This is a genomic window from Neorhizobium sp. T25_13 (assembly GCF_002968675.1).
GTDB classification, from domain to species: domain Bacteria; phylum Pseudomonadota; class Alphaproteobacteria; order Rhizobiales; family Rhizobiaceae; genus Neorhizobium; species Neorhizobium tomejilense.
Genome location: NZ_PVBI01000009.1, coordinates 55,730 through 113,400, shown reverse-complemented (window position 1 = coordinate 113,400; position 57,671 = coordinate 55,730). Strand labels below are relative to the sequence as shown.

Below are 57,671 nucleotides of genomic sequence, written 5' to 3'. Positions count from 1 at the left end.
ACGGCTTCGGCAGATAGTCGTCGGCACCCATTTCGAGCCCGATGATCCGATCCATCTCGTCGCTGCGGGCAGTCAGCATCAGGATCGGCGTCGCCTTGTGCTTGCCGGCCCGGAGCTCGCGGCAAAGGACGAGCCCGTCATCGCCCGGCATCATCACGTCGAGCACGATCAGGTCGACCGTATTGGCCTCGAGAAAACTGCGCATCTGGCGGCCATCCGCGGCCACCGTCGCCCGGAGGCCGTTCTTCTTCAGGTAGCTCGACACCAGTTCGCGGATTTCGCGGTCGTCATCGACGATCAGGATATGGTCGATATGATCCATTTTCGGGCTTCAAATCCTTGTCCGATGAGAACGGTATCGCACCGCCCTTCCTTCTTTAAACCGCAGGATGGCTGCCGCGAAGCGAAGAAATATCTCCGCGGCAGCCATTGGGGCTCAAAACCGGTCGACGTCCAGAACAGCCTGCGCAAAGGCCTGCGGGGCCTCCTGCGGCAGGTTGTGACCGATGCCGCCGGTGATGGTCCGATGCTCGTATTTTCCGGAGAACTTGCCCGCATAGGCAGAAGGATCGGCATGCGGTGCGCCGTTGGCATCGCCTTCCATGGTGATCGTCGGCACCGAGATCATCGGCCCCATGGCGAGCTGCTGTTCGAAGGCATCGAACCGGGCCTCGCCCTCGACAAGACCCAGCCGCCAGCGGTAGTTATGGACAACGATCTCGACGTGGTCGGGATTGTCGAATGCGGCGGCCGATCTTTCAAAGGTCGCGTCGTCGAATTTCCAGGTGGGCGACGCCGTCTGCCAGATAAGCCTGTTGAAATCGCGCCGGTTCTGCTCGTAGCCCAACCGGCCGCGCTCGGTGGCGAAGTAGAACTGGTACCACCATGCAAGCTCGGCTTTTGGCGGTAAAGGCTTTTTGTTGATTTCCGGGCTGCCGATCAGGTAGCCGCTCACCGATACCATCGCCTTGCAGCGTTCCGGCCAGAGCGCCGCCATGATGTTGGCGGTCCTGGCGCCCCAATCGAAGGCGGCGACGATCGCCTTGTCTATCCCGAGCGCATCGAGGAGCGCGATCATATCGGCCGCCATGGCCGACTGCTGGCCGTTGCGTGGCGTATCCTTCGACAGAAAGCGTGTCGTGCCGTAGCCCCTGAGATAGGGCACGATGACCCGGTAACCGGCAGAAGCGAGCAGCGGCGCGACATCCACGAAGCTGTAGATGTCGTAGGGCCAGCCATGCAGCAGCAGGACGACGGGACCGTCTGCCGGACCGGCCTCGGCATAACCCACATCGAGCACGCCCGCCCTGACCTGCTTCAGCGCTGCGAAGGACGTGTTGGTGCCAGCCTTGACGGCGGTCAATTGCGTCGAGGCAGGCGACGAAGACTGCGCGCCGGCAGTGCCGGTCATTCCGAATTCGACCGCTGCAACGGTCATGGCGGCAACGCCGAAGAAGCGGCGACGCTGGTGGTTGATCGGGTCGGACATCGATCTCTCCAATTCGTGTTGATCACGATCGGAAGGAAGCCGTGCCCATGTATCCCCGATGTGTCCTGAGCCGCGGGTTTTGAATGCGGATGTAGCATCCGTCCGCCGGGATACGTTCTGATACAATTCAGGCACCGCCGATCCGGCCGCCTTCCGCCGCGCCTGGCGATTTGTGTCGCTCTGTAGCGCATCGGCGGTTTCCTACACTTCGGTACATTTTCCCTTAAACCCGGACACATCCGGGATACGTCGCGCCGACCAGATTGGCCCCGTTGCTGGTCGAGCCGCACCGCCGCCCAGAACCCGAACATCCGGTGTCAAAGGAAACGACGATGACGCTTCTTATCATTGCCTATCTCGGAGGCGCGCTGACGATCCTCAGCCCGTGTATTCTCCCCATCCTTCCCTTCGTCTTTGCGCGCGCCGGGCAACCGTTCGTCCGCAGCACCTTGCCGATGCTGATCGGCATGGCCGCCACCTTTGCGCTCGTCGCAACGCTTGCAGCTGTCGGCGGCAGCTGGGCGATCCACGCCAACGAATACGGCCGGCTCGCCGCCATCCTCCTGCTCGCAATCTTCGGCGTCAGCCTCCTTTCGCCGCGTGTCGCAAGCTTCGTCACCCGTCCGGTCGTTGATTTCGGCAACCGGCTCCTGAATGCCTCGGGCACACCTGGTACGGTGCCCACCGTGACGAGCTCGCTTGTCCTCGGCGTCGCGACCGGCCTGCTCTGGGCTCCGTGCGCAGGCCCCATTCTCGGCCTGGTCCTCACCGGTGCCGCATTGCAGGGCGCGAACCTCGAAACGACATTCCTGCTCGTCGCCTATGCCGCCGGCGCAGCGACTTCCCTCGCCGTTGCGCTCATCGTCGGCGGAAAGGTCTTTGCCGGAATGAAGCGTTCGCTCGGTGTCAGTGAACGGATCCGCCAGGTCCTGGGTGCCGCCGTGCTTGCCGGCGTCGCAGTCATCGCGCTTGGCCTCGATACCGGCCTGCTCGCTCGTCTGTCCTATGCCAGCACCGCCTCCTTCGAACAGGCGGTGCTCGACAGGCTGCATTCCAAGCCAGCAACCGGCTCGCCTTCGGAAATCGCCGGCAATGGCATGGCGAGTGTCGCAGCCGATACCGCCCGGCCGTTCCGCAGCACCCTGCCGGTCGAGGGTCGTGCGCCTTCGCTCGATGGCGCGGTCGAATGGCTGAACTCGCCGCCGCTGACCTCGGAGCAGCTCCGCGGCAAGGTCGTGCTCGTGGATTTCTGGACCTATTCCTGCATCAACTGCATCCGTGCCGTGCCTTACGTCCGCGCCTGGGCCGAGAAGTACAAGGATCAGGGCCTCGTGGTGATCGGCGTGCACGCTCCGGAATTCGCCTTCGAGAAGAAGATCGACAATGTCAAAAAGGCCGTCGGCGACTTCAAGATCGGCTATCCGGTCGCAATCGACAACGACTACAAGATCTGGCGCGCCTTCGAGAACAGCTATTGGCCCGCCCAGTACCTGATCGATGCCAAGGGCCAGATCCGCTATCACCACTTCGGCGAGGGTAACTACAAACAGTCCGAGCAGGCGATCCAGGATCTGCTGCGCGAAGCGGGAAGCGAGATGGCAGCCAGCGCACCGGTCGTGCCCGACGCCAAGGGCGCGGAGACAAGCCCGGATCTGCGCAACGTCCGCTCCGGCGAAACCTATCTCGGCTACAAGCGCGCCACCAATTTCGCCTCCCGGGAAACCCTGCGCGCCGACGCCGCCCGCGACTATTCAATCGAGGAACCCAGCCTCAACGAATGGGGCCTCTCCGGCACCTGGACCGTCGGCGCGGAACAGGCGACGCTCAGCCAGCCGGGCGGCGGCATCGCCTACAGGTTCAGTGCCCGCGATCTGCATCTCGTCCTCGGTCCCGGCGCGGCCGGCAAGCCGGTCCGCTTCCGGGTGACAATCGACGGCAAGGCTCCGGGAATGAACCACGGCGCCGATATCGATGCAGACGGCAACGGCACGGTGACTGCGACAAAGCTCTACCAGCTCGTTCGTCAGGCCGGTGATGTCGCGGCGCGGAGCTTCGAGATCCGCTTCCTCGATCCCGGCGTCGAAGCCTACGCCTTCACCTTCGGTTAGGCCCCACCCCAAACCCGATCCTACATCAACTAACAGGAGTTAAGCTCATGAAAAGACGTATTTCCACCTTCGCACTTGCCTTCGCCACCAGCGTCATCGCGTTTGCGGCGCAGGCCGCGCAGGTCAAGAACATCGTCATCGTCCACGGCGCATTGGCCGATGGCTCGAGCTGGCGCAAGGCAACCGAAATCCTCGAAAGGCGCGGCTTCAACGTGACGATCGTTCAGCAGCCGATCACCTCGCTTGCCGACGATATCGCCGCCACCAACCGGGTGCTGGACCTCCAGGACGGCCCGACCCTGCTCGTCGGGCACAGCTACGGCGGCATGGTGATTACCGAAGCCGGACACAACCCGCATGTCGCCGGCCTCGTCTACGTGGCGGCGTTCCAGCCCGACAAGGGCGAAAGCCTGCTCAGCCTCGCAAGCTCCAAACCGGCGGGCGGCATGAACATCCGCGAGACGAAGGACGGCAAATATCTCTATATCGACCCCGCCGCATTCCCGGGCGATTTCGCGGCGGACCTGCCGAAGGACGAGGCCCGGTTCCTCGCCCGGTCGCAGGTATTTGCCGCCAAGGAGGCTTTCTCGGCCAAGGTCGGCAATCCCGCCTGGCATACCAGGAAAAGCTGGTCGATCGTCGCCACCGAGGATCGCTCCATCAATCCGGAACTGGAACGGGACATGGCCCGGCGAGCCGGCAGCGACATCACCGAGATCAAGGCAAGCCACGCCGTCTTCGCCTCCCAGCCGGAGAAGGTCGCCGACGTCATCGAGCGCGCGGCCAGGCAGGCGGGCAGATAGCTCGCGTGAGCAATCACCCGGCGCCGGGAGAAATTCCGGCGCCGGCCTGGCAATCTGCGGCAAGGTGGGCCTGGAACCCGCGGGAGCCAGCCTTTAGACCCGGCCCAAAGGCTTCGCCCTATTCAGCGGGTCAGCGGATAGATGAGCTGGCCATCCTCCTCGCCTCTCGGGAAGGCGCCCTCGCGGCTGCGCTTTTCCGATTGCTGATAGCCCTGCGGGCTGATGCCGATATAGCGTTTGAACATGCGGGAGAAGTAGTAGGCGTCCGTATAGCCGGAAAGCTCGGCGGCGCGCTTTACCGTACAACCGCCGGCCATCAGGCCCATGGCCCGCTCCATCCGCTTGAATTCCTGGAATTTGTCCGGCGTCCAGCCAACGCGCTTGCGGAACTCCCGCTTGAAGTAATCCGGATTGTAGGGCACCGAATCGATCGTTCTTCCGACGATCTCCTCGCCCAGCGGATCGGCCGCGATCTGGCTCGCCGCCACCATGACGGAAAAGGACAGCGCATCCGGATTGTTGACGTTGCCGACCGACTGCTCCCTCCAGCCGATATGAGCCTGCTCGATGAATTCGATCAACAGGAACATGAAGAGGTGATGCTGAAGCAGCGTCGTCGAATAGGGCGGCGAATTGTCGTGGTAATAACGCGTCAGCGGCTCCATCATCTCCCAGCGGGCCAGCGTGACGGCGTGTTTCAGGTTCATCTGGGCGATCAGGTCGAGCCGTCCGAAGAGGTCGAGCGTGAAATGCTGGGCGATGCCGGTATAGGCTTCCCGCGAGGTCGAATGGCCGGAAAACCACGTATTCGCAGGCAGGAGCATCGCCCTGCCCGGCGCCATGTCGATCGTCTCGCCCCCGACTTCATAACGAGCCGAGCCCGTCAGGCAGATGATCAGGTCATGAACGCTGTTCGATTTGTCCACGCCCCAGGTATGCGAGTGCTGCATCCTTATGGTTGAACGCGTCAGCGTCAACGCCATCGCGTTCATCGGAATGGCAGACAGAACGCTACCTTCGATTTTCTCCATCCTTTTCCCCGAATTCGTCGATTTGATCTCGCTGGCAAAGTGAGAATATCAGCCCGGGAGCTAAGAACTCAACACGCCTGAGACATTAATGGGAGGAAATGGCGCTTCAATTGCGGGAGCCTGACGGATCAGGTGTGTGCGCAAATCGAAGGGCCAGAAGTCGCGATGCACAATAAAGCAAGTGTCTCTTCGTTCAACATCGCCTCTATCGGCGGTGGTTCGCTCAACTGCGCGACGAACCTCACGGGCGACCTTGCCTGTGATGGAGCCGTCACCGCACATGCCGGTCGGATGCACCGCCTGCCGGAAGCGCTGGCCGGACTGGGGCAGGCGGCATGAGCGGCGACAACAAGTTCCTTGGGCTCATCTATCTGTCGCCCTTCATCTTCGGGCTCCTGGTTTTCACCGCCCTTCCCTTCCTAGCGTCGCTCTATCTGAGTTTCACCAACTATAACCTGATGAACGAGCCGGTCTTCACGGGCCTGCAGAACTATATCCGGCTGTTCACCAACGACCGGACGTTCCGCAAATCGCTCTGGGTCACGCTGGTCTACGTGTTCACGACGGTGCCGTTGAAGCTCGCTTTCGCGCTCTTCATGGCGGTGATCCTCAATTACAAGCTGAGGTTCATCAACGTCTTCAGGACCGCCTATTACGTGCCCTCGATCCTCGGCGGTTCGATCGCCATCGCGGTTCTGTGGCGCTACATCTTCGCCGATGTCGGCCTCGTCAACATGGGCCTCGCCCTCATAGGCTTCGAGCCGGTCAACTGGTTCGGCGACCCGACCAATGCGCTGTTCACCATCACGCTGTTGCGCCTCTGGCAGTTCGGTTCGGCCATGGTGATCTTCCTCGCCGCCCTCCAGAGCATCGACAAGACGCTCTACGAGGCAGCCTCGATCGACGGCGCCGGCAAATGGACGAGCTTTGTCTACATCACCCTGCCGCTGATCACGCCTGTCATCTTTTTCAACCTGATCATGCAGATGGTCCAGGCCTTCCAGGAGTTCAACGGACCCTACATCATCACCCAAGGGGGGCCTTTGAAATCCACCTATCTCCTGCCGATCTACATCTATGACGAGGCCTTCAAGCGCTTCGACATGGGTTATGCCTCGGCCATCGCCTGGGTCCTGTTCCTCATCATCATGGCCCTCACCCTCATCGCCTTCTGGTCTTCGCGCCACTGGGTCTATTACGCCGGCGACAAGAGGAGCTGACCATGACCGATCACATCCTCTCCCAGAATTCCGCAGCCGCCCGCGACATCGACATCGTCCGCAGCCGCGAAACGCGCCGCCACCGCTTCAATGCCGTGCTGCGTTACGCTCTGCTGACGGTGGTCGGGCTCTTGATGCTCTATCCGCTGATCTGGCTGATCGGGGCGTCGTTCAAGACCAATTCGGAGATCTTCTCCAATCCCGGTTTCTGGCCGGAGAACCCGACGCTCGACGGCTATATCAGGGGCTGGAAGACCTCGACGCCCTATTCCTTCGGCACCTTCTTCATCAACACGCTGTGGATCGTCATCCCGAAAGTGATCGGCACGGCGATTTCCTGCACGGCGGTCGCCTATGGCTTCGCCCGCTTCGATTTCCCGTTCAAGAAGGTGCTGTTTTCCGCGCTGATCGCGACGCTGCTCCTGCCGAACGTCGTCACCCGCATTCCGCAATACCTGATCTTCCGTGATCTCGGCTGGCTCGACAGCTATTTGCCGCTCTGGGTGCCTTCGGCGCTGGCGGGCGATGCCTTCTTCGTCTTCATGCTGGTGCAGTTCCTGCGTGCCATACCGCGCGACATGGAGGAAGCAGCGCGCGTCGACGGAGCGACCACCTGGCAGACGCTGATCTTCATCGTCGTGCCGCTTCTGATGCCGGCGCTGATCTCGGTCTGCCTGTTCCAGTTCATGTGGACGATGAACGACTTCCTCGGGCCGCTGATCTACATCTCTTCGGTCGACAAATACCCGATCTCGCTGGCGCTGAAACTGTCGATCGACACGACCGAAGCCTTCGAATGGAACCGGGTCCTGGCGATGTCGGTCCTGTCCTTGGCCCCGGCACTCGCGGTCTTCTTCCTCGCCCAGAAATATTTCATCGACGGGATCTCCTCCGGCGGGATCAAAGGATAGTCACATGGCGCGTCTTCAACTGAGAAACCTCGAAAAGGACTACGGTTCGTTCCGCGCCGTGCATGGCATCAATCTGGATGTCGAAGACGGCGAGTTCATGGTGCTGGTCGGCCCGTCCGGCTGCGCCAAGTCCACGACGCTGCGGATGATCGCCGGGCTGGAACGGGTGACCGGCGGCGAGATCCGCATCGGCGGCGAGCTGGTCAACGACAAGACGCCGGGCGACCGCGGCATATCCATGGTCTTCCAGAACTATGCGCTCTATCCGCATATGAAGGTCCGCAAGAACCTCTCCTTCAGCATGCGGCTGAAGCGCCGTCCGGCCGCCGAGATCGAACAGGCCACCCAGCACGTCTCCAGTCTTCTCGAGATCGACCCCTTGCTCGACCGGCTTCCAAAACAGCTCTCAGGCGGCCAGGCGCAGCGTGTCGCGGTCGGTCGGGCGCTGATCAAGAAACCGCAGGTCTTCCTGTTCGACGAGCCGCTCTCCAACCTCGACGCCAAGCTGCGGGCCTCGATGCGCGTGCGCATCACCGACCTGCACAAGCGGCTGAAGGCGGACGGCCAGCAGGCGACCGTCATCTACGTTACCCACGACCAGACCGAAGCCATGACCATGGGCGACCGCATCTGCGTCATGAGGGACGGCCACATCATGCAGGTCGCCGATCCGGTGACGCTCTACAGCCGCCCGGCCAATACGTTCGTCGCAGGCTTCATCGGCAGCCCGGAAATGAATTTCCTCGACGGCACGTTCGAGGGAGAGAACAGCGTGCGGGCAGCGGAGCAGGTGATCGTGCTCGGCGACGAGTTCACCAAGCGGATTTCCGGACGCAGCGAGCACGTCACGCTCGGCATCCGGCCGCAGCACCTGCACATCGTCGCGGCCGAAACGCCCGGCACCATCAAGGGCAAGCTTACCCATATCGAGTTCATGGGCCACGAAGTCTACCTCTATGTCGACATCGGCCCGAAACGCCTCATCGCCGTGGTGCCGTCCGCGTCCTACGACCGCGGCGCGCTTCGCGACGACTGGGTCTGGCTGAGCCCGGACCCGAAGGGAGTGCATCTGTTCGACCGCCAGTCCGGGGAGAACATCAGCCTGGCGATTTGAAACTTCATCGTTCCAACTTGGGAGGAGCCAAAATGAGAACCATGTTCATGACGGCGGCTTTGTTTGCCGCCACCAGCCTTTCGACCGCATTCGCCGCGGACCTGCGCATGTCCTGGTGGGGCAGCGACGACCGCCATGTCGCGACCCAGCAGGCCCTGAAGGTCTGCGGCGCGAAATTCGGCCACACGATCGCACCTGAATTCACCGGCTTCCAGGGCCATCAGGAAAAGATCGCCACCCAGCTCGCCGGCCGCACCGAGGCCGACATCATGCAGGTGAACTGGCCATGGCTGCCGCTGTTCACCAAGAACGGCGACGGCTTTGCTGACCTGAACCAGTACAAGGACATCATCGACCTCAGCCAGTGGTCGAAGTCGGACCTCGACAGCGGCACCGTCAAGGGCAAGCTGAACGGCATTTCCGTCTCCACGACCGGTCGCGTCTTCATGTTCAACAAGACGACCTACGACAAGGCCGGTGTCCCGATCCCGAAAACCTGGGAAGAGCTGATCGCCGCAGCCCCGAAGATGAAGGAAAAGCTCGGCAAGGAGTATTATCCCTTCGAAGGCGCCGCTCTCGACGCCCGCCTGATGGTGATCCTGCGCACCACCCAGAAGACCGGCAAGGACCTGATCGATCCGGCCACCAACAAGGTCGCCTGGAGCGAAGCCGAACTCGCCGAAGGCCTGGAATTCTACAAGACACTGGTCGACAAGGGCGTCATCGAGAGCTGGAAACAGGTCGCCGCCGGCGGCAATACGCCGCTGCATGAAAACCAGAAATGGGCCAAGGGCCAGGTCGCCGGCACCTACCAGTGGGACAGCACCTACGGCAAGATCGCGACTCCGATGGAAAAGGGCCAGGAGCTCGTGCCCGTCAAGCTGTTGACGATCGAGGGCGCCAAGACCGACGGCGTCTACCGCAAGCCCTCCATGCTGTTTTCGATCTCCCGGAACAGCAAGGACCCGAAGGCCGCGGCGCAGGTGCTCAACTGCCTGCTCAACGATCCGGAAGCGGTCAAGATCATGGGGGCGACGCGCGGCATTCCCTCCAGCAAGGCGGCGCTCGATACGCTGACCAAGGAAGGCAAGATCAAGCCGGTGCAGCTGGAAGCCTACAAGCGGGTGATGGAGCCGACCAGCCCCGGCGTCTCGCCGCTCAACGAGCATCCGCGCGTCACCGAAGTCTTCGATACCAATTTCGAAGCCTTCGCTTATGGCCAGCAATCCTCCAAGGATGCCGCAACCGAGATCATCGCCGGCATCAACCAAGCGCTGACGGGGATCTGAGGACGTGACGGACGTCGCCATCGAACTCCTGATTGCCGGCCCCCGCAACGCGACCTTCCGCGTCGATGCCGAAAGGCATCTTCACACACGCGATGACGCGCTTGCCTGGCAGGTTCGGGAGATCGGCGGCGCGTTGGTCGCCGAGGGGACGACACGGACTGTCGTCTTCTCGGTCGCTTCCCTTGAGCCGGGCACAACCTACCTTTTCCATGCAGGTGATGCCCGGCTCGAATTTACCACACGGCGGGAAACCGCCGCGATCGACATCCGCGATTTCGGCGCCTCGACGGACGCACAGGACAATGCGCCGGCGATCCAGCGGGCCATCGCGGGGCTCGCTCCCGGAGGCACGCTGAGAATACCGGCCGGGCGCTGGCTGAGCGGTCCGATCTTCCTCAAGAGCGACATGACCCTGTTTCTCGAAGACGGCGCCGAGCTCGCGGCAATCGCCAGCAGGCACGACTTTCCCATCCTGCCGGCGCGCCATGCGGATGGCCGCGTTCTCGGCACCTGGGAAGGCGTGGCGGAGGCCTGCTACGCCAGCCTGATCAACGCGATCGACTGCCGCAATGTTCATCTTGCCGGCACCGGCATCATCGACGGCGGCGGTGACCGCGGCGACTGGTGGTCGTGGCCGAAGGAAACACGCCAAGGCGCCAGACGCCCCCGCACCACCTTCCTGTCGGCTTGCGAGGACGTCACGCTTTCCGGCCTGACCATCCGCAATTCGCCGTCCTGGACGGTCCACCCGGTTTTCTGCAGACGGCTTATCGCCGCGGATCTCACGATTGAGAACGATCCGGACTCCCCGAATACCGACGGTTTCAACCCCGAAAGCAGCTCCGATATCCATCTCGCCGGCCTGCACATTTCGGTCGGCGACGATTGCATTGCGCTCAAGGCCGGCAAACGCAGCCTTCTCGGTGGGCCGGACCGCCCGACCGAGCATGTGCGGATCGAGAACTGCCTGATGGAGCGCGGCCATGGCGCGGTGGTCATCGGCAGCGAGATGAGCGCCGGCATCAGCGACATCGCCATCCGAAACTGCCACTTCAAGGGAACCGATCGGGGGCTGCGCATCAAGACGCGCCGGGGACGCGGCGGCACTGTCGCCAACATCCGCCTTGCCGACAGCCTGATGGAGGACGTCGCAACCCCGGTCGCCGTCAATTCTTTCTATTTCTGCGATTCCGACGGCCGGTCCGATTACGTCCAGTCCCGGTCGCCGCTGCCGGTCTCCCTGGAGACGCCGAGCATAAGCTCGATCTCCGTCGAGAATGTTACCGTTACCGGCGCGCGAACGGCCGCCGCCGTCTTCTATGGTCTGCCGGAAGCCGCAATCCGTGACATTGCCTTCGAGAACTACACCGTTTCCTTCGCGCCGGATGCCGAGGCCGAAGTGCCGGAAATGGCCTCTCTACTCCTGCCGCTCCGGCATGCCGGGATCGTTGCGGAAAACGCCGTTTTCAGCCGTCTGGCGCGGCTTTCTCCGGTTTCCATTCATCCAGCTCAAGACTGAAATCCAATGCTTCAGGACTACTTCGAGAATTACGCGCGCGATTATGAATATTACAAAGGCGGCGCCTGGTGTTACGAGGACGGTTGCCTCTACCGCGGCCTGATCGCGCTTTACGAAGCGACCGGCGAGCGCCTGTGGCTGGATCATCTCATCCGTCTGGTGAGCGGCCAGATCGACGCGCAGGGCCGGCTTGTCGGCTACGCGATCGACGAATTCAACATCGACAACATCCTGCCCGGCCGGGCGCTCGTCTTTCTCCACCGGCTGACCGGCGAGAGCCGCTGGCTTGATGCCGCCGCACCGCTGGCGCGGCAGCTCGAAACACATCCCCGCACCGGCAGCGACGTCTATTGGCACAAGCTGCGTTATCCGCATCAGATCTGGCTGGACGGGCTTTACATGGCGCTGCCCTTCAAGGTGGAATACGCCCAAGCGGTCTCAAAGCCCCAGGCCGTCGAGGAAGCGCTCCGGCAGTTCACGACAGCGCTCGACCTTACCTATGACCGGCAGGCGGATCTTTATCGCCACGGTTACGACGAGGCCCGGCAACAGGCTTGGGCGGATGCGGAAAGCGGCCTTTCGCCGGCCCATTGGGCAAGATCGATCGGCTGGCTGGCGATGGCCTTCGTCGACATCATCGAACACCTGCCCGCCGGCGTGGCCCGGCGGGAGCTGACCGACCGCGCCGCGGCGCTGGCGTCCCGGATCATTGCCCTTCGCACCACGGATCACCGTTGGCTGCAGGTGATCGACCGGCCGGACGAAGCGCAGAACTATCCCGAAAGCTCGGCCACGGCGATGTTCTCCTATTTCCTCCAGAAGCTCGCGCGGCTTGGCGGCCCCCCCGGCGTTTCCGAGGCCGGTCGAGCGAGCCTGCAATCGCTGACGGGACAGGAGCTGCGGCGGGATGCGGATGGACGGCTGAGGCTTCACAACATCTGTTGCGTCGCAGGCCTCGGAGGCTTCAACGGCCGCTATCGCGACGGCACCGTCGGCTATTATCTCTCCGAGGAAATCCGCCCCGACGACATCAAGGGTGTCGGACCTTTGATGATGGCCTATGCGGAAACGCTGCTGGACACGCGATCGGTGATGTCCCAGTCTGGGCGGATGGGAGACCAGGTCGAGCTCAGCGCCGCCGTCAAACGATAGCAACGCCCGGTAGTATCTCAGATCGAACTTCTGCTATGGTTGGGAGATGGCCTTTCGCTCGTTGGGGGTCTTTGTCTTGACGGAGGAGCGCTAAGATGAGCACCGACAGGGACACTGTGCGGTCTTATGATACGGTTGCGACGGAGTACGCTGCTGAAGCCGCGGCGATGCCCGAATGGGTCGCGACAGAGATCGATGCGTTCGTGACCGGGCTGGGTGGCTCGGGCAGGGTGCTGGAGATCGGAAGCGGCGGCGGGCGGGATGCACTTGAGCTTGAGAAGCGGGGGATTAGCGTCCGGCGCACCGACATCTCGAAGGGTTTCGTCGAACTGCTTCGCGAGAATGGCTTCGAGGCCGACCTGCTGGACCCGCTGACCGAAGACCTGGCCGACCCGCAGCGTCCCGGCACACCGTATGACGGGATCTGGGCCTGTGCCTGCCTGATTCACGTCGCGCGCGAAGATTTGCCCGTGGTGCTTGGACGACTTGCCGAGGCGACCCGGACCGGTGGCCGGCTGCACGCCTCGGTTAGAGAGGGTGATGGCGAGGATATGTCCACACACGGCAGCGCTGCAGCGCCTCGGCGCTACGTCGAAACGTACTGGCGCGAGCCTGCCCTGCGATCCGCACTCACGGACGCCGGCTGGATTGTCAGCGAGATACGTCGGTGCGTCGGGAGCCCCAATGACTGGTGGCTGAGCGTTCGGGCGAGCCGGGCGTGACGCACAGAGTTTTAGGTCCGGATGGACACCAGGCCGGGCAGACCGAACTTCCGGTTCGGGCCGAAAGCCGAAATTCAAACTGAGACACAATACAGCGCGCTCGCGCCGAGAAACAGGAGAAAACAGACCATGACGATCGATGTCCGGACGCGCCATGCCGTTCACTACAGCCAGTCGGAGCGTATGACGAGCGCCGACTTGCGCGAGAATTTCGTGATCGAGAATCTGTTTGTCGCGGGGACGCTGCAGGCCGTCTATACCCACTATGACCGCATGCTGGTGGCCGGTGTCACGCCGACACCGGACCTCGTCAGCGTCGGCAGCGAGCTGGCGAAACTTGTCGGCGCGGATTACCTCCTGGAACGCCGCGAGCTTGGCCTCATCAATATCGGTGGGTCGGGCCGCGTCATCGCCGATGGCAGGGCTTACGCGCTCGGGCCGATGGACGGGCTCTATCTCGGCATGGGAACGAAGGAAATCTTCTTCGAGAGCGACAACCCTTTTGCGCCCGCGAAATTTTATATCAACAGTGCGCCGGCGCATGCCACCTTACCCTCGCGGTTCGTCGGCAGCGCAGATGCGATCGAGAACAATCTCGGCGAAAGTGCCACGTCGAACAAGCGCAAGCTTTACCAGTACCTGCATCCGAAAGTGCTGCCGACCTGCCAGCTGCTGATGGGGCTGACCCGGCTGGAGACCGGCAGCGTCTGGAACACCATGCCGGCGCATCTGCATGACAGGCGGATGGAAGCCTATCTCTATTTCGAGATCCCGGAAAACGCCTTCGTCGTTCACCTGATGGGCCGGCCGGCGGCGACGAACCATCTGATCATCCGCAATGAACAGGCCGTGCTCTCGCCGCCCTGGTCGATCCATTGCGGCGCCGGCACCAGCGCCTACGCCTTCATCTGGAGCATGGCCGGAGACAACCAGTCCTTCACCGACATGGACATGGTCGATATGAAGAGCCTCAAATAGGCCATCGAAATCCATTCGCCACCGGAGCAGCGATGCTCGGACTGGCGGCGGCGGGAACCGTCAGACGGTCACTGTACGCGGTTCCTGCCCAAGTACCATGCGATCATCGGGATGCACGCCGCCCTTGCATGGCCCGGTGGAGCGGCGCTCGATGATCCTCGACGCGACCTGGACCCTGCGGGCGGGGGTTCCGGACTGGCGCGGGTTCTCGATCCGCTCGAGCAGGAGCCGCAGGCCGACGGCTCCGCATTCCTGGCCTTCCATCCGCACCGTCGTCAAAGCCGGCGAAATCTGCTTTGCCGGTGAAAAATCGCCGAAACCGACCACCGAGACATCATCGGGAATGCGATAGCCCTGGCCCAGGAGTTCGGAAACGACGGTGAGCGCCAAGCCGTCATGCGCGCAGAAGAAGGCGGTCGGCCGAGCACCTTTTTCCTTCAGTGCGCGATAGGTTTCGGCAAAACCATTCTCCTCCTCGAACTGCAGGACATGCAACGTGACATCCGGGTGACGCTCGGCGATTTCGCGCGCGCCATAAAAGCGCTCGCGGCGGCCGCGATAACCGGGTGTGCCATGGACATAGGCGATGGAACGGTGACCGAGGTCTACCAAGTATTGGATCACGGCCTGCCCTGCCTCGTGGTCGGTGCCGGAAACCTGATCGGCATCCTCGAGCGGATCGACCCAGCCGAACCGGATGATCGGAGTGCCAGTCGCCATCGCGGCGCGGATCGCCTCGCGGTCGTGCGGTCCGACCAGCAGCAGCCCGGCGCAGGTGCGCGCCAGTTCTTCGAGCTGCCCTTGGCTGTGGGTCCATAACATCCTGAGAGCCATGCCGAGCCTGTGCGCCTCTGCCTGGACCCCGTTCTGGATCTGCATGTGTAGCTCGCTGTTGACCGGATCGAGGTCGTGAAACACCACCGCGATATCGCCCGGCGCGGTCTGGCTGGCGGGCTTGCTATAGCCGAGCCGTGCGGCGGTTTCGCGTATCCGCTCGCGGGTTTCCTCGCTGACGCCGCTCTTGCCCGACAACGATCTGGACACGGCATATTTCGAAAGGCCGACCTCGCGCGCGATGGTCTGCAAGGTGACCCGCCCCCTGTTTTTCATTCCAGCCCTCTCTGCATTGCCGCCTGGCGGCACTGCCGCACTGCAAAACGCAATTTTTCCAAACAAGCCTACATAACACTTTACCTAACAGTATTCGAATGCAAACTTTCTGTTATCCACGCCCAAGGGAAATAATAGGTAACGGCGGGGACTGCGTGTGGAGGAGACACTCATGATCAAGCTGAAACGTCGCGCGTTTCTGGCCGGGACTTCGGCCGTTTTGATTTTGCCGGCCCTGCCGGCTTTAGCCGTCGACTACAAGGAAGCAGGTCTCTTGAAGGATAAGGTCGCCGGTGGCGCCCTCCCTCCCCTCAAGGATCGGTTGCCCGCCAACCCCCTTGTCATCAAACCGCTTGAAAGCGTTGGGAAATACGGAGGCGATTGGAAGCTGGCGCTGGTCGGCGGCGGTTCACTCTCGATGCTGTTCCGCTATCAGGCCTATGAGCCTCTCCTGCGTTACACGCCCGACTGGTCTGGGGTGACGCTCAATGTCGCGGAAGCCTTTGAAGGCAACGCGGATTCCACCGTCTACACCATCCGCCTGCGCAAGGGCATGAAGTGGTCCGATGGACATCCCTACACCACCGCCGACGTCAAGTTCTGGTACGATACCGTGCTGACCGACAAACGCGTTGCCGTCACCAGCCAGGGCCACTGGAAGACCGCCGGCAAGCCCGCCAAGCTGGAAGTGGTCGACGAACAGACCTTCAAGGTCATCTTCGAAAAACCTAACGGTATGTTCCCGCTGCAGGTCGCCTGGTCCAACTGGGATCACACCACGCGCTGCCCCAAGCATTATCTCGAACAGTTCCATATCGACTACAATCCGAAAGCGGACGAGCTGGCCAAGCAGCGCGGCTTCCAGAGCTGGATCGCCGCATTCCAATCGGCCTCCGGCTTCCAGGACGACAACGCCTTCTTCCTCAATTCGTCGAAGAAGCCTTGCCTCAACGCCTGGTATTTCACGATCGCGCCTGGCGAAAATACCGAGCGCGTCGTGGCCGAACGCAACCCCTACTATTGGAAGGTCGATACCGCGGGCAATCAGTTGCCCTATATGGACCGCATCGTCTACCAGATGGTTGCCGATCCGCAGGTACTGCTCTTGAAATGCATGCAGGGCGAAATCGACCTGATGGACCAGTATATCGCCACGCCGAACAACAAGTCGGTTCTCTACGACGCGCGCAAGCAGGGCGACTATGATTTCTACACGCTGACCTCGACCGAGGCCAATGTCATGAACTTCATCTTCAACCTGAACCACAATGACGAGACGAAGCGAAAGCTCTTCCGCAACAAGAAATTCCGCGCGGCCCTGTCGACGGCGCTCGATCGGCAGACGCTGATCGACGCCGTGCTGGTCGGCCAGGGCGCAGCCGCCCAGCCGTCGGTCAAGGAAGGCGATCCGCTCTATAGCGAGCAGCTCGCCAAGCAGTTCACCGAGTACAGCGTCGACAAGGCGAATGCCATGCTCGACGAGCTGGTTCCGAAGCGCGACAGCCAGAATTTCCGTCTCGACGAGAAGGGCCGGCGGCTGACGATCATCTTCGAGATCGACCAGGCCCGCCCAATCTTCCTCGATCTCTTCCAACTGGCGATCCCGATGTTCCAGGCGGTCGGCATCGATGCGCAGATGCGCACCATGGACCGCTCGCTCTGGGAAACCCGCGTGCGCCAGGGTCGCGACTTCGACGCGACCGCGCATCAGTTCGGCGCCAATGGCGGCGTCGCGGCGATGCTCGATCCGCGCTACTACGTGCCGACCGACAGCAATGCGATGTATGCCCCGGCGTGGCAGCTTTGGTATCTCGATCCCAAGAACGCCAATGCCGAGGAACCGCCGGAAGAGACCAAGAAGCTGCTCGCGCTTTACGACAAGCTGAAGGCGACATCGGACCAGGCCGGCCAGCGCGAGATCATGAAACAGATCCTCCAGGGGGCCGCCGACAACTTCTATGTCTTCGGCATTTCGCAGCCGCCGGACGGCTACGGCATCGTCAAGAACAACATGAGGAACATCACCAAGACCATGCCGAACTCGTTCGGCTGGCCGACCCCTGCCCCGACCATGCCGGAGCAGTTCTACAAGGTCTGAAGGCCTCGCCAATTGCGATGTTTTTCCGGGCGCCGGCGTAAGCCGGCCGGCGCCATGGGCCCCTTTTTCCGATAACTGGAAGCTATCATGCTCGAGGCGAGACGACAGAACACCGACACCTTGCGGACTCCCGACTGGTACAGGACCGCGACGCGCTGGACCCAGCTGACCTTCGTGGAGGATGACCCGGAAAAATACGACCCGGCCTTCTGGATCGACGTCTTCAAGCGCACGAAATCCAACGCCGTATGCCTCAGCGCCGGCGGCTACATCGCCTACTATCCAAGTAAAGTTCCCTATCACTACGTCAGCCAGTATCTGGGTGACAGGGACATTTTCGGCGCGTTGGTCGATGCCGCCCGCAAGCTCGACATGCATGTCATGGCCCGCGTCGATCCGCATGCCATTCATGACGATGCGGCCAAGGCCCATCCGGAATGGGTGATGATCAATGCCGACGGCACGCCGCGCCGCCACTGGGCCTACCCGGATGTCTGGGTCACCAATGCCTATGGCGACTACAACTCGGTATTCATGCCGGAGGTCGTGAAAGAGATCGTCCGCGAATACGATATCGACGCGATCTTCGCCAATCGCTGGCAAGGCCATGGCGTCGATTACAGCGAGGATAGCGCCCGCCGTTTCAAGGACATGACCGGCTACGCCCTGCCCAGGAAGGCGGATGCCGAGGATCCAGCCTGGCAGGCCTGGCTGCAATGGCGCCGCCGTGTGCTGACCGACGTGATCGCCCAGTGGGACGACGCGGTCAAAGCCATCCGGCCGCATGCAAGCTTCATCCCGAACATGAGCGGCGCGTCGCTGATGGAGTTCGACCTCTCCGTCATCACCAAACATTGCCCCTTCCTCGTCGTCGACCACCAGGGCCGCAAGGGGCTGGAGCTCGGCTGGTCGGCGGGGCGCAACGGCAAGCGCATCCGCGCCACGTTTGCCGATCGCCCCGTGGTGCTGATCACCTCGATCGGTCCAGAGGAGGAGTATCGCTGGAAGGATGCGGTGACCTCGGGCGAGGAAATGCAGCTCTGGATCAACAACGGCACGGCCCACGGGCTTTTCGCCTGGTTCACGAAATTCAATGGCGTAGTGCCTGACAAGCGCTGGGTGGAGCCGGTCGCCGAGGCTTTCGTGCTGCAGTCGGCCGTCGAGCCGGTCCTCGAAAGCATGAGGCCGACGGCGGAAATTGCAGTGATCGACCCGTCGACCACCTTGCGTCACTGGGCACCGGAAGACCGCCACGCGGCGGAGAAACACGACCTCGGTATCTACCATGCCCTGGTCGAGGCACGCCTGCCCTTCGAGCTTCTGTCCGACCAGGTGCTCACCCGGGACAATCTCGACCGCTTCAAGGTCATCATTCTTGCCAATGCCTCCTGCCTTTCGGAGGCGCAGAACGAGGCGATCCGCGCCTATGTGGCGCGCGGCGGCAGCGTCGTCGCCTCCTACGAGACCTCACTTCGCGACGAATTCGGCAAGACGCGGCCCGAGTTCGGCTTGTCGGACGTGCTTGGCGCGAAATTCGTTTCCGGCCCGCGCGGCATCGTCAAGAACACCTATGTGGCACTGTCCGGCGACCACCCGGTCAACAAGGGTTTTGACGGCGCCGAGCGGATCATGGGCGGCACGAGGCTCATCCATGTCGAGCCGGCTGCGGGCGCTGAAACGCCCGTCCTCTACGTTCCCGATTTCCCTGACCTTCCGATGGAGGAGGTCTATCCGCGTAAAGACCCGGAAGGGGCGGCCGTCATCGCCCGCGAAACCGGCAGGGGTGGCCGCACGGTCTATATTCCCTGGAATATCGGCGAAATCTTCTGGGAAGTCTTTGCCGTCGATCACGCCCGCCTGCTGTCCAACGCCGTCCATTGGGCGCTTGGCAAGACCCCGCGCGTCACCGTCAATGGCCCGGGCGTCATCGACCTCGCCCTCAGGGAAAACGCCGAGGGTATCGCGCTCAGCCTCTTCAACCTCTCCAACCCGATGATGATGAAAGGGCCCATACGCGAAAATTATCCTCTGGCGGCCCAGACCGTTTCGGTGGAAATTCCAGAGGGCAAATCGGTTGTGAAAGCCTGGCTGGTCGTTGCGGACAGGGCGGCAAGCTTCAGCGTTAAGGACGGACGCGCGGAGGTGGAGGTGCCGGGAATAGAGCGGCTGGAAGTGCTGCATCTCACCTGGAAATAAGGTGGGAGACTAAAATGGAGGAACGCTTTCGGCCTGGAGGGGCCGAGGGCGAATGAAGATCCGAAGGTAGCGCCTCAACGGCGCTTTCAACGGGAGGAGAACTATTCCGATGCTTGGCTACATCTTCAAGCGCGTGCTCTACATGATCCCGACCCTGTTCGGCATGTCGCTGATATCGTTCCTGATCATCCAACTGCCGCCGGGTGACTACCTGACGTCGATGATCGCCACGATGAGCGACAGCGGCCAGACCGTCGATCCGGCCCAGATCGAGCGGCTGAAGGAAATCTACGGCTTCGACGACCCCTTCTACATCCAGTATCTCAAATGGATCTGGGGCATCGTCAGTCGTGGCGACTTCGGCCATTCGTTCGAATGGAACCAGCCCGTCTCCGGCCTGATCTGGGGCCGGATGGGTTCGACGCTGGTCATCTCGCTCTTAAGCCTCCTGTTCGTATGGATCGTCGCGCTGCCGATCGGCATTTATTCCGCCGTCCGTCGCCATTCGATCAGCGACCACGTCTTCACCTTTTTCGGCTTCATCGGACTTGCCGTGCCGAACTTCATCCTGGCGCTGGTGCTGATGTACGTCGCCTACCGTTATCTCGGCCAGAGCGTCGGCGGCCTCAACTCGCCCGAATATGCCGAAGCGCCCTGGAGCCTTGCCAAGGTCGGCGATTTCCTCGCCCATCTGTGGATCCCGATCATCATCATCGGCGCTTCCGGGACGGCGGCGCTGATCCGCGTCCTGCGCGCCAACCTGACCGACGAACTTCACAAACCCTATGTGATCACCGCCCGCGCCAAAGGCCTGCCGGAATACAAGGTCATTCTCAAATATCCGGTGCGCATCGCCCTCAACCCGTTTGTCTCGGCTATCGGCTGGGTGCTGCCGCATCTGGTCTCCGGCGTGACGATCACCGCCATCGTCCTCAACCTGCCGACCGCCGGGCCGCTGCTGTTCCGAGCGCTGATATCGCAGGACATGTATCTCGCCGGCAGTTTCATCCTGCTTTTGAGTGCCCTCACCCTTGTCGGCATGCTGCTATCGGATCTGCTGCTGGCGCTGCTCGATCCGCGCATCCGGTTCAATTGAGGGAGGCCGCATGAGCACGCACGACACATTCGGAACCTATTCCGGCCCCGCTCACACCGTCGCCGACGGCCCCTCGATCAGTCCGCTTAAAGCCGGAAAGACCGTTTCGACCGCAACGGTCGGCCCCTGGAGGCTGATCGCCGGAAAGCTGCTCCGCCAGAAGGTGGCCATGTTTGCCGGCGCGGTCATTGTGATCCTCTATCTGATCGGCCTGTTCGCCGAGTTCCTGGCACCCAGCCTGCCCGCCACCTCGCGGCCGCAATATACCTATGCGCCGCCGCAGGGCCTGAGCTTCTTCGTCAAAAAGCCGGACGGCAGTTCCGAGTTCAATTTCCATGTGAAGGGCTACAAGGTCGAGATCGAAAAGGTGGCGCTGCGGCGCACCTTCGTCGTCGACGACACCAAGGTCGTGCCGGTCGGCCTGTTCGTCAAAGGCCCGCGCTACGAACTCTGGGGCCTCATCCCGATGGACCGCCACCTGATCGGCCCGATCAATCCGAGCGATCCGATGTATCTGCTCGGCGCCGACCGCCTCGGGCGCGACGTCTTCTCGCGGCTGGTCTATGGCACCCGGATTTCCATGTCGATCGGCCTCGTTGGCGTCGTCATGTCTCTCGTCCTCGGCGTCGTGCTCGGCTCGATATCGGGCTTTTACGGCGGCTGGATCGATACGGTGATCCAGCGCGTCATCGAGGTCGTCAGCGCCATGCCGACCATCCCGCTCTGGCTCGGCCTCGCGGCGGCGATCCCACTCACATGGTCGCCGGTCAACGTCTATTTCGTCATCACCATCATCGTCTCGCTGCTCGGCTGGACCAGTCTCGCGCGCGAGGTGCGCGGCCGTTTCCTCGCCCTTCGCAGCGAAGACTTCGTCACCGCCGCCATGCTCGACGGTTCGAGCGAAAAACGGCTGATCTTCCGCCATATCCTGCCGTCCCTGACCAGCCATATCCTCGCTGTCGTCACGCTTGCCGTACCGACCATGATCGTTGCCGAAACTTCGCTTTCCTTCCTCGGCATCGGCCTGAAACCGCCGGTCGTCAGCTGGGGCGTGCTGTTGCAGGACGCCCAGAACATCCGCACGGTGGCGACGGCGCCATGGCTGCTGATCTGGCCCTCGCTCGCGGTGATCGTCGCCGTGTTGTCCTTCAATTTCTTCGGCGACGGCCTTCGCGATGCCGCCGACCCCTATGACAATTGAGGAGGAAATCATGATCGATCCTGCCGAAGACGTCGTCCTCTCCGTCGAAAACCTCTCGATCGATTTCCGGTTGCGGACCCATATCCTGCATGCCGTCGAGAATGTCAGTTTCGAACTGAAGCGCGGCCAGACGCTCTGCCTTGTCGGCGAAAGCGGTTCGGGCAAGAGCGTCACCGCCCGCTCGCTGCTGCAGATCGTCGACCGTCCCGGCAGCATCGTCGGCGGGCGCATCCTTTTGCGAAACGCCGGCGAGATCACGGATATCGCCGGGCTCGATCCGGATGGCCAGGCCATGCGCGCCATCCGCGGCCGCAGGATCGGCCTGATCTTCCAGGAACCGATGAGTTCGCTGTCGCCGGTCCATACGATCGGCTCGCAGATCAGCGAAGCCGTTCGCCTGCACAGCGATCTCGACAAGCGCGCCGCGCGAGTGAAAACGGTCGAACTGCTGCGCCAGGTGGAAATCCCCAATCCGGAACAGATGGCCGACCGCTACACGTTCGAATTTTCCGGCGGCATGCGTCAGCGGGCGATGATCGCCATGGCGCTTGCCGGCAATCCCGACATCCTGATCGCCGACGAACCGACCACGGCGCTCGACGTGACCACGCAGGCCGAGATCCTCGACCTGATCAAGCGGCTGCAGGTGGAGCGCGGCATGGCAATGCTGCTGATCACCCATGATATGGGCATTGTCGCCGAAGTGGCGGACGACGTCGCCGTCATGCGCTTTGGCCATATCGTCGAGCGCGGCCCGGTCGATGCTATCTATCATCACGCCCAGCACCCCTATACGCGCCAGCTTCTTGCCTCGACGGTGAAGCTGACCCGCCATGTCGAAGGCCGGCTACCTGCGGTGGCCGCGTCGTCGGAGCCGCGGCAGCCGATCCTTTCGGTCCGCAATCTCGGCAAGACCTTCGGCTGGCACGGAAAAACCAATTCGCTGCGGGCGGTCGATGACGCCAATTTCGATCTCTATCCCGGTGAGAACCTCGGCATCGTCGGGGAAAGCGGCTCGGGCAAGACGACGCTCGGCCGGCTGATCCTGCGCACGGTCGAGCCGACGACCGGCAGCGTCGTCTACCGCAACAAGGATGGCAGCGAAGTCGAGGTCACCAACCTGACCAAAAAGGAGCTGCGCGGCTTCCACCGGGAAGTCCGCCTCGTCTTCCAGGATCCGTTCGCCTCGCTCAACCCGCGCATGACGGTCAAGGAAGTGATCGGCGACCCGCTGATCATCAACGGCCTCGCCAAGGGCAAGGCGCTCGAGGAACGTATCGCCGAACTGATGCGCCTCGTCGGGCTCGATCCGATGGGCATGGAACGTTATCCGCACGCCTTTTCCGGCGGCCAGCGGCAACGCATCGGCATTGCCCGGGCGCTGGCGCTCGATCCACGCATCATCATCGCCGACGAGGCGACGTCGGCGCTCGACGTGTCGATCCGCAGCCAGATCCTCGACCTGCTGCTCGATATCCGCCAGCGGCTGAACCTCAGTTTCATCTTCATCTCGCACGATATTTCGGTGGTGCGCTATTTCTGCGATCGTGTCGCCGTCATGCATCGCGGCAAGATCGTCGAGCTCGGCGAGGCCGAGCAGATCTGCACCGCGCCACGGGAGGCCTATACCAGGAGCCTGATTTCCGCCGTTCCGAATCCCGACCCCCGCGACAAGCGCATGCTGCACCGGCACCGCTTCGTCGCACCCGTTTCTTAAAGGACAGTGCCAGTGCCGAAATTCTCCGCCAATCTCTCCTTCCTCTATCAGGACCTGCCCTTCCTCGATCGCTTCGCCGCTGCCGCGAAGGACGGTTTCGGCGGGCTCGAATATCTCGGCCCCTATGCTGAGCCGAAGGAAAAGGTCGTCGATGCATTGAAGGCAAGCGGCCTCGTCCAGGCGCTCTTCAACGTGCCTTCGGGCGACTGGGCCGGCGGCGAGCGCGGCATCGCCTGCCTGCCGGATCGCGTCCAGGAATTCCGCGACGGCGTGGCTCTGGCGCTCGACTATGCCAAGGCACTCGGCTGCAAACAGGTCAACGTCATCTCCGGCCTCGTGGCGAAGGGTGCGGATGTCGATGTTCTGGAAGAGGTGCTGGTCGGCAACCTGAGATATGCCGCGCCGCGTTGCGCCGATGCCGGCGTCAAGCTGCTGATCGAGCCGATCAACCTGCGCGACATTCCCGGATTCTTCCTGTCGACGACCGATCATGCGGAACGCATCCTCGACAAGGTCGGTTCCGACAATCTCTACATCCAGTACGATTTCTACCACATGCAGATCATGCAGGGCGACCTCATCCCCACCTTCACCCGCCTGAAGGAGAAGATCGCCCATGTTCAGATTGCCGACAATCCCGGCCGCAACGAGCCTGGTATGGGTGAGATCAACTACGATTTCATACTCCGCGAACTCGATCGCCTCGGTTACGACGGCTGGGTCGGCTGCGAATACCGACCGAAGGCCGGCACCAGCGAGGGCCTTGGGTGGATGAAGCCCCATCTTTCCGGAGGGCCCCGTTAGGATCAACGCTTTTCCCAACTAATCGGACGTCATCTACGCCACTTCCAGACCGGAGCCCTTCTCCGGAAGGCGGAGCCATGTCCGAATATCGATGAAGAAGGACAGGACCATGCTCAGAAACGATATTCAATTCCCCTACGGCGCTGTCTATTTCCGCAAGTCCAATCCGCCCCGCGAAGACTGGGAGCGCGACTATGCGACGGCGGGCGAAGACGGCCTCAACATCTTCCGCCACTGGTTCATGTGGAGCGCAATCGAAACCGCGCCCGGCGTCTACGACTGGGAGGAATACGACCAGCAGATGGATCTCGCCGCCCAGAACGGCATCAAGACGGTCATCGCCGAACTGATCCACGCCGTGCCCGACTGGGCGGTCCGCAAATATGCCGATGCGCTGCAGGTCAATGGCGACGGCACCAGGCTCGGCTCCTATATGGGCGTCTCGGCGGCGACCGGCGGCTTTTCCAACAATGGCGGCGGTGCGGGCGCCCTGACGCTCAACTGCCCGGAAGTGAAGGAAGCGGCCGGCCGGTTCCTGACGGCACTCGCCACCCGCTACAAGGACCATCCGGCGATCTACGGCTACGACGTCTGGAACGAGTGCAACTATTCCGCCGATGTCGATTACAGCAGCTATACCAAGTCGGCGTTCCGCACATGGCTGGAGAAGAAATACGGCACGCTGAAAGTGCTCGGCAAGGCCTGGCATCGCTACAGCTATGCCGAATGGGAGGACGTCGAGCCGCCGGTTCACCTGGCGCCTTATCCGGAATGCATCGACTGGCTGCAGTTCAAGCGCGACAATTTCTACGACCAGATGCAATGGCGCATCGACACCATCCGCGCCGTCGATCCGAAGAACACCATCGCCGCCCACGGCATTTCCGGCGCGATCCCCAACATGGCGGCGAACGGCTGCGACGACTGGCTGGCCGCCTCCAAGGTCGAGATCTACGGGTTCACCTGGATCCAGGCACGCAAGGGGTCGGAAGCCTGGAAGAACTGGTACGGTGTCGATATCAACCGCGCCGCGGCACGTGGAAAACCCTTTTGGCACGCCGAACGACAGGGCGGACCGCTGTGGCTGCAGCCGCAGGTGATCGGTCGCGACAAGGATGACGGCCGCGTCGCCGAGCCCGAGGATATCCGGCTCTGGAGCATGACCTCGTTTGCGGGCGGTGCCCGCGGGGTGCTGAACCTTCGCTGGCGGCCGCTGCTCGACGGTCCGCTGTTCGGTGCCTTCGGCGCCTATGGTATGGACGGCGCCCGCACGCCACGCTCGAAACTGCAGAGCGACATGGCGAAATGGGCGAACGACCCGGCGCAGGCAGCGCTGTGGGAGGCGAAGCCGGTGCGCGGCGAAATCGGCATCCTGGTCGTTCCCGAGACCCAGGAATGGGATTACCTGCTGAACTACGACCGCAAGGAAAAACCCTATCCGGAAGCCATGTGGGGGGCCTATCGCGCCTTCCTCGAAAACGGCGTCCAGCCGGACTGGGTGCATATCGACGATATCGACGCCTATGACCGCCTCTATTTCCCCTACCCGATCATGTTCACCGCCGAGCAGGCAAAACGCCTCGCCGCCTGGGTGGAAAACGGCGGCACACTGATTGCCGAAGCCTGCCCCGGTTATTTCGGCGACCGCGGCCATGTCGGCCAGCTGCAGCCGAACATGGGCCTCGACAAGGTTTTCGGCGCTCGCGAGGACCAGGTCGAGTTCATGCCGGATATCGGCGACCGCATCCATTTCAAGCTGGATGGGGCGGCGGTCGATGGCGGCGGTTTCCTGCAATCCTATGTGCTTGCCGGCGGCACCGCGCGCGGCAATTTCGACGACGGGCGGCTTGCCGTGGTCGAGAACGCTTATGGCAAGGGCCGGACGCTGCTGATCGGCACCAATCCATCGGTCGCCTATTACAAGTCGCAGGGCAAGACGAACGGCGCCTTCTTCGCCGAACTGCTGCGCTGGAGCGGCTGCACGCAGCATGCGGCCTTGTCCAACAAGGCGCTGTTCACGCGTATCCACAAGGGCGAAAAAGGCAGCTTCCTCTGGCTCGTCAATCCGACCCGCTCGGCGCAGGCGACCGATGTGAAGCTCGCCGAAGGATATGGCCGGCTTGCCGCCGGCAGGGCGGTCTGGCCGATCGGACACGCCCATGATGGCGGCAAGATCGAGGTGCCGGCCCGCGACGTCCTGATCCTGCCGCTCGAATGACACCGGTCCGCCGCCCTCAGGCATCGACGCCCGAGGGCGGCATGATTCCGACCGCTCCCTTCCAGCCTCATGGACGTGCCCAACCGCTTGCGGTAATGGCAAAGGCAGGAAGATAGTCGGAGAAGAGAATGCCTGAGCGGGATGCCATCGTCGTCGGCGCGGGGTTCACGGGCCTGAGCGCCGCGCTGGAGCTTGTCGAGGCAGGGCTCGACGTGCTGCTGCTCGAGGCGCGCGACAGGGTCGGCGGCAAGGTCGAGTCGGAAACCCTGCCCGACGGGACCCGGATCGATACCGGCGGGCAGTTCTTCTGCCGCGACATGGCCGAGCTGATGGCCCTCATCGAGGAAAACGGCAAGACGCCGGTCATGACCCACTATGACGGGGAGCCCATCTACCGGCCGCCGGTCTCGCCGCAACAGGGTTTCGCGCGCTGGCAGGGGGTCGATGCGCTTCGCGACCGGATGATCGCCACCGATCCGGAGGACCCGGACCTGGCGAAACTGACGGTGGCCGATTGGGTGGCCCGGCAGGACGACGTGCCGGCCGACATACGGAAAAGCTTCCTGCGGCTGATCAAGGGCCTCTGGTGCCGCGCGCCGGAGGAGGTCGCCTTCACCTGGCTCGCCTCGAACGACCGGCGCATCACCAATACCTATTCGGAAATGGAAATGTTCCTGCCCGGCACGCTGCATGCGCTGGCCAACCAGCTGGCGGCGAGGCTTGGGCACCGGCTACGCCTTGGCACACCGGTTACGGGCATCGAATATTCCGATACCGGGGTCACCGTCATCGCCGGCGACGAGCGGTTCTTGGCAAAACGCGTCATCCTGGCGCTGCCGCCGGTGATGACCCGCCGGCTTCCGTTTTCGCCGGCTCTTCCCGACCGGCTGCAGAAGGCGCTGTCCGCCTGGGCGCCCGGCCTTTCGATCAAGCTGCAGGTCAGTTACGACAAGCCATTCTGGCGCGAGAGGGGGCTTTCCGGCGCCGTCATGTGGCACGAGCCCCAGGGCCTCTACGCCTGCGACGCCAGCCACGACGATTATGCCGGCCTCATCGTCTTCGTCGGCGGGCCGGAAGCGCAGCAATGGCACGGGCGGCCGCGCGAGGAGTTCGCCGCCTTCATCCGCGAGCAGCTGACCGCTGCCTTCGGCTCCGAAGGCGGCAATCCGCGCGACATTCACGTCCGGGACTGGGTCGACGATGCCTGGAGCGGCGGCGCCTATAGCGACGTCATCATCGATCTCGATGCCCGTTATGCGGAAGACATCATCAACGAAGGCGTGCCCCCCGTTTACCTGGCGTCGTCGGAACTGTCCCCGTCCTATCCGGGTTATGTCGAAGGCGCGATCGTTGCAGGCAGGCTGGCGGCGGCGCGGGTCATTAGCGTATTGCAGGGCGACCAATCAAAGGTCAGCGGGGGCTGATGCGTCGATCAGCATTTCTCATCCATCGCTCACGCTTTTTCGTTGGCATTCGCCGGCACCGCTCGACATGATCCACCGATGACGAGAAAACAGTCCCTCGATACGTTCGCCGTGACGGCCATGGTCGTGCTCTGCAGCCTCTGGGCTCTGCAGCAGATCGCCATCAAGGCGATCATTCCGGAAGTCCCGCCGTTCTGGCAGTCGGCCATACGTTCGATCGGCGCCACGATCGTGATCGCTGGCTGGTTCCGGCAGGCGGGGCTGAAGTGGACGCCCGGCCTTTTCTGGTCCGGCCTTCTGGTTGGCACGCTGTTTTCGGTGGAATTCGGACTGCTTTATCTATCGCTCGGGTACACCGATGCGGCGCGGGCGGCACTGCTTCTCTATACGGCGCCGTTCGTGGTGGCGATCGGCGCACATTTTCTGATGCCGGGCGAACGGCTGTCGCTCGCGGGCTGGATCGGCATCGTCATAGCCTTCGTGGGCACCGGGCTGGTGCTGCAGGCTTCGGTCTCGGTCGACAGCAGCAAGTTTCTCGGAGACGCCTGCGCGCTGGCGGCCGGCATCCTTTGGGGGCTGACGACGCTTGCGATCCGCCGCAGCGGCCTTGCTCAGGCACCAGCCTCGCAGACACTGCTTTACCAACTCGCAGTGTCCGGAGTGCTGTTGACGGCTGCCGCCATCGTCTTCGAAGGAGCGCTGCCTGTTCCGCACTCCCTCCTCGCCTGGTCTTCGCTCGCTTACCAGACAGTGGTTGTCGCAGCGCTCTCGTTTCTCGCCTGGTTCGCACTGATCGCCCGCTATTCGGCGACCAAACTGTCGGTCTTCACCTTCCTGACCCCGCTGCTCGCGGCGCTTGCCGGCATCCTGCTGCTCAAAGAGCGCATCGACGCGCATCACATCATCGCACTCGTATGCATCGTTGCCGGGATCATCGTGGTCAATATCTATGGCCACAGCCGCACATCCGCCGAAACCTCTTGAAAACCCGGCCGAATGTCGCGCGGGCTATTTCCTGTCGACAATATGTGCAATTGTTCTGCGGCATTGGCTTGCAAGGCAGATACGGGGAAAGATGGCGAAGAACGAACCTGCAGAAACCGATATCCCCCGCACCCGCGGCTCCGGGACTCAGAGCGTCTATACGATCCTGCGCCGGGAAATCCTCGCCATGACCTTGGCCCCGGGCAGCCCGCTCGACGAAGTCCGGCTGTCCGAGCGCTTCGGCATGTCGCGTACGCCGATCCGCGAAGCGCTGCTGCGGCTTTCCGCCGATGGCCTCGTCACGACGCTGCCGAACCGCAACACCATCGTCGCGACGATCGATTTCGCCTCGCTGCCTCCCTATTTCGATGCCCTGACGCTGATGTACCGCGTCACCACCCGCGGTGCCGCCATGCGTGCGACGCCACAGGCGATGGGCGAGATCCGCAAGCGGCAGGCGGAGTTCGCCGCAGCGGTTGCAGCCCACGACGCCTTCGCGATGATCGAGGCGAACCGGGAATTCCACGTGGCGATCGCCGAACTCGCCGGCAATGCCTATTACACCACCTTCTTCGCCCGGCTGCTCGACGAGGGGCGCCGCATCCTGCGCCTTTATTATCGTACCTTCGATGATCGGCTGCCGCGCCAGTATGTCGAAGAACACGAGGAGATGATCGCCGCGATCGAAGCGCGCGACGTCGAGCGTTCCGACAGGCTCGCCATCAAGCATGCGGGACAGATCGTCCGGCAGATCCAGGATTATATCGCCCGCGATCTCGGCCAACCGATCGATCTTGCCGCATCCTGACCCCACCTTCCGCATCCGCTTCACAGGACAGAAATCATGAATTCCTCTTCGGTCGATGCCGTCGTCATCGGCTCGGGCATTATCGGCACGATGTCGGCGCAGTACCTGCTGGACGACGGACGTTCGGTGCTGATCATCGAGCGCGGCGAGGTTGCCCGGGGCGCAAGCAGCGGCAATGCCGGCATTCTCGCCTTTCCGGAAATCATCCCGATCGCCGCACCCGGCATGATGTGGAAGGCGCCGAAATGGCTGCTCGATCCGCTCGGTCCCCTCAGCCTGCCGCCCTCCTATGCGCTCAACATGGTGCCCTGGCTGTGGCGCCTCTGGTGGGCCAGCGCCCGGCCGGCCTATGAGCGTACCGTCGGCGTGCATGCCAGGATGATGCCGATGGCGCGCAGCGAAATGCTGCAAACCGTCGAACGCGCCGGCCTCCGGGCGATGATCAGGCAGACCGGCACGCTCGACCTCTACGACAGCGAAGCAAGCCTCAATGCCGCATCCGCCGACTGGCAGGCGAAACGCGACGCGGGTTTCGAATTCCAGAGGGTAGGCCGCGGCGAGATCGATGCCCTGCAGCCGGGACTTGCGCCGCAGTTCCGGCACGGCATCTTCACGCCCTCCGGCCTGCAGGTCTCCGATCCGCTGGAATTCACCCAGGCCCTCTTCAGCAACGCCATGTCCCGGGGCGCGTCGCTCAGGATCGGTGAGGCCGTCCGCATCGAGCCGATAACCGATGGCGCCAGGATCGTTCTGGCGGATGGGGCCGTCTTCGACGCGAAGACCGTCGTGCTGGCCGGCGGCGCCTGGTCGAAGAAGATCGTAACCGGCCTCGGCGACCATGCGCCGCTCGAAACCGAGCGGGGTTACAACACGACGCTACCGCAGGGCGCCTTCCCGTTGCATCGCCAGCTTTATTTCAACGACCACGGATTCGTGGTGACGCCGCTTTCCTCCGGCATCCGCGTCGGCGGCGCTGTCGAGCTCGGCGGGCTGAAGCTGGCACCGAACTACAAGCGCTCGGAAGCCATGCTGAAAAAGGCAAAAAGCTTCCTGCCCGAGCTGAGGACCGAGGGCGGCCGCCAGTGGATGGGTTTTCGTCCCTCCATGCCGGACTGCCTGCCGGTGATCAGTGCCTCGACCGCGACGTCGGCGATCATCTATGCCTTTGGCCACGGGCATCTCGGGCTCACGCAGTCCGCTGCGACCGGCCGGTTGGTTGCCGATATCGCCGCACGCCGAAAGCCTGCCCTCGATATCGAACCTTACAGCATCAGCCGGTTTCGGTGACGGCGGGATGGCGGCCGGCTATATGTGCCTAATATCTCTGTCGACAAACTGACTACAGCACGATATAACGTCAGCGAAATCGAAAGGAACCGGACATGGCCTGGTCGCATCCCGTCCCGAAGATCACCGACGACGAGCGGCGGCAGCGTCTTGTCCGGCTCCAGGCGTCATTGGAGGAAAAGGGGCTGGGCGGCATCCTGCTCGGCGCCAGCGAAAGCCTGCGTTATTTCACCGGCCTCGTCTGGCACCAGAGCGAACGCCTGCTCGGCGCGCTGGTGACGCCCAGGTCGGTCACCTACATCGTGCCGGGGTTCGAGCGGAGCCGCGTTGAAAGCCTGCCCCATCTGCCGGGCGAGATCGTCGTCTGGCAGGAGGATGAGGCGAGTGCCGCACTGGTCGCCTCGCTTCTGCCTGCCAATGTGAAACTTGCGCTCGACGACGCGCTGCCGCTGTTCATCTACCACCAGATTGCCACTGTCTTTGGCACCGAGCGACTCGTCGATGGCGGCCGATTGATCCGCGATCTCAGGCTCCGGAAGTCGAAGGCGGAGATCGACCTTATACAGCATGCGATGAACCTGACGCTGGAAGTGCATCGCCGCGCGCATGCCTTCATCAAGCCGGGCGTGCTTGCTTCGGACGTGGTGCGCCATGTCGACGAACAGCATCGCGCGCTCGGGGCGACAGCCGGTTCGAGCTTCTGCATCGTCTCCTTCGGGGTCGCGACCTCCCTCCCCCACGGTGCCGACGGCGACCAGGTCTATGCGCCCGGCGACGTGGTACTGGTCGATACCGGCTGCCGGCTCGACGGTTATCATTCGGATCTCACCCGCACCTATGTGCTGGAAGAGCCGACTCCTGAATTCGCCAAGGCCTGGGCGATCGAGCGCGAAGCGGAACAGGCCGTTTTCGAGGCCGCCCGCCTCGGCGCCACCTGCGGCAGCCTCGACGATGCGGCCCGCAAAGTGCTGGCGAAACACGGCCTCGGCCCGGACTATGTCCTCCCTGGCCTGCCGCATCGCGCCGGCCACGGGCTCGGGCTGGAAATCCACGAAGAGCCCTATATCGTGCGCGGCAATGCGACCGTGCTCGAACCGGGCATGTGTTTCTCCAACGAACCGATGATCGTTTTCCCGGACCGTTTCGGGATCCGCCTCGAAGACCATATCCACATGACCGAAACCGGGCCGCAATGGTTCACGGAGCCGAGCAAAGGCCCGGCAGAACCCTTCGCGTGACAGATATCGGCGCAATCGCGCCTATTATGACCCATCAACCAGAGGAGTGCATTTCATGACCACAGGCTGGAGCGGCGTTTTCCCCGCAGTAACGACACAATTCAACGAAGACTTCTCGATCGACCTCAAGGCCACCCAAGGCGTGCAGGACGCGCTCGTCAACGACGGCGTCAACGGCCTCATCGTCATGGGCACCTGCGGCGAGAACAACTCGCTCGACCCGGAAGAAAAGCGCACCATCCTCAAGGCCGCCGTCGAAGTGGTGAACGGCCGCGTGCCGGTCGTGACCGGCGTGTCCGAATTCGACACCCGCCGCGCCGTCGCCTATGCCCGCGATGCCGAAAAGCTCGGCGCCGATGGCCTGATGCTGCTGCCGGCCATGGTCTATGTGCCGAAGCCGGAAGAGCTGGTCGCCCATTTCAAGACGGTCGCCGCGTCCACCTCGCTGCCGATCATGCTCTACAACAACCCCCCGGCCTATCGCGTCAACATCGGCGCCGACGTGCTGCGTCAGCTCGAAGACGTGCCGAACATCAAGGCCGTCAAGGAAAGCGCGCCGGATCCGCGCCGCTTCACCGACCTGATCAATGCCTTCGGTGACCGCTTCGACATCTTCGCCGGCCTCGACGACGTAGCGCTCGAAGGCCTGATGCTCGGCGCCAAGGGTTGGGTCTCCGGCCTCACCAGCGCCTTCCCGCAGGAATCCGTCGCCCTGGTGGCCGCAGCCAATCGCGGCGACTGGGTCGAAGCCCGCGCCATCTATCGCTGGTTCATGCCTTTGCTGCATCTCGATGCCGAGCACGACCTCGTCCAGTCGATCAAGCTCGCCGAGCAGATCATGGGCCGCGGCTCCGAGCGCGTCCGCATGCCGCGCATGCCGCTGACGGGTGCGCGCCGTGCTGAAGTGACCGCGATGGTGGAAAAGGCCGCTGCGACGCGGCCGACGCTTGCCAAGAAGGCCGCTTGAGGAGGAACCACCCCCTCATCCGATGCTTCGGACCACCTTCTCCCCGCTGGGGGAGAAGGAAACTAGCGGGAGCCGTTACCGCTGCTGCCCAGGCTCGCCGCTCTGGTCCAGAACCCGGCTGAGGCTGAGCGCCGCGATCGTGCAGATCGCGCCGGAGATCAGATATCCGCCGATGAAGATGATGCCGAAACTGCTGGCGAGGCCGAGCGCCACCAGCGGTGCGAAGCCGGCGCCGACCAGCCAGGCGAGGTCGGAGGTGAGTGCCGCGCCCGTATAGCGGTAATATTGCCCGAAGCGCGAGGAGACGGCACCGGAGGCCTGGCCGAACGAGAGGCCGAGGATGCCGAAGCCGATGATGATGAAGGCGTCCTGCCCCTTGCCGCCGGCATCGAGCAGGAACGGCGCCGAGAACGAGAAGATCGCGATGATCACCGCGCCGATCATCAGCTGGTTGCGGCGGCCGATACGGTCGGCGATCAGCCCCGAGAGAATGATGCCGACGATGCCGACGGCGGCGCCGAGCACCTGCACGAACAGGAATTCCGCCGCAGACTGCCCGCCATAGAGCGTTACCCAACTCAACGGGAAGATCGTCACCAGATGGAACATGGCGAAACTGGCAAGCGGCACGAACGCGCCGAGCACGACGTCATGGGCGTGCTTGCTCAGCATTTCGAAGATCGGCCGGGCCTGCAACTCGTTGGCTTCGAGCGCCGAACCGAACTCCTTGCTGGCGACGATGCGCAGGCGGGCGAACAGTGCCACGACATTGATCGCAAACGCCACGAAGAACGGATAACGCCAGCCCCAGGCAATGAAATCCGCTTCCGACAGATTGGCGACGAAATAACCGAACAGGATGCTCGCCAGCGCAAAACCGATCGGTGCGCCGAGCTGCGGGATCATCGCATACCAGCCGCGCCGGTTGGGCGGCGCATTGAGGTTCAAGAGCGAGGCGAGCCCGTCCCAGGCGCCGCCGAGCGCAAACCCCTGCCCCATGCGGAACAGCGCCAGCAACGCCACCGCCCAATAACCGATCGTATCGTAACCCGGCAGGAAGGCGATCGAAGCCGTCGATCCGCCGAGCAGGAACAGCGCGATCGTCAGCTTGGTGCCGCGTCCGTAGTTGCGGTCGATCCACATGAAGACGAACGACCCGACGGGTCGCGCCATGAAGGCGAGCGGGAAGATCGCGAATGACATCAGCGTCGCGGCGACCGGGGTCGGCGCAAAGGGAAAGATCAGCTTTGGAAAGACGAGGACGGAACCCAGCCCATAAACGAAGAAGTCGAAGAATTCCGACATGCGGCCGATGATCACACCAAGCGCGATGCTGCCCGGCGAGATCGGCCCGTCGTCATGAATGCGGCGGGCGTCCCTTTCGAGGCCGGACGATGTCGGGCCTGTTGACGCGGGATTGACGACCGTGGTCATGAATTCCTCCTGGCGATAGTTCGCCTCGCCCCCGAAATGTTGATCAACATGCTGCCGAGATCAAGGAACAAGGCTAAAAAAACCTGACAATTGCGGCGAGCCGCACCGTCTTCTCATCACACCCTCTGGTCAGCCCGGTAGGTTGTCCTAGATTTCCGGTTGGCGGAGGCAAATGCCGAGTGTGCCGGTGGTGCCGCAAAACGGTGCCAAAGGCCATGCGGTCTTTTGCTGCACTGCGACAGATTGCTGCACTGCGACGAACCACCTCATTTCAGCCTGTACCGGAACAAGCCTATTCCGAACTAGACAAAACGCAAATTTGAGCCCGAGATGACCCCTCAGTTGAAAATCGTAGCACGGTTGTTCGCTCTCTTGGTCCTTGTAGGCCTTTCCGGATGCAATCTGGTCGTCATGTCGCCTTCCGGCGATATCGCCAAGCAGCAGGCCAACCTGATCATCGTCGCCACGGTACTGATGCTGATCATCATCGTGCCGGTGATCTTCCTCACTCTGTTTTTCGCCTGGCGCTATCGCGGCTCCAACACCAGTGCGCCCTACGATCCCGAATGGCACCATTCGACGGGGCTCGAAGTCATCATCTGGTCGGCACCGCTCGCCATCATCATCGCGCTCGGTGCCGTCACCTGGATCAGCACCCATAAGCTCGACCCTTACCGGCCGCTCGACCGGCTCGATGCCCAGCGTGCCGTCCCGGCGGAGACAAAGCCGATCACGGTCGAGGTCGTGGCGCTCGACTGGAAATGGCTGTTCTTCTACCCGGACTACGGCATCGCCACCGTCAACGAGATGGCGGCCCCGGTGGACGTGCCGATCAACTTCAGGATCACAGCCTCGTCGGTGATGAATTCCTTCTATGTGCCGGCGCTGGCCGGAATGATCTATGCCATGCCTGGCATGGAGACCAAGCTGCATGCCGTCATCAACAAGCCCGGCGAATACGAAGGCCTCTCCTCGAACTACAGCGGCGACGGTTTTTCTCACATGCGCTTCAAGTTCCACGGCGTCGACCAGGCCGGCTTCGACCAGTGGGTGGCCCGCGTGAAGCAGAACGGCACGGCGCTCAACCGCGACGCCTATCTGAAGCTCGAGAAGCCGAGCGCCAGGGAGCCGGTGCGCTATTACGCATCCGTCGAGGACGGGCTCTATCGCGCCGTGCTCAATATGTGCGCGACGCCCGGCAAGATGTGCATGGACGAGATGATGCATATCGACATGGCGGGCGGCGGCGGAATCGAGAGCCACGAAAACCGTGCCAGGCTGGAGCATGACAACCGCCATGCGGGCGAAGCGGCGCACGGCACGGCGGCCCCTGCCGCCACCTTCCCCGCCACCGGCAATCCGGCCCGCAGCCCGGAGCCGGCGGAAGGCGTCAACAGCCAGCAGCCCCAGGGACAATCCGGAGGGCCGTCGATGAACCAAGGCACCCACGGCGCACCAGGCATGCACGACATGCAGGGCGGCGCTTCCGGAAGCGCCACCGAAACTCCGCAGGGCGGCGCGGCACCGGCGCAGCTCAACAACGACGCCCCGGCAAAGCCCTGAACGAGATCCGGTAGAAACCCATGTTCGGCAACACCACGCTTACCCAGTTCCTCTTCGGACGGCTTTCCCTGGAAGCCATTCCCTATCACGAACCGATCCTGATCGTGACCTTCATAGCGGTCGCAATCGGCGGCATCGCCATGCTGGCGCTGATCACCAAATACAAGCTCTGGGGCTATCTCTGGACCGAGTGGTTCACGAGCGTCGATCACAAGAAGATCGGCATCATGTATATCGTGCTCGCCATCATCATGCTGCTGCGCGGTTTTGCTGATGCGATCATGATGCGCATCCAGCAGGCGATCGCCTTCAACGGAAACGAGGGCTACCTCAACCCGCATCACTACGACCAGATCTTCACTGCCCATGGCGTGATCATGATCTTCTTCGTGGCAATGCCTTTCGTGACCGGTTTCATGAACTACGTGGTGCCGCTGCAGATCGGCGCGCGCGACGTCTCCTTCCCCTTTCTCAACAATTTCTCCTTCTGGATGACCACGGCCGGCGCCGTGATCATCATGATGTCGCTCTTCGTCGGCGAATTCGCCCGCACCGGCTGGCTCGCCTATCCGCCGCTCTCGGGTGCCGACTACAGTCCGGGCGTCGGCGTCGATTATTACATCTGGGGTCTGCAGGTGGCCGGCATCGGCACGACGCTATCGGGCATCAACCTGATTGCCACGATCGTGAAGATGCGCGCGCCGGGCATGACCTTCATGAAGATGCCGATCTTCACCTGGACATCGCTCTGCACCAACGTGCTGATCGTTGCGACTTTCCCAATCCTGACCGCCACGCTCGCGCTGCTGTCGCTCGACCGCTATGTCGGAACGAACTTCTTTACCAATGACCTCGGCGGCAATCCGATGATGTACATCAACCTCATCTGGATCTGGGGCCATCCGGAAGTCTACATCCTCGTGCTGCCGGCCTTCGGCATCTTTTCCGAAGTCGTCGCCACCTTCAGCGGCAAGCGGCTGTTCGGTTATGCTTCGATGGTCTATGCCACTTGCGTGATCATGATCCTCTCCTACATCGTGTGGCTCCACCACTTCTTCACGATGGGCGCGGGCGCGAGCGTGAACGCCTTCTTCGGCATCACGACGATGATCATCTCGATCCCCACCGGCGCGAAGATGTTCAACTGGCTCTTCACCATGTATCGCGGCCGCATCCGCTACGAGCTGCCGATGTACTGGACGATCGGCTTCATGGTGACCTTCGTCATCGGCGGCATGACCGGCGTCATGCTGGCCATCCCGCCGGCCGACTTCGTGCTGCACAACTCGCTCTTCCTGATCGCCCACTTCCACAGCGTCATCATCGGCGGCGTGCTGTTCGGGCTCATGGCGGGCGTCGTCTACTGGTGGCCGAAGGCCTTCGGCTACAAGCTCGACAAGTTCTGGGGCCTCATCAGCTTCTGGTGCTGGCAGATCGGCTTCTTCGTCGCCTTCATGCCGCTCTACGTGCTCGGCCTGATGGGCGTCACCCGCCGCGTCAATCAGTTCGAGGATCCTTCCCTGCAGATATGGTTCGTCATCGCCGCCATCGGCGCCGGGATCATTGCTTGCGGCATCGGAGCCTTCATCATCCAGCTCATCGTCTCATTCATGCGCCGCGACGAGCTGCGCGAGACCTCTGGCGATCCGTGGGACGGGCGCACGCTGGAATGGTCGACTTCCTCGCCGCCGCCGGACTACAACTTCGCCTTCACGCCCGTCGTGCATGATCATGACAGCTGGTACGACATGAAACTTCGCGGCTACGAACGCCCGCTCGGCGGTTTCAAGCCGATCCACATGCCGAAGAACACCGGCACCGGGATTATCCTGGCTGGCATCAGCATCGTCTTTGCCTTCGCGATGATCTGGTACATCTGGTGGCTGGCGGCCATCTCCTTCATCGCGATGGTCGCCACGGCGATCGGCCATACCTTCAACTACAACCGGGATTTCCACATTCCCGCCGAAACCGTGACCGCAACAGAGGACGCGCGCTCGAAGCTGCTCGCGGAACGGACCTGAGATCATGAGCCAGACGCAAGCGCAAACCCACGGCACAAACAACGGTAAGCCGCAATTCTACCTCACGGAGGATCACCATCCGGAAGGCAGCACGATGCTGGGCTTCTGGCTCTACCTGATGAGCGATTGCCTGATCTTCGCAGTGCTCTTTGCCACCCATGGCGTACTCGGCCGCAATTATGCGGCCGGTCCCTCGCCCGCCGACCTGTTCGACCTGCCGATCGTCGCGCTCAACACCGCTATGCTGCTGTTCTCGTCGATCACCTACGGATTTGCGATGCTGCAGATGGAAAGGGGCGCAAAGACCGAGACCCTGTTCTGGCTCGGGGTGACCGGCGTGTTCGGCGCTGCCTTCCTCAGCCTCGAGCTTTACGAATTCAACCACCTGATCCACGAGGGCGCCGGACCCACCCGCTCGGCCTTCCTTTCCTCCTTCTTCACGCTGGTCGGCACCCACGGGCTGCACGTCACCTTCGGCATCATCTGGCTGATCACGCTTATGGTGCAGGTTGGCAGACACGGGCTGATCGAGGCAAACAAGCGCCGCCTGATGTGCCTTTCGATGTTCTGGCACTTCCTCGACGTCGTCTGGATCGGCGTCTTCTCCTTCGTTTATCTCATGGGAGTCCTCGGATGAGTTCGCACGGCCAAACCCCGCACGCCCCTGCTCACGAAAGCGCCTCCCAGGCCCATCATGGCCATAGCAACGGCCACCAGGCCGGCCACGGCACGCTGAGAAGCTACCTGATCGGCTTCAGCCTGTCGGTGATCCTGACGGCCATTCCGTTCTGGCTGGTGATGAGCGGTGCCATCGACAGCAAGCTGTTCACCGCCTTCCTCGTCATGGGGCTGGGTGTGATCCAGATCGTCGTGCATATGGTCTATTTCCTGCACATGAACCCGCGCTCCGAAGGCGGATGGACGATGATGGCGCTGCTCTTCACGCTTGTCCTGGTCGGCATCACGCTTGCCGGATCGCTCTGGGTCATGCACCATCTCAACACCAACATGATGCCGATGTCGCCGGAGATGATGAAGAACATGCCGTGACCCTTCGGGGGCAAGCTGGGAAGGGATAGACGCATGGCTCTCGATCATCCTTTGACCGGAGAAGCGGCGGATGCGGAACCGGCACGCTCCCGGCTCGTCTTCGCAGGCGCAATGTTCTTCCTGACGCTGATTTTTATCGGGCTCGGCACCTGGCAAGTGCAGCGGCTCTTCTGGAAACTCGATCTGATCGCTCGCGTCGACGCCCGGGTCACGGCAACCCCGGCGCCTGCCCCCTCATCGCCAGCCTGGCCTGCGATCAACGCCGAAAACGACGAATACCGCCGCGTCACCGCCACCGGGTTCTTTCACCATGACGACGAAACACTGGTCCAGGCGGTCACCGATCTCGGTCCCGGATTCTGGATTCTGACACCTCTGGAACAGAAGGACGGGACCATCGTCCTCATCAATCGCGGCTTCGTGCCCGCCAACCGCCGCGACCCGGCTTTGCGGCCGGATGGGCAGCTCGCGGGTCCGGTGAAGATCACCGGCCTCATCCGCGTCAGCGAGCCGGAGGGCGCTTTCCTGCGCTCCAACGATCCCGCCGGCGGCCGCTGGTACTCGCGCGACGTGGCCGCGATCGCGGCAACAAAAGGCCTCTCGAAGGTGGCGCCCTATTTCATCGATGCCGACGCGACGCCGATCCCGGGCGGCCTTCCCGTCGGAGGATTGACGGTGATCCGCTTCCGCAACAGCCACCTCGTCTATGCCGTGACCTGGTATCTGCTGGCAGTGATGAGCGCCGGCGGCGCCTACGCCATCCAGCGGAAACGGCTTGCCTGAACTCGGGCGTGGATTTCCACCGATTAGCAGGGCGGCAACCTGTTCATCGCGCGCCGAATTTTCCATAGTCCGGGAAACGGCATTTGCCAGCGCCGCAGGCGGCCAGTTTAGAGCGGATCATATTATGCGCCAGTTCTTCGACTCGAAATACAAGATCATCCTGGCGGCAGCGCTGTTCATCCTGACGTCGATCTTCATGTCGATTTCCGCGACGGGGCATGTCAGCGGCAATTACATCGCCATCGTTCTGGTCGCGTTCCTGTTCACGATCCTGTCGCTCTATTCGACGGCCCGGTCGCAACATGCCGAATACCTGATCATCGGCAGCCTGCTTCTGTCCCTCTCGACATTGGTCGGGATCACCGAGGTGCTGACCAAGAAGATCTCCAACATGCAGTATGGAATTTATTTCTTCGCCTTCCTCGGCTGCGTCGGCCTGCTTTCGCTGGGCCTGATCGCACGATATCTCACCAGCGAGGGATGGGCCGTCAGCTCCGAAAAGACCCGCGAAGCGCTGTCGGTCTGCGCCACGATCCTCGGATTCGTGCTGGCGATCGCCTCGGCCTTCGTGCCGACCTGAAAAGCCCGGCGTTAGTCAGCATTGAAAAAGGTGCCCGGACGTAGCTGGAGCCACGTCCGGGCGATTTTGGTCGATCAGACGAGATCGAAGCGGTCGGCGTTCATGACCTTGGTCCAGGCCGCAACGAAGTCCTTGATGAACTTCGCCTTGGCGTCGGACTGGGCATAGACTTCCGCGATCGCACGAAGCTGCGAATGCGAGCCGAAGATCAGGTCGACGCGGGTGCCGGTCCACTTGGGCGCCTTGGTCTTGCGGTCATGACCTTCGTAAACGCCATCCTTGCCGGCAACGGGCGACCATTCGGTGCCCATGTCGAGCAGGTTGACGAAGAAATCGTTCGTCAACGTTTCCGGTTGGGACGTGAAGACGCCGTGTTCGGGCTGGCCGGCCTTCAGCACGCGCAGGCCGCCGAGGAGAACGGTCATTTCCGGTGCCGTCAACGTCAGCAGCTGGGCGCGGTCCAGCAAGGCCTCTTCAGCCTTCATGAACTGCGTCTTGCCGCTATTGACATAGTTGCGGAAGGCATCGGCACGGGGTTCCAGCGCGGCAAAGGAAGCAGCGTCAGTCTGTGCCTCGGAGGCATCCATGCGGCCCGGCGTGAAGGGCACGGTGATGTCCTGGCCGCCGGCCTTGGCAGCCTTTTCGACGCCGGCGGCGCCGGCAAGCACGATCAGGTCGGCGAGCGAGATTTTCTTAGCCCCTGCCTGGGCAGCGTTGAAGTCCTTCTGGATGCCTTCGAGAACGCCCAAGACCTTGGCGAGCTGCGCCGGCTGGTTGGCTTCCCAATCCTTCTGCGGAGCAAGCTGGATCCGCGCGCCGTTGGCACCGCCGCGCTTGTCGGAACCGCGGAAGGTCGAGGCGGAAGCCCAGGCGGTGGAAACCAGTTCCTGCACCGAGAGGCCGGACGCCAGAACCTTCGCCTTCAGCTCGGCGACGTCCTTGTCGTCGACGAGCGGGTGGTCGACGGCCGGGATCACATCCTGCCAGATCAGGTCTTCGGCGGGGACTTCCGGGCCGAGATAACGAACCTTCGGTCCCATGTCGCGGTGAGTCAGCTTGAACCAGGCGCGGGCGAAGGCATCGGCGAATTCGGCCGGGTTTTCCAGGAACCGGCGCGAGATCTTCTCGTAGATCGGGTCAAAGCGCAGTGCCAGGTCGCTGGTCAGCATGGTTGGCAGCTGCTTCTTCGACGGGTCGAAGGCGTCCGGAATGGAAGCATCAGCGTTCTTCGCTACCCACTGCTTGGCGCCGGCCGGGCTTGTGGTCAGCTCCCATTCGAAGCCGAACAGGTTCTCGAAGAAGTAGTTGCTCCACTGGGTCGGCGTCTGCGTCCAGGTCACTTCCAGGCCGCTGCCGATGGCATCGCGGCCAACGCCGGTGTTGAACTTGCTCGACCAGCCGAGGCCCTGGGCTTCGAGCTCGCCGCCTTCCGGATCGACGCCGACAAACGACGGATCACCAGCACCATGGGTCTTGCCGAACGTGTGGCCGCCGGCGATCAGTGCCACGGTCTCTTCGTCGTTCATCGCCATGCGGGCGAAGGTTTCGCGGATGTCGCGGGCGGATGCCAGCGGATCCGGGGTACCGTTCGGGCCTTCCGGATTGACGTAGATGAGGCCCATCTGCACGGCGCCGAGCGGTTCTGCGAGCTGGCGTTCGCCGCTGTAGCGCTCGTCCCCGAGCCAGGTTCCTTCCGGACCCCAGTAGAGCTCTTCCGGCTCCCAGACGTCGGCGCGGCCGCCGGCAAAACCGAACGTCTTGAAGCCCATCGATTCAAGGGCGACGTTGCCGGTGAGGATCATCAGATCCGCCCAGGAAATCTTGTTGCCGTATTTCTGCTTGATCGGCCAGAGCAGGCGACGGGCCTTGTCGAGATTGACGTTGTCCGGCCAGCTGTTGAGCGGCGCGAAACGCTGCTGGCCCTGACCGGCGCCGCCGCGGCCGTCGGTGATGCGGTATGTACCGGCGCTGTGCCAGGCCATGCGGATGAACAGGCCGCCGTAATGACCGAAGTCGGCCGGCCACCACTCCTGGCTATCGGTCATCAGGGCATGAAGGTCTTTCTTCAGGCCTTCGAGATCGAGGGTCTTGAACTCCTCGGCATAATCGAACGCCTCGCCCATAGGGTCGGAGCGCACCGAGTGCCCATGAAGGATCTGGACGTTCAGCTGGTTAGGCCACCATTCGCGGTTCGATCTGCCGCGAGGCGTGTGGGCGACCGGACATTTGCCGGCGTTTTCGCTAGATTTCGCATCCATGACTATCTCCTTGATTACTCTAATTATCTGCCGTGCAAAAGAGGGCAATTTTTCCCGAACCGCCTGGGTCCGGCCGCGCTATTTCCGACTGTCGCTCCGCCTGTTTAACCGGAGCAAGCCAAGCGCGCGCCCTCCCTCGTCTCCCTTCTTACCGGAAGCCTCTCATAAATTTAAGTTGGATTTACTGATCGCGGCGATAAGCTAGGGTTATGAAAAACCTTACTCTCAAACAACTCCGCTATTTCGAAGCCCTGGCACGGGATGGCCGCTTCCGCCGCGCGGCCGATGCCTGCGCGATTTCCCAGCCGGCCTTGTCGATGCAGATCAAGGAACTCGAACAGGAAGTGGGCGGCGATCTCTTCGAGCGGAATGCGCGCGAGGTGAAACTGACCGCCTTCGGCCAGACCTTCGCGCTGCGGGTTCGTGGCATCCTGCGGGCGGTGGATGAACTGGCGGACCTCGCCCGTGCGTCACGCGATCCGTTCCTGGCCCGCTTGCGCATCGGTATCATCCCGACGATCGCGCCCTATCTGCTGCCGGCTATCATCAACGATCTGAACAGAACTTTCGACGGGATTGAAATACAGGTGCGCGAGACGCAGACGGCAAAGCTGGTCCAGGAGCTGGCGCAGGGCGAACTGGATCTGGCAATCGTCGCCCTGCCCGTATCGGAGCCGTTCCTGACCGAGCTCAAATTGTTCGACGAGGAGTTCGTGCTGGTCCGAAGACCGGAGGACGAGGGCAAGCCGGTGCCCGAACGTGAGGCATTACGCGAAATGCGCCTGCTTCTGCTGGAGGAAGGCCACTGTTTTCGCGATCAGGCCCTCTCGTTCTGCAAAATAGGCACGACCCGCCTGCGGGAAGTCATGGAGGGCAGCTCCCTGTCGACGCTCGTACAGATGGTCAGCGCCGGTATCGGCATCACGCTGATCCCGGAAATGGCTGTGCCCGTGGAAACCCGCTCCGCGCAGGTTTCAATCTCCCGCTTCCAGACACCGCGGCCCTCACGCACCATCGGAATGATCTGGCGCAATTCGACGCCCCTGGTCACCCAGCTCCTGCAGATTTCCGAGGTGGTGCGCGGTTCGTCCGACACCATGCGCAGACAGCACGCCATGCGGCCTTGAGGTCGCGGTGAGGCCCCTCCTGGGGGAGCCGGCGGGACCCTGCGGGATCGCCGTTCCATGGAAGGCGAGCAAGCTTATGTGGCCGCTCTCCGCGAGGCGGAATCTCGGAGCGATTGCGTCAAGGCGATGTCGATCTGGCAATCCGGCAGATCGCACAAAACATGTCCGGTTAACCTGGGATCTGGTGCCTGGAGCGGAGGAAATCCATCAGGTCACTGGCAGGCTTTGACAAAGGGCGGCGGATTGAGGCTATCTGCCGTACATCGAAACCCAATTCATCTCCGGCGAAATCGATCTTGACCAGCTCGCCGCGCTCGAGATCCGCCGCTACGCTTCGTTCCAGCGAACAGGCAATGCCCACACCAGCAGCAACGAACTCGCGCAGGAACTGGTATTCGGTCGCCTGCGCCGCGACCTTTACGTGGCTGATACCGGCATTCGCCAGAAGCTTCGAGACACCCCGCCCAAACAGCGAAGAGGGCGGCGGACCAACGAAGTCATAACGGGCCACGTCCTGCGGCTTGACGCGCTTGCGGTGGGCCAGGGGGTGGTTCGGCGAGGCAATGAGAACCAGCTTCTCCCGGCCGATCGTTTCCGCCCGGACGCCTCGGAGGTCTTCATTGCCCAGAAAGCAGCCGACGTCGGCCACGCCATCGCGAACCTCGGAAAAAACATCCTCCTGCTTGCCGATCCTCAGAACGAGCTGGATATCCGGCCGCGCTATCGCAAAATCCGTCAGATCTTTTCGCAGAACAAAATTGGCGAGACTTCGCTGGCAAGATAGAACCACCTGCTGACCGGTCTCGCCTCGGATTTTCACGACATCTGCGCGCATGTCGTCGGCTTCGGCCAGGAACTCGCGCGCATGTTGCAGCACGCTTTGACCGATCTCGGTCAGCAGCGGCTTGCGACCCCGGCGCCGCACGAAAACCTGCCCGCCGATTTCCTTCTCGATCGCCATGATATGGGCGCTGACCGATGGCTGTGCGATGCCGAAACGGTCGGCGGCGGCCGCGAAGCTCCCCTCCTCGACCACCGCAACCAGGACTTCCATGCGCCGAAGCGTGATACTGAACATAGTGATAACCTATAGCCTACAGGCTATCAAACCTAAAGCCCCCAAACCCGTTGCTAGTTATCGTTCGAATGGATCAAATGCTGTTCGAGGATGAGGAATGACATGAACAATCTCATTGGGAGCCTGACCCTTTAAGCGTCAGCCGGAGTGTTCCTGCCACCGCTGGCCGAGGTCTCGGCCCAATCCGCAAAGATTAAAGCATTCCGCATGGGTTCCATGCGGACAGGAGGACGCATGAATATTGTCGGAATTGATATTGGCGGCACGTTTACCGATCTCGTCGGTTATGTCGACGGCAAGATCGTGACGTCGAAGACGTCGACCGTGCCGGCCGATCCGACCCAGGGCATCGCCCGCAGCCTCGAGCTTGCGAACTGCGACCCCAACGAACTGAACGAGATTCTTCACGGCTCGACGATCGCCATCAACACAGTGCTGGAACGCAAGGGCGCCCGCACCGCGCTGATCACCACGAGCGGTTTCCGCGACGTCTACGCGATCGGTCGTTCGAATCGCATCCAGGCCTTCAACCTGTTCTTCAAGCGTCCGCAGCCGCTGGTGCCGCGCAGTCTGACCTTCGAAATTCCGGAGCGCATCCTTGCATCCGGCGAAGTTCTGGAAGCGCTCGACGAAAAGACGGTCGCCGCCGTCATCGCCGAGATCGAAGCCGCGGGCGTCGAATCCGTTGCCATCTGCCTGCTGCATTCCTGGGCCAATCCGGCTCATGAGCGCCGCGTCGGTGAGATGCTGCGCAGGACGCTGCCGAATATCTTCGTGACGCTATCGCACGAAATTCTTCGCGAGTACCGCGAATACGAGCGCTCTTCGACGACCGCGCTCAATGCCTTTGTCGGCCCCCGCGTCGAAGGTTACCTGAAGCGCCTCGAAACTTATCTCCGTTCCGGCGCCTTCGGCGGCAAGATCCATATCATGCGATCGAACGGCGGCGTCATGTCGATCGGCCAGGCACAGGAACAGCCGGTCTCGATGATGGAATCCGGCCCGGTAGCCGGCATGATCGGCGCCGGCCGTCTCGCCAAGCTGCTCGGCCTCAAGCGCTGCATCGGTTTCGACATGGGCGGCACGACCGCCAAGTCGAGCCTGATCACCGATGGAGCGCCGGCTATCGAAACCGGTTACGTGATCGGCGAAGAGGCTGACGGCCAGCCGATGCAACTGCCGGTCGTCAACATCGTCGAAGTCGGTGCCGGCGGCGGTTCGATCGCCTGGGTCGACAATGCCGGCGGCCTGCATGTGGGTCCCCAGAGCGTCGGCGCCGATCCGGGCCCTGCCTGCTATGGCAAGGGAGCGGACCTTCCCGTCGTCACTGACGCCGACCTGATCCTTGGCCGCATCAATCCGCAACGGTTCCTGAACGGCGGCATGCCGCTCGACAAGGCGGCCTCCGAACAGGCGATGCTGAGCAAGGTCGGCAACACGCTGAAGCTCAATCCGGTTGAGGCAGCGCTTGGCGTAGCGAAGATCGCCGATAGCTCGATGTCGCTGTCGGTGCGTGCCGTCTCGATCAACAAGGGTATCGACCCGCGCGACACGGCAATGATCGCCTTCGGCGGCGCCGGTCCGCTGCATGCGATCGCCATTGCCCGCGAGATCTACATTCCGCTGGTGATCATCCCGAAACTTCCCGGCACCTTCTCCGCGCTCGGCATGCTGATGGCCTCCTGGCGGCAGGATTTCGTGCAGACTTTCATCGGTCGCGTCGGTGAACTGTCGGATACCGTCGTCGAGAAGGTCTATGCCGAACTCGTTGCCAGCGGCCGCGAGCAGATGAAGCGTGACGGCATCGCCGAGAACGAGGCGGATCACCGCTTCTTCGCCGATCTGCGCTATGTCGGGCAGGAACACGCCATCTCAATCCCGATCGAGAATACCGGTATGCTCTCCGGCGACACCAGCGAGGTCCGCCGCCGCTTCGATGCCGAACACGACCGCCGCTACAGCCAGTCGGCGCCGACGGAAGCGCTTGAGATCGTCAGCCTGCGCCTGGTCCTGACCGCCGCCCGCACCGACAATGTCGCCGAGGAATGGCTGTCCCGGCCGTGGGAGCCGGAAGCGGAATCCGAGGTCGGCAGTCGCGATGTGGTGTTCGACGATCCGGCAAGGCCGCTGAAGACGGCGATCTACTGGCGCCCGGCGTTGCCGGCCGGCTTCAAGCTTACCGGCCCTGCCGTCATCGAAGAACCGAATTCCACCATCCTGATCCATCCCGGCGACGAAGTGGTCGTCCATGAGGCAGGCCATCTGCTGGTGACGCTCGCCAAGCAGAGCGAGGAATAAGAACATGACCCCGATCAAGAACGATCCGATCACCGTTGAAGTCGTCCGTAATGCGATCGTCGCCTATGCCGACGAGATGGCCGAGGCGCTCTGCAAATCCGCCTACAACATGATGATCTACGAAGTCCGCGACTATTGCTGCGGCCTGATCGACACGACCGGCCGGATGATCTCGCAGAACCGCGGCGGCCTGCCGATCTTCCTCGCCGACCTCGGCATCGCCGTCGAGGACGGGATCAAGAAATACGGGCTGAAGGGTTTCGAAGAGGGCGACGTCCTCGTCATGAACCATGGTCATATTTGCGGCCAGCATCTGAACAACGTCGTCGTCTACGCGCCCTGCTTCCATGACGGCGAGCTGATCGGCTTTGCGGCCAATCGTGCTCACTGGGTGGATATCGGCGGCAGCCGCCAGGGTTTCGGCTCCAACGCGACGACCGACATCTACTCCGAAGGCCTGCAGATGCGGTCCCTGAAGATCTACAAGGCGGGTGAGCTCAACGACACGCTCTACCAGATCATCCAGGACAATATCCGTTATCCGGATGCCAGCCTCGGCGATCTGCGTGCCCAGGTCGCGTCCTGCCAGATCGGCGCCAAGCGTTATGCCGAACTCGTCGCCCGTTATGGCCGCGGCGTCGTGGAAAGCTGCGTCGAGACCATCTGGGACCAGACCGACAAGGCCGCCCGCCAAGTGATCGAACGCATTCCGGACGGCACCTATTCGGCCGAAAGCTTCCTCGACAATGATGGCCGCGATCTCGCGACGCCGCTCAGGATCGCCGTCAAGGTGATCGTGTCGGGCTCGACCATCACCGTCGATTTCCATGGCATGCACCCTCAGGTGAACGGCCCCCTGAATTCCGGCCGTTCGGGCGGCATCGCAGCGGCCCGCGTCGCCTTCAAGGCGCTCACCTCGCCGGAACTCGACGTCAACGAAGGCTGCTTCCGCGCTCTCAACGTCGACCTGCCGGACGGCACGATCCTCTCGGCCCGTCCGCCGGCCGCGCTCGGCCAGTGGAGCATCGCGCTGCCGACCGTCATCGACACGATCCTCAAGGCGCTGGCGCCGGCGGTGCCGGAACTGATCCCAGCCGCCCACAAGGGCGACATGGGCGGCTGTTCCTTCTTCGGATTCTACGACGACGGCTCGCGCTTCCTGCTGATGAACATCTTTGGTGGCGGCTGGGGTGGTCGTCCGCACGAGGACGGCGAATCCGCTGCCGTCTCGGTCTGCCAGGGCGACGTGCGCAACACGCCGGTCGAGCTGCAGGAGATCAAGTATCCGTTCATCGTCGAGCGGCACGCCCTGCGGCCCGACTCCGGCGGCGCCGGCGAACATCGTGGCGGTCTCGGCATCGAGCTCACCTATCGCTGCCTGCGCGCCTGCCGCGGCAATATCAATTTCGACCGCACCGTCACCCCGCCCTGGGGCCTGCATGGCGGCCATACCGGTGAGGTCAGCGTGGCGATCATCGATCGCGCCGACGGCACGCAGCTGCGGGTCAACAAGGCGACCGACGTGCAGTTCACACCGGGCGACCGGATTACCTTCCTCACCGCTGGCGGCGGCGGTTATGGCGACCCCAGAAAGCGCTCACGCACCGACGTGGACGAGGATATCGCCAATGGTCTGGTCTCCAGAGAAGCGGCGGTCCGCGACTACGGTTATGCCGAACCGCAGATGCCGCGGCGCCTCGCAGTGAACGGTTGAGGACATGGCGATGATCGGCGAAATCCGCAAGAAACGGTTGATCGAGGCGATGCTGGAAGCGGGGCTCGACGGCCTCGTGCTCTACGGCAATGCCTGGCAGAACGACTACCTGCGTTATGCCGCAGACTTCGGCATTCTCGAAGGCGAGGGCCTGGCGGTCGTCACCCGCGATGGCAATGTGACCCTCTATCTCGATGACGAACTGGAGGGCGAACGCGCTGCGGTCGAATGCCCCGAGGTGAAGACCGTTGTTGCGGAAGACCTGATCGGCACGGTGTCCGGCGTCATCGCCCGCCTCGGCAACAGCCGCATCGCGGCCGGCCCGAAACGTCATCTGCCCTACGGGCTTGCCGCCCAGCGCGGCGACCTGCGCTTCGAAGACGCGACGGCTCTGGTCGATCGCCTGCTGATGGTGAAATCTGCTGATGAGCTGAATGCCGTGCGCAGCGCTGCACGGCTGGCAGATGAAGGCTACGCCGTGTTCCGCAATGCCGCCGCCGTCGGCAAGAAGGACTACGAACTGATTGCCGAGATCGAGTCCTTCTTTCGCAACGAAGGCGTCGATGACAATTTCATGATCATCGGCGTCGGCGGTCCGGAAGTACGCGGCATGGCGCCGCCGCTCGGAAAGATCCTGAAGCCCGGCGACCTGGTGACGACCGAGCTTACCCCCTGCGTCAACGGCTATTACGTCCAGATCTGCCGCACGCTGGTCATCGGCGAGCCGAATGAAGCGCAGCGCAAGGTCTTCGGAATCTACAATGATGCTCTCGAAGCTGGGCTTGCCGTCGTGAAGCCGGGTGTTACCGCAGCCGATATCGCCCGTGCCGAAAACGACATTTTTCGCACCCATGGTTTGGGCGAGTATGTGACCAGCGAATATACCCGTGTGCGCGGCCACGGACTTGGTCTCTTCCCGGATACCAAGCCGCATATTCTCGAAGATGTGAACACGGTGATCGAAGAAGGCATGTCGATGATCGTGCACCCGAATACCTATAATCCCGAGATCGGTTATTTCGTGCACGGCGACTCGCTGATCGTCCGCGCCGATGGGCCGGAAATCCTGACGACGACGACGCGCGAGCTCTTCTCGGTCGGCGCCCGGAGGGTAGCGGCATGAGACACGGTCTGATCCTGTGGCGCGAGGACGAACTCTCCCTTGCCGACGTCACCGCCCGGCAAGTCCGCCTGCAGCAGGCGATCGCCACCGCCGGTCTCGATGGAATGCTGATTTACACCAATCATGTGCGCTCGGCCGGCGTTACCTGGGTTTCCGGTTTCACGCCTTACTGGTCGGATGGTCTTGTCCTGGTGCTGCGCGACGGCCTTCCGATCTTCCTGACGGCGCTGTCGAAGCGCGTCGGCGAGTGGGTCAAATCCGTGGCCCCGACTTTCGAAGTCGCTCACTCGCCGTTCCCGGGCAAGCTCGCCGGCGAGCGGCTCGCCAAGGTCGGCGCCAGGCGTCTCGGCGTGGTCGAACTCGACCGCATGCCCGGCGGCGTGGTCGATGAAATCCTGTCCGTCCTGCCGGTCGAACTCTCCGATGCGACGGAGCTTTTCACTGCGGTTCGCGGCCAGGCGGATCGCGCCGAACTCGATCTCGTGCGCCACACCGACAATATCGCCCGGGAGGCGTTCAAGGCGGGTGACATCAACGGCAGATCTGCCGGCGATTTCACCGGTCCGGTCGAGCGGGCCGTGCGGCTTGCCGGCGCCGAGGAATGCTACGTTGCCGTCGCTCCTGATCTGTCCAAGGATCACCGTTTCATCCGCACCGGCAGGCAAGAACTCGGCCGCGCCTTCGCGGTGCGGCTGTCGGTCGCCTATAACGGCGTCTGGGTTCGCCGGATCGAAACCTTCTCCGCCGTTTCCGAAATCGCCGCGCGCCTTGCCTCGGTGACCACGGAGCTGGACCGGACTTCTCCCGCCTTTCCGGCCAATGGCTCGATTTCGGCTTTCTCTCTGCCTAACGGCGCCGAGCTGATCGACTGGCATCTCGAAGCGCCGCACGGCACCCGGCCGCTGAAGGTCGTGGCGGATGCGCAAACGCCGCTTGCCGCGCCGGTCCCCTACGGCATCCTGACGACGGCCTTCACGCTCGATGGCGAGACGATCGTCGCGTCGCGTCCGGTCGGCCTTGGCGATAGTTCAATGCGGGAGGCGGCAGAATGAACGCACGCGATCTCGTCTCCATTCTTCTGACGGTCGATGGCGGAGACCAGAAACTCCGCGATCTCGTCAACCTCCATACCGTCGACGCGCTGGCATGTCTGGCGGCCGGTGCCGGTGCGACCGAAGGTTCTTCACTCCTCGCCTTCTATCGCGAGACCGGCGCGGGCAACGCTATTTCCTCTGCTGCCGGCGCGTCGGCGGTTATCCGTTTTACAGAATGGGACGCGATCCACGTGCCTTCCTGCGCGACGCCCGGTGCGATGGCCGTGCCGGCGGCACTGATTTTTGCGCAAGACTATGAGGCCTATGTCAGGGCGGTCGCCGCTGGTCATGCCATCGGCTTGGCTCTGTCGGAAGCTGTCGGCGGCGTTTCGGCCCTGCCGGAAACCTGGCCGGGTCTGTTCGCGGCGCCTGCCGTGGCGGCGGTCAGCGCGGCATTCGCTCTTGGTCTTTCGGACGAACAGGTTGCCCAGGCGCTGGTGCTGTCCATGGCCGGCAGTTCGGGACGCAACGGCCGGCCTTCCGGCACGCCGTCAGCCCGTTGGCTGGTGATCGGCGAAGCAACACTCAAGGGGATCCGCGCCGCTCTTGCTGCCAGGGCGGGAGTAAAGGGTGATCTCGAGCTCCTTTCTCCAAGCTGGATGAAGGGACAGGCGGGGCAGGCCGTGGCCCTGGAACCAGGACATGTTGATCCGCTGGCACTCGCACGGGTGGGCATGAAGCCCTTCGTCTCCGCCCGCCAGGGCATCAATGCGATCCAGGCTTTCCGTCATCTGCTGGAGAAGGGCGTTGATCCCAATACCATCGACAGTATCGAAGTTTTTCTGCCGCCGGTGGCAGCCCCCGTCGTCAGCCGGCCGCTTGTTGCCGAGGATCGTTTATCGACCATCGCCCATCTCGGCCTGCAGCTCGGTATTGCCGCCTTCGAGCCGGCACGGCTGATGGATGTCGACCGCGCGCGTCCCTTCAATGCGGATGTCATGACCTTCAAGAGAGTAACCATCACGGCCGATGACACGCTCGCCGGCGAAGGTTGGCCGGCGCGGGTTGTCGTCTCGGCAAAGGGACAGACACACGAGGCCGTCTGGCCGCAGACTTCCGGTGAGGACGCGCAGGTAATGCTCGACCGCAAGATCGGAAGCCTTCCCGCTACGACAGCGCGGCGATTGCGTCGGCTGCAAGCCGCGCTTGCCGAAGCCGGCCCGGCTGCGGTTCAGGAGGCCAGCAGCCTGCTGCTGACGTTTACGGATGCCTCTTTCCCAAGGAGCGAGGCGGCCTGAAGGGGCACTGGAATTCATGAAAGCAGATGCCGCAGGGAGTGCCGGCATCACAAGGAGGAGAGAATGTTGAAATTTCTGAAAACCATGGCGACAGCGGCGGCACTTGCCGCGCTGTCCTTTCAGGCGGCGAGTGCGCAGTCGATCGAGAAGAAGGACATCACGATCGGCCTGCCGCTCAATACCTCGACCCTGTTGCCGATCTATGTTGCCGATGCCCAGGGCTTCTTCAAGGAAGAGGGCATCAACGTGAAGATCGTCGCCTTCAAGGGCGGCACGGATCTGGTGCGCGGCATGGTTGCCGGCGCCGTGGATATCGGCGTTGGCGCGTTCTCTGAAGCGCTTGTCGGGGTCGAAACCGGCCAGGGCGTGAAGATCTTCTACGGCGGCTTCAACATGGCCGTCTTCGACTGGTATTCGGTGCCGTCGATCAAGACGCTCGAAGAAGCCAAGGGCAAGCGTTTCGGTGTCTCGACCTTTGGTTCGTCGACCGATTTTCTGACGCGTTATGCGCTGAAGACCAAGGGCATCGACCCGAAAAGCGAAGTGCAGATCGTCCAGGGCGGCGGCTCCGTGCCGCGTCTCGCAGCGATGGAAGCCGGCCAGCTCGAAGTCAACATCTTCGCGACCCCGGAAAAGTTCATGGCGGCCGATCGTGGCTTCAACCTGATCCTGCAACAGAAGTCGATCGCGCCGGATTTCCCGTTCCACTGCTTCTATGCGCGTGAGGATTTCATCAAGAACGATCCGAATGCCATCAAGGCCGTGCTGCGCGGCTTTGCCAAGGCTGTCCGGTGGTCCAAGGCCCACAAGGAAGAATCGGTCAAGCTTCTGGCCGCCAAGCTCGGCCTCGAGGAGACCTATCTCAACCGCGGTTATGACGACTTCATCGACGAGATCTTCGAAGACGGCCGTCTGGCGAGCGATGCGGGCATGAAGGCCTTCTGGGACGTCGGCATGATGAACGGCACCTATAAGCAGCCTATGCCGGTCGACAAGTATTGGATCGGCACGTTCCACGATACCTACAACGAGTGGAAGCCGAAGTGAGCCTTCCATCTGCATGACAATATAACGAGAGCGGGCGGAGGCCCGCTCCAGGAGGAGGAAGCAGTGGCGCAGATTGAAATCCGCGATCTCGGAATCGATTATCGCAAACCGAAGAGCAACGAGGTGTTCTCTGCCGTCGACGGTGTCGCCTTGTCGATCGAAAAGGGCGAGTTCGTCACCATCGTCGGCTCCAGCGGTTGCGGCAAGAGCACGCTGCTGATGGCGGTCGCAGGGCTTGTCGACCTGACGCGTGGGTCTATTGAGATCGACGGCAAGCGGGTTGACGGACCCGGGCCCGACCGCGCGGTGGTGTTTCAGGAAGCCTCTCTGCTTCCTTGGCGTTCGGTGCGCGGCAACGTCAAGTTCGGGCTCGAAATGCAGCGCTGGAGCGGCGGCGACCTCAACGAGCGGGCCATGCAGATGATCCGCCTCGTCGGTCTCGGCCGCTTCTCCGACTATCATCCCCACCAGCTTTCCGGCGGCATGCGCCAGCGCGTCAATATCGCCCGTGCGCTTGCCGTCGATCCCGAAGTGCTGCTTATGGATGAGCCGTTCGGGGCGCTCGACGCTCAGACCCGCGAGATCATGGGTACCGAGCTTTTGCGCATCTGGGAGCGCGCCAAGAAGACGGCTTTGTTCGTCACCCACGATATCGACGAAGCAATATTCCTTGCCGACAAGATCGTCGTCATGGGCCGCAACCCGGGTCATATCAAGGAAGTGATCAAGGTCGACCTGCCGCGCCCGCGCAATGAGGCAATCCTCGACAGCGAGGACTTCCACGAATTGCGCAAGCGTCTGCGCGCCCATCTGGCGGAAGACATGTCCAGCATGCAGCTGGTGCAGGAGGTCGCATGAGATCGGCAGAGATGACCGCCGAACCGGCGGAGGCCCGACAGCTTTCCCTTTCTTTCCTGCGTCCGTCCCGTTCTGCGGTGATCGGCACGCTCGCCGTCCTTGCATTTCTGGTCCTGTGGCAGATCGCTCCGACCATGGGCTGGGTGAATGGCCGTTTCACCAGCCGCCCGACTGAGGTTTTCCTCGCAGCAATCGATATCTTCCGGAATGATAATTTCCTCTATCACGCCCGCATCAGCCTGACAGAGTTCGTCGCCGGTTTCGCACTGGCGATCGTGGTATCCATTCCGCTCGGGGTGCTGCTCGGCACCTCGAAGATCGCCCGTTACCTGATCGATCCGCCGCTGATGGCGCTTTATATCGCCCCGACGCTGGTACTGCTGCCGATCATGGTGATCTGGCTCGGCATCGACATGGCGCCGAAGATTGCCGTCGTTTTCCTGGGCGCTGTCTTCCCGATCGTCCTCAACACCATGGCCGGCATGAGCGAGGCGGACCCGAAGTTTCTCCGCATGGCGCGTTCGTTCGGTGCGACCAGGTTCGACATCTTTACTCGCATCCTCGTGCCCGGCTCGCTGCCGGCGCTGCTCACGGGCCTGAGGCTCGCCGTCGGCCGCGCCGTACTCGGCGTCATCGTCGGCGAGCTCTTCGTCTCACAGGCGGGCATCGGCTACCAGCTCAATCTTTATGGCTCCGCCATGCGTATCGACCGCCTGCTCGTTTATGCACTGATCGTCAGCGCCTTCGGCTACACGCTGACCGTCATCGTCCGATCGGTTGAGAACAAGATCCGCGACTGGAGGTCGAAATGATCGCCGAACTTTTCTATCGCCGCCAGGCGCTCGTACTCGGCACCTTGTCGATGATCGGCATCGTGGTTTTCTGGCAGATCGCCGTCGACACCGGCTTCATCAATCCGTTCTTCATCTCGACGCCGAGCCAGGTCGCCGCGGAGTTCATGGTTCAGTTCGAAGACGGTTCGGTCGCCACAAACGTTGCTGCGACACTTTATTGTTTCGTCTGGTCGCTTGCCCTTGCTGCCGTAGTGGGCATTATCCTCGGCATGCTGGCCGGCTGGTTTGCGGATGTGGAATCGGCGCTGGAGCCGTTCATCTGGTTCAAATATTCGGCGCCGACTGTCGCCTTCTATCCGCTGTTCGTCGCCGGGCTCGGCTATGGCACGCCGACGATCATCGCGATCGCCTTCCTTTTCGCCCTGACGCCGATTTATGCAAACACGCTATCGGGCATCAAGAATACCGATCGTGATCTGGCCCGCGCTGCGCGCTCCTTCGGGGCCAGGCCGCTCGATATCTTCCTGCGCGTCGCTCTGCCGGGATCCGTGCCGGTGATGATGGCCGGCCTTCGCCTCGGCGTCGGCCGGGCGCTGACGGGTGTCGTGGTTGCCGAACTCTTCGGCGCCAATGCCGGCCTCGGTTACGCGATTACCTATTACGGCCAGCTGATGCAGACCACCAAGATGATGGTGTCGATCGTCATCGTCATCGCGCTCGGTGTGCTGCTGACCCAGATCCTGTCGTTCCTGGAAAGCAAGACCGATTCGTGGCGCGTCGATAGCAACCGCTGAAGAACATCTAAGGACAAGTCTGATGAAGATCATCGATTCCCATTTCCACTGGTGGCCGCGGTCGATTTTCGAACCGCTTCTGAAGCGGGAAGGTTTCCCGAAGGCTGTCGTGAACGCGCGTGGTGGCTATACCTATCACGGCGCCAACGGACGCCGCGGCACGGTGGCGAGCTGGAAGGAGTGGTTCGATCTCGACGAGCAGCTCGCCTATATGGACAGTCTCGGCCATGAGATTTCGGTGGTTTGCTCCATCGGTCCACTGTCGATCTACTTTTCGGAACTGCCGGTCGAGGAAGGCCGCGACGCGGCGCTCACATGGAACGAGGAAATGGCCTGGGCGCAGCGGCGTTATCCCGGCCGTGTCTGGGCCTCGGCCGCAATCCCCCTGGTCGACACGCGAGTTGCGATCGAAGTACTCGACGACGCGGTCAACCGGCTCGGTCTGATGGGCGTCAACCTACCCGGCAGCGTCGGCAAGGAAGGCATGATCGACGATCTCCGGCTGGAACCCTTTTATGAGCGAGTTGCGGAACTCGGGCTGCCGATGTTCCTGCATCCGACCGATGCGGTTTTCGCCGATGTCATGCAGGGATATAATGATGCCCTGCATCTGAGCCTCGGCCGCGTGGTGGAAGTGAGCGCGGCAGCGTCGCGGCTCATCCTCTCCGGCACCATGGAGCGTCATCCGCGCCTCAAGATCGTCATGTCGCATACGGGCGGGGCACTGCCATACCAATCCGGCCGCATGGACAAGAATTCAAAGACCGCGGGCCTGACCAAGCCGGTCAGCCATTATCTGCACCAAATGTTCACCGATACGGTTTCACCGCATTCCGCCGGCCAGAAGTTCGCGATCGAATATTTCGGCGCCGACAACGTCATGTACGGTACGGACTATCCCTGCTGGGATCCGGCCGTCTGCCTAAAACTTCTCGATGAGATCGAGATGAGTGCCGCGACCAAGCAGAAGATCTTCCATGATAACGCGGTGCGGATTCTCGGTCTCAAAACGCCCAGGGCTGCGGCTGCTTAGAAGCGCTTGATAGGGGGCGCTGATACGACCCACGAAGGAAACCTGGCCTTCATCCGGAACCTTTTGCCACTCATCCAGATTGGAATGTTGCGATCCGCGCAAACGGCGGACGGTGACGCCATCGGGAGGATGAGTTGAACGCCAACATTTCGGCTGCGATACGCGCCGTGCCATCTGAAGCCAGAGAAGCCATTGTCAACGTTCGGGGCCACTGGGCGTTTTTGGCAATCGGCCTGGCGATCGCCGCCGCCGTCATCGCTTTCCTGAACTACGAATTCAGCGGGCTCCTCGCATCAT

At 62.5% G+C, this 57,671-nt stretch carries 49 protein-coding genes (2 of these 49 running past the window's edge); 42 read left to right on the top strand and 7 right to left on the bottom strand.

Features of this window, described 5'->3' with window-relative positions:
- Together C5J22_RS21330 and C5J22_RS21325 are read right to left on the bottom strand one after the other, a co-directional pair.
- Nucleotides 1–322, bottom strand: partial view of a response regulator gene (locus C5J22_RS21330; protein ID WP_105429627.1) — the start only. Its footprint begins 419 nt before the window's first position; the window shows 322 of its 741 coding nt (coding positions 1–322); it begins with the start codon at nucleotides 320–322; its stop codon lies off the left edge, out of view.
- 114 nt (nucleotides 323–436) lie between these two features.
- On the bottom strand, nucleotides 437–1,489 hold the full coding sequence (locus C5J22_RS21325; RefSeq protein WP_105439871.1) for an alpha/beta fold hydrolase: 1,053 nt from the start codon (nucleotides 1,487–1,489) through the stop codon (nucleotides 437–439).
- Between the two features lie 332 nt (nucleotides 1,490–1,821).
- Between C5J22_RS21325 and C5J22_RS21320 the strand changes: the two genes are divergently transcribed.
- A complete protein-coding gene (locus C5J22_RS21320; RefSeq protein ID WP_105439870.1) occupies nucleotides 1,822–3,597 on the top strand; it encodes a cytochrome c biogenesis protein DipZ in 1,776 nt (591 codons plus the stop codon).
- Nucleotides 3,598–3,644: 47 nt separating this feature from the next.
- Complete coding sequence (locus C5J22_RS21315; protein WP_105439869.1) at nucleotides 3,645–4,400, top strand: alpha/beta fold hydrolase; 756 nt, start codon at nucleotides 3,645–3,647, stop codon at nucleotides 4,398–4,400.
- 122 nt (nucleotides 4,401–4,522) lie between these two features.
- Here the strand turns inward: C5J22_RS21315 and C5J22_RS21310 are convergent, their stop codons facing one another.
- Nucleotides 4,523–5,431: an AraC family transcriptional regulator gene (locus C5J22_RS21310; RefSeq protein WP_105439868.1), complete on the bottom strand. Its 909-nt coding sequence runs from the start codon at nucleotides 5,429–5,431 to the stop codon at nucleotides 4,523–4,525.
- A 165-nt stretch (nucleotides 5,432–5,596) separates the two neighbouring features.
- On the opposite strand from C5J22_RS21310, the gene C5J22_RS31325 reads away from it, so the two are divergent.
- From C5J22_RS31325 to kduI, 9 genes are all read left to right on the top strand, one after another.
- The gene (locus C5J22_RS31325) at nucleotides 5,597–5,770 is read left to right on the top strand and encodes a hypothetical protein (protein WP_172746738.1); all 174 of its coding nucleotides are present in this window, start codon (nucleotides 5,597–5,599) and stop codon (nucleotides 5,768–5,770) included.
- A complete protein-coding gene (locus tag C5J22_RS21305) occupies nucleotides 5,767–6,651 on the top strand; it encodes a carbohydrate ABC transporter permease (RefSeq protein WP_105439867.1) in 885 nt (294 codons plus the stop codon). Before C5J22_RS31325 ends, C5J22_RS21305 begins: the two co-directional genes overlap by 4 nt.
- 2 nt (nucleotides 6,652–6,653) lie before the next feature.
- The gene (locus C5J22_RS21300; protein ID WP_105439866.1) at nucleotides 6,654–7,562 is read left to right on the top strand and encodes a carbohydrate ABC transporter permease; all 909 of its coding nucleotides are present in this window, start codon (nucleotides 6,654–6,656) and stop codon (nucleotides 7,560–7,562) included.
- A gap of 4 nt (nucleotides 7,563–7,566) precedes the next feature.
- On the top strand, nucleotides 7,567–8,676 hold the full coding sequence (locus C5J22_RS21295; RefSeq protein ID WP_105439865.1) for an ABC transporter ATP-binding protein: 1,110 nt from the start codon (nucleotides 7,567–7,569) through the stop codon (nucleotides 8,674–8,676).
- A 32-nt stretch (nucleotides 8,677–8,708) separates the two neighbouring features.
- Nucleotides 8,709–9,965, top strand: coding sequence for an ABC transporter substrate-binding protein (locus C5J22_RS21290; protein ID WP_105439864.1), 1,257 nt, complete (start codon nucleotides 8,709–8,711; stop codon nucleotides 9,963–9,965).
- Nucleotides 9,966–9,969: 4 nt separating this feature from the next.
- A complete protein-coding gene (locus tag C5J22_RS21285; RefSeq protein ID WP_105439863.1) occupies nucleotides 9,970–11,484 on the top strand; it encodes a glycoside hydrolase family 28 protein in 1,515 nt (504 codons plus the stop codon).
- A gap of 6 nt (nucleotides 11,485–11,490) precedes the next feature.
- Entirely contained in the window at nucleotides 11,491–12,636 is a 1,146-nt protein-coding gene (locus C5J22_RS21280) for a glycoside hydrolase family 105 protein (protein ID WP_105439862.1), read from the top strand.
- A gap of 95 nt (nucleotides 12,637–12,731) precedes the next feature.
- Complete coding sequence (locus tag C5J22_RS21275) at nucleotides 12,732–13,358, top strand: class I SAM-dependent methyltransferase (protein ID WP_105439861.1); 627 nt, start codon at nucleotides 12,732–12,734, stop codon at nucleotides 13,356–13,358.
- Between the two features lie 129 nt (nucleotides 13,359–13,487).
- Nucleotides 13,488–14,336 (top strand): 5-dehydro-4-deoxy-D-glucuronate isomerase, encoded by an 849-nt coding sequence (gene kduI / locus C5J22_RS21270; RefSeq protein ID WP_105439860.1) that lies wholly within the window; start codon nucleotides 13,488–13,490, stop codon nucleotides 14,334–14,336.
- Between the two features lie 60 nt (nucleotides 14,337–14,396).
- On the opposite strand, the gene C5J22_RS21265 is transcribed toward kduI, so the two are convergent.
- The gene (locus tag C5J22_RS21265) at nucleotides 14,397–15,446 is read right to left on the bottom strand and encodes a LacI family DNA-binding transcriptional regulator (RefSeq protein ID WP_105439859.1); all 1,050 of its coding nucleotides are present in this window, start codon (nucleotides 15,444–15,446) and stop codon (nucleotides 14,397–14,399) included.
- A 172-nt stretch (nucleotides 15,447–15,618) separates the two neighbouring features.
- On the opposite strand from C5J22_RS21265, the gene C5J22_RS21260 reads away from it, so the two are divergent.
- From C5J22_RS21260 to C5J22_RS21200, 13 genes are all read left to right on the top strand, one after another.
- Nucleotides 15,619–17,544 (top strand): ABC transporter substrate-binding protein, encoded by a 1,926-nt coding sequence (locus tag C5J22_RS21260; RefSeq protein ID WP_105439858.1) that lies wholly within the window; start codon nucleotides 15,619–15,621, stop codon nucleotides 17,542–17,544.
- 87 nt (nucleotides 17,545–17,631) lie between these two features.
- A complete protein-coding gene (locus C5J22_RS21255; protein ID WP_105439857.1) occupies nucleotides 17,632–19,740 on the top strand; it encodes an alpha-amylase family protein in 2,109 nt (702 codons plus the stop codon).
- 109 nt (nucleotides 19,741–19,849) lie between these two features.
- Nucleotides 19,850–20,836, top strand: coding sequence for an ABC transporter permease (locus tag C5J22_RS21250; protein WP_105403222.1), 987 nt, complete (start codon nucleotides 19,850–19,852; stop codon nucleotides 20,834–20,836).
- 10 nt (nucleotides 20,837–20,846) lie between these two features.
- Complete coding sequence (locus tag C5J22_RS21245) at nucleotides 20,847–22,037, top strand: ABC transporter permease (RefSeq protein WP_105439856.1); 1,191 nt, start codon at nucleotides 20,847–20,849, stop codon at nucleotides 22,035–22,037.
- Nucleotides 22,038–22,047: 10 nt separating this feature from the next.
- Nucleotides 22,048–23,754, top strand: a complete 1,707-nt coding sequence (locus tag C5J22_RS21240; protein WP_105439855.1) for an ABC transporter ATP-binding protein — start codon at nucleotides 22,048–22,050, stop codon at nucleotides 23,752–23,754.
- A gap of 12 nt (nucleotides 23,755–23,766) precedes the next feature.
- Nucleotides 23,767–24,558, top strand: coding sequence for a 2-oxo-tetronate isomerase (gene otnI / locus C5J22_RS21235; RefSeq protein ID WP_105439854.1), 792 nt, complete (start codon nucleotides 23,767–23,769; stop codon nucleotides 24,556–24,558).
- Nucleotides 24,559–24,667: 109 nt separating this feature from the next.
- Entirely contained in the window at nucleotides 24,668–26,776 is a 2,109-nt protein-coding gene (locus C5J22_RS21230; RefSeq protein ID WP_105439981.1) for a beta-galactosidase, read from the top strand.
- A gap of 128 nt (nucleotides 26,777–26,904) precedes the next feature.
- A complete protein-coding gene (locus tag C5J22_RS21225) occupies nucleotides 26,905–28,200 on the top strand; it encodes an FAD-dependent oxidoreductase (RefSeq protein ID WP_105439853.1) in 1,296 nt (431 codons plus the stop codon).
- Between the two features lie 78 nt (nucleotides 28,201–28,278).
- Nucleotides 28,279–29,184 (top strand): DMT family transporter, encoded by a 906-nt coding sequence (locus C5J22_RS21220; protein WP_105439852.1) that lies wholly within the window; start codon nucleotides 28,279–28,281, stop codon nucleotides 29,182–29,184.
- A 91-nt stretch (nucleotides 29,185–29,275) separates the two neighbouring features.
- Nucleotides 29,276–29,992 (top strand): GntR family transcriptional regulator, encoded by a 717-nt coding sequence (locus C5J22_RS21215; protein ID WP_105439851.1) that lies wholly within the window; start codon nucleotides 29,276–29,278, stop codon nucleotides 29,990–29,992.
- Nucleotides 29,993–30,028: 36 nt separating this feature from the next.
- Nucleotides 30,029–31,279, top strand: a complete 1,251-nt coding sequence (locus C5J22_RS21210) for an FAD-binding oxidoreductase (RefSeq protein ID WP_105439850.1) — start codon at nucleotides 30,029–30,031, stop codon at nucleotides 31,277–31,279.
- A gap of 95 nt (nucleotides 31,280–31,374) precedes the next feature.
- Nucleotides 31,375–32,517, top strand: a complete 1,143-nt coding sequence (locus tag C5J22_RS21205) for a Xaa-Pro peptidase family protein (RefSeq protein ID WP_105439849.1) — start codon at nucleotides 31,375–31,377, stop codon at nucleotides 32,515–32,517.
- Nucleotides 32,518–32,572: 55 nt separating this feature from the next.
- Nucleotides 32,573–33,484, top strand: coding sequence for a dihydrodipicolinate synthase family protein (locus C5J22_RS21200; RefSeq protein ID WP_105439848.1), 912 nt, complete (start codon nucleotides 32,573–32,575; stop codon nucleotides 33,482–33,484).
- 75 nt (nucleotides 33,485–33,559) lie between these two features.
- Here C5J22_RS21200 and C5J22_RS21195 read toward each other — a convergent pair whose 3' ends face one another.
- On the bottom strand, nucleotides 33,560–34,918 hold the full coding sequence (locus C5J22_RS21195) for an MFS transporter (protein WP_105439847.1): 1,359 nt from the start codon (nucleotides 34,916–34,918) through the stop codon (nucleotides 33,560–33,562).
- Nucleotides 34,919–35,248: 330 nt separating this feature from the next.
- Between C5J22_RS21195 and cyoA the strand changes: the two genes are divergently transcribed.
- The 6 genes from cyoA (at nucleotide 35,249) to C5J22_RS21165 (ending at nucleotide 40,918) form a co-directional block, all read left to right on the top strand.
- The gene (gene cyoA, locus C5J22_RS21190) at nucleotides 35,249–36,481 is read left to right on the top strand and encodes a ubiquinol oxidase subunit II (RefSeq protein WP_105439846.1); all 1,233 of its coding nucleotides are present in this window, start codon (nucleotides 35,249–35,251) and stop codon (nucleotides 36,479–36,481) included.
- 20 nt (nucleotides 36,482–36,501) lie between these two features.
- The gene (gene cyoB / locus C5J22_RS21185; RefSeq protein ID WP_105439845.1) at nucleotides 36,502–38,505 is read left to right on the top strand and encodes a cytochrome o ubiquinol oxidase subunit I; all 2,004 of its coding nucleotides are present in this window, start codon (nucleotides 36,502–36,504) and stop codon (nucleotides 38,503–38,505) included.
- A gap of 4 nt (nucleotides 38,506–38,509) precedes the next feature.
- Complete coding sequence (cyoC, locus tag C5J22_RS21180) at nucleotides 38,510–39,142, top strand: cytochrome o ubiquinol oxidase subunit III (RefSeq protein WP_105439844.1); 633 nt, start codon at nucleotides 38,510–38,512, stop codon at nucleotides 39,140–39,142.
- Nucleotides 39,139–39,555 carry a cytochrome o ubiquinol oxidase subunit IV gene (gene cyoD, locus C5J22_RS21175; protein ID WP_037082809.1) on the top strand — a complete coding sequence of 139 codons (417 nt, stop codon included), beginning with the start codon at nucleotides 39,139–39,141 and terminating at the stop codon, nucleotides 39,553–39,555. The genes cyoC and cyoD overlap by 4 nt, the downstream gene beginning before the upstream one ends.
- A 33-nt stretch (nucleotides 39,556–39,588) precedes the next feature.
- Nucleotides 39,589–40,338 (top strand): SURF1 family protein, encoded by a 750-nt coding sequence (locus C5J22_RS21170; RefSeq protein ID WP_105439843.1) that lies wholly within the window; start codon nucleotides 39,589–39,591, stop codon nucleotides 40,336–40,338.
- 124 nt (nucleotides 40,339–40,462) lie between these two features.
- Nucleotides 40,463–40,918, top strand: a complete 456-nt coding sequence (locus C5J22_RS21165) for a hypothetical protein (protein WP_105439842.1) — start codon at nucleotides 40,463–40,465, stop codon at nucleotides 40,916–40,918.
- A gap of 74 nt (nucleotides 40,919–40,992) precedes the next feature.
- On the opposite strand, the gene katG is transcribed toward C5J22_RS21165, so the two are convergent.
- Nucleotides 40,993–43,176, bottom strand: a complete 2,184-nt coding sequence (gene katG, locus C5J22_RS21160; RefSeq protein ID WP_105439841.1) for a catalase/peroxidase HPI — start codon at nucleotides 43,174–43,176, stop codon at nucleotides 40,993–40,995.
- Between the two features lie 209 nt (nucleotides 43,177–43,385).
- Here katG and C5J22_RS21155 point away from each other — a divergent pair, with 209 nt between their 5' ends.
- A complete protein-coding gene (locus C5J22_RS21155; protein ID WP_105439840.1) occupies nucleotides 43,386–44,303 on the top strand; it encodes a hydrogen peroxide-inducible genes activator in 918 nt (305 codons plus the stop codon).
- A gap of 169 nt (nucleotides 44,304–44,472) precedes the next feature.
- Here C5J22_RS21155 and C5J22_RS21150 read toward each other — a convergent pair whose 3' ends face one another.
- Nucleotides 44,473–45,357 (bottom strand): LysR family transcriptional regulator, encoded by an 885-nt coding sequence (locus C5J22_RS21150; RefSeq protein WP_245440496.1) that lies wholly within the window; start codon nucleotides 45,355–45,357, stop codon nucleotides 44,473–44,475.
- 258 nt (nucleotides 45,358–45,615) lie between these two features.
- Here C5J22_RS21150 and C5J22_RS21145 point away from each other — a divergent pair, with 258 nt between their 5' ends.
- The 11 genes from C5J22_RS21145 to C5J22_RS21095 all read left to right on the top strand — a co-directional run.
- Complete coding sequence (locus C5J22_RS21145) at nucleotides 45,616–47,679, top strand: hydantoinase/oxoprolinase family protein (protein WP_172746737.1); 2,064 nt, start codon at nucleotides 45,616–45,618, stop codon at nucleotides 47,677–47,679.
- 4 nt (nucleotides 47,680–47,683) lie between these two features.
- A complete protein-coding gene (locus C5J22_RS21140; RefSeq protein ID WP_105439837.1) occupies nucleotides 47,684–49,393 on the top strand; it encodes a hydantoinase B/oxoprolinase family protein in 1,710 nt (569 codons plus the stop codon).
- Nucleotides 49,394–49,403: 10 nt separating this feature from the next.
- Nucleotides 49,404–50,516 (top strand): Xaa-Pro peptidase family protein, encoded by a 1,113-nt coding sequence (locus tag C5J22_RS21135; protein ID WP_172746736.1) that lies wholly within the window; start codon nucleotides 49,404–49,406, stop codon nucleotides 50,514–50,516.
- A complete protein-coding gene (locus C5J22_RS21130) occupies nucleotides 50,513–51,568 on the top strand; it encodes an aminopeptidase P family N-terminal domain-containing protein (protein ID WP_105439835.1) in 1,056 nt (351 codons plus the stop codon). Before C5J22_RS21135 ends, C5J22_RS21130 begins: the two co-directional genes overlap by 4 nt.
- Nucleotides 51,565–52,848 (top strand): MmgE/PrpD family protein, encoded by a 1,284-nt coding sequence (locus C5J22_RS21125; RefSeq protein WP_105439834.1) that lies wholly within the window; start codon nucleotides 51,565–51,567, stop codon nucleotides 52,846–52,848. Before C5J22_RS21130 ends, C5J22_RS21125 begins: the two co-directional genes overlap by 4 nt.
- A gap of 63 nt (nucleotides 52,849–52,911) precedes the next feature.
- The gene (locus C5J22_RS21120) at nucleotides 52,912–53,895 is read left to right on the top strand and encodes an ABC transporter substrate-binding protein (RefSeq protein ID WP_105439833.1); all 984 of its coding nucleotides are present in this window, start codon (nucleotides 52,912–52,914) and stop codon (nucleotides 53,893–53,895) included.
- Between the two features lie 63 nt (nucleotides 53,896–53,958).
- The gene (locus C5J22_RS21115) at nucleotides 53,959–54,753 is read left to right on the top strand and encodes an ABC transporter ATP-binding protein (protein ID WP_105439832.1); all 795 of its coding nucleotides are present in this window, start codon (nucleotides 53,959–53,961) and stop codon (nucleotides 54,751–54,753) included.
- The gene (locus C5J22_RS21110) at nucleotides 54,750–55,565 is read left to right on the top strand and encodes an ABC transporter permease (RefSeq protein ID WP_046609773.1); all 816 of its coding nucleotides are present in this window, start codon (nucleotides 54,750–54,752) and stop codon (nucleotides 55,563–55,565) included. The genes C5J22_RS21115 and C5J22_RS21110 overlap by 4 nt, the downstream gene beginning before the upstream one ends.
- On the top strand, nucleotides 55,562–56,341 hold the full coding sequence (locus C5J22_RS21105) for an ABC transporter permease (protein ID WP_105439831.1): 780 nt from the start codon (nucleotides 55,562–55,564) through the stop codon (nucleotides 56,339–56,341). The genes C5J22_RS21110 and C5J22_RS21105 overlap by 4 nt, the downstream gene beginning before the upstream one ends.
- A gap of 22 nt (nucleotides 56,342–56,363) precedes the next feature.
- Nucleotides 56,364–57,374, top strand: a complete 1,011-nt coding sequence (locus C5J22_RS21100; RefSeq protein ID WP_105439830.1) for an amidohydrolase family protein — start codon at nucleotides 56,364–56,366, stop codon at nucleotides 57,372–57,374.
- Between the two features lie 134 nt (nucleotides 57,375–57,508).
- Nucleotides 57,509–57,671: the start of a hypothetical protein gene (locus C5J22_RS21095; RefSeq protein ID WP_105439829.1), read on the top strand. The gene runs 245 nt beyond the window's last position; only the first 163 of its 408 coding nucleotides appear in the window; its start codon is at nucleotides 57,509–57,511; its stop codon lies beyond the right edge, outside the window.

Excerpts from the sequence above, each read along its gene's own strand:
- C5J22_RS21325 (WP_105439871.1), bottom strand. The coding sequence starts at position 1,489 with ATGTCCGACCCGATCAACCACCAGCGTCGCCGCTTCTTCGGCGTTGCC.
- C5J22_RS21320 (WP_105439870.1), top strand. The coding sequence starts at position 1,822 with ATGACGCTTCTTATCATTGCCTATCTCGGAGGCGCGCTGACGATCCTC.
- C5J22_RS21315 (WP_105439869.1), top strand. The coding sequence starts at position 3,645 with ATGAAAAGACGTATTTCCACCTTCGCACTTGCCTTCGCCACCAGCGTC.
- C5J22_RS21310 (WP_105439868.1), bottom strand. The coding sequence starts at position 5,431 with ATGGAGAAAATCGAAGGTAGCGTTCTGTCTGCCATTCCGATGAACGCG.
- C5J22_RS31325 (WP_172746738.1), top strand. The coding sequence starts at position 5,597 with ATGCACAATAAAGCAAGTGTCTCTTCGTTCAACATCGCCTCTATCGGC.
- C5J22_RS21305 (WP_105439867.1), top strand. The coding sequence starts at position 5,767 with ATGAGCGGCGACAACAAGTTCCTTGGGCTCATCTATCTGTCGCCCTTC.
- C5J22_RS21300 (WP_105439866.1), top strand. The coding sequence starts at position 6,654 with ATGACCGATCACATCCTCTCCCAGAATTCCGCAGCCGCCCGCGACATC.
- C5J22_RS21295 (WP_105439865.1), top strand. The coding sequence starts at position 7,567 with ATGGCGCGTCTTCAACTGAGAAACCTCGAAAAGGACTACGGTTCGTTC.
- C5J22_RS21290 (WP_105439864.1), top strand. The coding sequence starts at position 8,709 with ATGAGAACCATGTTCATGACGGCGGCTTTGTTTGCCGCCACCAGCCTT.
- C5J22_RS21280 (WP_105439862.1), top strand. The coding sequence starts at position 11,491 with ATGCTTCAGGACTACTTCGAGAATTACGCGCGCGATTATGAATATTAC.
- C5J22_RS21275 (WP_105439861.1), top strand. The coding sequence starts at position 12,732 with ATGAGCACCGACAGGGACACTGTGCGGTCTTATGATACGGTTGCGACG.
- kduI (WP_105439860.1), top strand. The coding sequence starts at position 13,488 with ATGACGATCGATGTCCGGACGCGCCATGCCGTTCACTACAGCCAGTCG.
- C5J22_RS21265 (WP_105439859.1), bottom strand. The coding sequence starts at position 15,446 with ATGAAAAACAGGGGGCGGGTCACCTTGCAGACCATCGCGCGCGAGGTC.
- C5J22_RS21260 (WP_105439858.1), top strand. The coding sequence starts at position 15,619 with ATGATCAAGCTGAAACGTCGCGCGTTTCTGGCCGGGACTTCGGCCGTT.
- C5J22_RS21255 (WP_105439857.1), top strand. The coding sequence starts at position 17,632 with ATGCTCGAGGCGAGACGACAGAACACCGACACCTTGCGGACTCCCGAC.
- C5J22_RS21250 (WP_105403222.1), top strand. The coding sequence starts at position 19,850 with ATGCTTGGCTACATCTTCAAGCGCGTGCTCTACATGATCCCGACCCTG.
- C5J22_RS21245 (WP_105439856.1), top strand. The coding sequence starts at position 20,847 with ATGAGCACGCACGACACATTCGGAACCTATTCCGGCCCCGCTCACACC.
- C5J22_RS21240 (WP_105439855.1), top strand. The coding sequence starts at position 22,048 with ATGATCGATCCTGCCGAAGACGTCGTCCTCTCCGTCGAAAACCTCTCG.
- C5J22_RS21230 (WP_105439981.1), top strand. The coding sequence starts at position 24,668 with ATGCTCAGAAACGATATTCAATTCCCCTACGGCGCTGTCTATTTCCGC.
- C5J22_RS21225 (WP_105439853.1), top strand. The coding sequence starts at position 26,905 with ATGCCTGAGCGGGATGCCATCGTCGTCGGCGCGGGGTTCACGGGCCTG.
- C5J22_RS21220 (WP_105439852.1), top strand. The coding sequence starts at position 28,279 with ATGACGAGAAAACAGTCCCTCGATACGTTCGCCGTGACGGCCATGGTC.
- C5J22_RS21215 (WP_105439851.1), top strand. The coding sequence starts at position 29,276 with ATGGCGAAGAACGAACCTGCAGAAACCGATATCCCCCGCACCCGCGGC.
- C5J22_RS21210 (WP_105439850.1), top strand. The coding sequence starts at position 30,029 with ATGAATTCCTCTTCGGTCGATGCCGTCGTCATCGGCTCGGGCATTATC.
- C5J22_RS21205 (WP_105439849.1), top strand. The coding sequence starts at position 31,375 with ATGGCCTGGTCGCATCCCGTCCCGAAGATCACCGACGACGAGCGGCGG.
- C5J22_RS21200 (WP_105439848.1), top strand. The coding sequence starts at position 32,573 with ATGACCACAGGCTGGAGCGGCGTTTTCCCCGCAGTAACGACACAATTC.
- C5J22_RS21195 (WP_105439847.1), bottom strand. The coding sequence starts at position 34,918 with ATGACCACGGTCGTCAATCCCGCGTCAACAGGCCCGACATCGTCCGGC.
- cyoA (WP_105439846.1), top strand. The coding sequence starts at position 35,249 with ATGACCCCTCAGTTGAAAATCGTAGCACGGTTGTTCGCTCTCTTGGTC.
- cyoB (WP_105439845.1), top strand. The coding sequence starts at position 36,502 with ATGTTCGGCAACACCACGCTTACCCAGTTCCTCTTCGGACGGCTTTCC.
- cyoC (WP_105439844.1), top strand. The coding sequence starts at position 38,510 with ATGAGCCAGACGCAAGCGCAAACCCACGGCACAAACAACGGTAAGCCG.
- cyoD (WP_037082809.1), top strand. The coding sequence starts at position 39,139 with ATGAGTTCGCACGGCCAAACCCCGCACGCCCCTGCTCACGAAAGCGCC.
- C5J22_RS21170 (WP_105439843.1), top strand. The coding sequence starts at position 39,589 with ATGGCTCTCGATCATCCTTTGACCGGAGAAGCGGCGGATGCGGAACCG.
- C5J22_RS21165 (WP_105439842.1), top strand. The coding sequence starts at position 40,463 with ATGCGCCAGTTCTTCGACTCGAAATACAAGATCATCCTGGCGGCAGCG.
- katG (WP_105439841.1), bottom strand. The coding sequence starts at position 43,176 with ATGGATGCGAAATCTAGCGAAAACGCCGGCAAATGTCCGGTCGCCCAC.
- C5J22_RS21155 (WP_105439840.1), top strand. The coding sequence starts at position 43,386 with ATGAAAAACCTTACTCTCAAACAACTCCGCTATTTCGAAGCCCTGGCA.
- C5J22_RS21150 (WP_245440496.1), bottom strand. The coding sequence starts at position 45,357 with ATGGAAGTCCTGGTTGCGGTGGTCGAGGAGGGGAGCTTCGCGGCCGCC.
- C5J22_RS21145 (WP_172746737.1), top strand. The coding sequence starts at position 45,616 with ATGAATATTGTCGGAATTGATATTGGCGGCACGTTTACCGATCTCGTC.
- C5J22_RS21140 (WP_105439837.1), top strand. The coding sequence starts at position 47,684 with ATGACCCCGATCAAGAACGATCCGATCACCGTTGAAGTCGTCCGTAAT.
- C5J22_RS21135 (WP_172746736.1), top strand. The coding sequence starts at position 49,404 with ATGATCGGCGAAATCCGCAAGAAACGGTTGATCGAGGCGATGCTGGAA.
- C5J22_RS21130 (WP_105439835.1), top strand. The coding sequence starts at position 50,513 with ATGAGACACGGTCTGATCCTGTGGCGCGAGGACGAACTCTCCCTTGCC.
- C5J22_RS21125 (WP_105439834.1), top strand. The coding sequence starts at position 51,565 with ATGAACGCACGCGATCTCGTCTCCATTCTTCTGACGGTCGATGGCGGA.
- C5J22_RS21120 (WP_105439833.1), top strand. The coding sequence starts at position 52,912 with ATGTTGAAATTTCTGAAAACCATGGCGACAGCGGCGGCACTTGCCGCG.
- C5J22_RS21110 (WP_046609773.1), top strand. The coding sequence starts at position 54,750 with ATGAGATCGGCAGAGATGACCGCCGAACCGGCGGAGGCCCGACAGCTT.
- C5J22_RS21105 (WP_105439831.1), top strand. The coding sequence starts at position 55,562 with ATGATCGCCGAACTTTTCTATCGCCGCCAGGCGCTCGTACTCGGCACC.
- C5J22_RS21100 (WP_105439830.1), top strand. The coding sequence starts at position 56,364 with ATGAAGATCATCGATTCCCATTTCCACTGGTGGCCGCGGTCGATTTTC.